The sequence below is a fragment of the Furfurilactobacillus entadae genome (genome assembly GCF_045862745.1).
GTDB lineage: Bacteria > Bacillota > Bacilli > Lactobacillales > Lactobacillaceae > Furfurilactobacillus > Furfurilactobacillus entadae.
Window position 1 is genome coordinate 1 of record NZ_BQXN01000016.1, and the last position, 52,660, is coordinate 52,660.

Here is a 52,660-nt window from a genome sequence, read left to right on the forward strand (position 1 = left end):
GCCCCTTATAAATTCCGCGCTCTTTGGCCAGTTTGATTCCTTGGGCCTGACGTTCTCTAATTCTCAGTCGTTCTGATTCGGCTTGGAACTTGAAAACAGACTGAATCACGTCAGTTAACATGTTGCGTAGCCCACGATCAGGAATCGACGAAAAATCTGGCAAATCCAGTGACTGAAAACTAGCACCGGCATCTTTAATTTTTTGAATTAGCATAGTAATATCGTCCGCATTACGACTTAGTCGATCTAATGACATGACAAAGACAATATCATCGTCACGAATATAATGAAGCATTTTTTGAAGTTCCGGACGTTCGATATCTTTCCCGGACTGTTTGTCGGAAAAGATTTTTTCCACGCCAGCGTTTTTCAGTGCTGCGATTTGACGATCCAAATTTTGTTCGGTGGTACTAACTCGTGCATAACCAATTTTACTCATTTTCTGCCTTTTTAAATATTGATAACGACAACCCTAAACGACATTTTTTATTATATCGCAAATTCCGTCAGATGTGAATTTTCACGGAGAAACTTAACCGTCGTTTAGGGATTACCCTAAAAGACACAAAAAATACAGTTGAAGTGTGTCATTGTATCAAAAATCCTTCACCCATTGTTCAAACAGTTTAGATGATTTATTTTAAATACATTATCGATGTGGAGTTCACTTTCAGTTAGAGTCAGATCTTCTATGCTTTATACTTTTTACTTTAACTAAGCCACCCTTGACAAAGGTGCATTTTGGAGCGAAGTGCCTTTCAGGTGAATAATTTGAGGGCAATTTTGAAAACGGCAATTACTGCTGATAAAAGTAAGTAGCTCATCTTTGATTAGATAGATAAAACGCATTGAACTTAATTGAAGTAAATTACGGGCAAAGGATCTATGGAATAAAAATAAAGCAGAAATTTCCTGATTATAATTAGGAAATTTCTGCTTTATTTTTATTAAAGGGGCTAGATTTATTGATTGCATAGTTTGTTTTGAGCGAAATTTAGTTGCTTTCGGCATAAAAGCATCATTTCTTGTTTAAGTGCTCCTGTTAAGAAGTTGTATGACATTTTATGAAGATTGATGGTTATATTTTTTCATAAATAAAATGTAAACATCTTCGAAATAATATTCTTGATCAGTCAAGTTTATTGATTTTATAGAATCTAGAAAAGACTTGATATTGTTCAAGTTCTGGGTAGTGGGATGAGATTCGTAATCAGCTAGTTTTGAAAAAAATTGAAGAATTAGTTTCTCTGATGCCTGATTTCTGGTAAGGTGTACAGTTTTTAACAATTCAACATAACTTGAAATGGGTCTATTTTCTTTCAAATTTAGCATGCACAAATTTTCAATCAAATGAAAGAGCTGTGAAATTTGATAAGGGAAGTTTTCGTAAGAACAAAGAGAATTCAATATATTTTTTAGCAAGATATTTATGATTTCTCTAGAAAGGATTACCAGGGAATTACTAAACAGTAATATGTCATACATAGAAAATCCATTCTGCAGTAAAAGATAATGTGCTATCTCTGTGGCTTGCTTCGAGGATCTACTTGGCAACTGAACTTTTTGTTCTAAAGCGGTTGCCAGTATATAAATATGTCGGTATCTAATGTAGTGAGTTTCTAAAAAATTATCGGCGGCCCTCGAGGCAATTTGTTTGAGTGAATGAATATCTTGATTATCAAACGCTGTTTCTATTTTTTCGAATAAAGTGATGAATAACGGAGATTCTCCTTGTCGTATTAATTCAAATTCGTAGGTGCTAATGTTTAAATTTATTAATAATTGATGAAAATGAGATTCACTGATATCTCGCTCGTTACGTATAACTCTGTAATATTCTGATCTTGAAATCACATTTTTTGTAATTTCATTAACCGTGTAACCACGTAAAGTTCTAATTTTTTCTAAGGTGTCTCCGATACTAAGCAGAAATTTTTACCCCGCGCTTTTGAATTTTTCTACGATTAATCATAATAATATTTTTTAAATAGCTCTCGTGATCGTTCAATCTTTTTACGATATTTACTAGTGTATGGCTCTTTGTACAGCAAGCTAATTATTTCGTTAGGTTGAAATCCTATATAAAGTAAATATATGCTTTTCCACTCATTTTTATGATCAGCCTTAAATACGGATAAGGCGTCCAAGAAATGATATAAATCTAACGATTCTGGAATGGATGAAAGTTCATTAGACGAATCGCTGGAAACCACCAAACCTTTTTGAAAGGTTTGTTGATCTTTATCAATTCTATTTCCAGAAACTTTTACCGACTGCCATATATTTAATTCGGCCAAGCGTAGACGGTGTGTATATATGTGAATGAATTGATAGGTGGGATATTGACTGAATGCGATACTTGCTTCCCAAAGTGCCAAGCAAAACTGGCTTTCAAAATCGCTTTGGTGGAGGAGTACTCCAGTAGCATAGGCGTTGTTTTGACATTTTTTGGATTTTGATTTTATCTTTGGATAAAATGTTTTCCATACTAAAGGGAATGCTTCCGTCTTAGTCGCAGAAGGATCGTTTAATAAACTTTTTTCTACCGTTGTATACATATGCTAACCCCCATAAATATAGATTGTGCTTTAAAAAATTTAGCACCACTGGTATTTTATAACGTTAATTAAACTGTGAGCATAAGTGTCACCTTTAGGCGAAACTTTCGATATTTGGTCACAAATGACATTTCTGCCTTACAAGTACTACGTAAAATCGCATTATAAAGCATTGCAAAATATATGAAATAGCACAAAGAGGGTATGGGTTTTGAACATTATTGAAAACGTATTGAAAATAGAAATGGTTAATTTGATTGTCATTTATATAGGTATGGCGATAATTCGTCTGATATGCGATTTGATCACAAATAAAATAAACATAAAAAAAAATCTAGCTCAATTCCTCAAGCTAGAAGTCTGTAATATTTGCCTCATTATTAGCTGCGTGTTAATCGACCACGCTTTGCTACTAAAATCGCAAAATTTTTTCGAAATGGATTTAGCTGCTATTGTTTCGACATTGCTAATTTTAGATGAATTCATGTCAATTATTTCCGACACAAACGAGACAGCTACAAGCCATTGGCTACTGTCTGTAGCAGAACAATTACATGAATTAATGATAGGTGCGGTAAAAAAGAAATAATTATTTCAGATAATTTCTAGTATGAAATAGCTTTTAATCCAGTAGCTCAATGGCAGAGCGTTCAACTTATAATTGAAAGGTTAACAGTTCGAATCTGTTCTGGATTATATGAATTTATGATTGTGGTCCTTGTTAGGATTAGGAGGGAAAAATGTTTAGAAATCTAAATCAATACTATGTTAGCTCAGTTTATCAGAAGATCATTCAATTGGTGCAAGTTAATGTTGTAGGAATAGTGGTTGATAGACAAGTAACAATCGAGCTGATTACATTTCTGCTAGATGATCAAAAAGAAAAAATACTACCGCGACTAATACATGTAGAAATACCATATGACAATCAAAATGGGTATATCTGCCTGGAAAGCATTGACCACGAAGTCCCCATGCAGATCAACGCAAAAGAATCGACATTTATGCCTGAAATAGCTGAAATGATTGACGAAAACATTGACATAATCAAATCCGAAATTTTGGATCTTCTGGATTCTGGCTAAAATAAGATACCATTTGTGCTATGTGATTCGGAGAATGAATAATTAATGGATTGTTAGGCTATAGGAAGAAGGAGATTTCATATGATGAATGGGATTGATATTGCTAGTTACCAAGCTGGCATTAATATACAGCAAGTTAAACCTGATTTTGTCATTATTAAAGCAACGGAAGGAACTAATTACGTAAATCCAGCCTGTAATGATCAATATGATTCAGCGGTAAAAGCGGGTGCAAAAATTGGCCTTTATCATTTTGCAACATTAAATACGTCGCCAGAAGAACAGGCTCATTTTTTTGTTGCGAACGTGAAAAACTATCTGTTGGAGGGGCATGCTTTAGCAGCACTTGATTGGGAGGCAGACGCGATAACGTTAGGGCCAGAATGGGCCAAACGTTATTTAGATACTGTGTACGAACTGATTTCGGCGACGCCGATCATTTATATGAGTAAATCAGTAACCAATGCGTTTGATTGGTCAGCTGTCGCCCAACATTATGCGCTTTGGGGAGCACAGTATGCAGACATGAATGATGTAACCGAATTTCAGAAAGATCCGTGGACTGATAATTTACCTTGGGGGGCATGGGTGACACCAACAATATTTCAATATTCAAGTAGTGGAAGACTTCCTGGATGGAATGGCTATTTGGATTTAAACAAGGCATATATAACTCAACAAGACTGGGATAAATTTACCACTAAAAACAGTTAATTAATCTGGTGTAGAAAGAGAGTGTTCTACGTAAGCGTAATGCCAAAAGGAGAATTCGATGAAACTTAATGGATGGGATTGGGTATCAACTTTTTCATTAGATAAAATTAATCAGAAACTATCTGGGACGTTTAATACAACGCATGTTTTTTCCATTCAAAACAGTATAAGTAGTATGTCGTTGACTTTTGATGGGGTCCAGATGAGTGGTGACGGTTCACAAAAGTACACGCAGTTACAGTTAACCGTTAAGGAAGGCGTATTAACAACTAAAAATACCAAAGTGGAGATACCACTCAATAATATTTCACCTATTGTAAAGGTCTCACTTAGCTTTTTTAATTTTAATGGGGCAATGAACTACGGTATCAATATTCAATCTAATGATGATGTTACTGTTGTCGATCCTGATAGTAGTAATACCATCACTAACAGTACTTATCTAGCGATTATAAAAGGGCTTCTTAAAGACTTATTCCTTCAGGAGAGGGAAACTCTTAAGACAATATTTTTATCAATAATGCTTCCTGGAAAGAATGGTATTTCAGCTTTCAGCCCCACGGACTACACATATGCAGCTATAACGCTAAGCAATGGTCAGCAGTTTATATCTGTGTTTGTAGCAACCCAAAATCAGGATATTAAAGGACTTTCCACCACTTTAGATACTAGCTTGTTAAGCGGCTCTGGCGAATATCTTTTTATAGATTGCAGAGAATCAGGATTTTATCCACTTGCACCGATCGGCATGGTTGGCTGTGCCACTGAGGAAAGTAATGAGAAACAGTTGGTTATGGATTTGTATATAGTCAATACTTCACATTTAGATTTTATCCGAACTATTAAATTTAATCGTGATGATTACCGACAGGATATATTTGAGCAAATGGCCAAACTTAGTGATGTACGCATGGGAACAACGTATTTACGCCATACTCAGCGAGGGGCAGAAGATGGCACTGTTTTTTTTAAATGGGCTTAATTTAATTGGCTGTTACTGAGATGATGTCTCATTTGTTTGAGAAAATTTTGGAGAAATATTTTTATGGAAGAAAATAGTACAAAAATGGATAAACTCTATACGATCGACTGGAATTATTTAGATGGTCGTCAAAAAATCATGAATTATCAACAAGAGTTTACACCAATGCATTTACAAGTTCTTTCGGGTGATGTGGCTAAATCTGCTACTTTGAGCGCAGATTTAAATACACTGGACATCTTACCCAGTACAGAAGGAAAACGCTTGGATATAGCATTAACAATGGAAAATTTGTATTTTCAAAGTCAATTTCAAAAAAGTAAGATAGAAAATAATCAATTGGTTGTGAACTTATCTGTACCAATCATTATCAATGCTGAAGGGATTGAATTAGATACAAATAAGCCAATTGTAGATTTAAAAACTGAAATTGATCCGAAGAACATGATTCTAAATAGTGAATTTCAATTGTTATTACATCAAGGCTTGTATGAAGAGCAACGACTAGCTCAAATTATCCAACAAATTAGTAATCGTGAACTAGCCATTAAAAAAGAGCCAAATAAATATGCCGGAACGATTAAGGAAAATGAAGATATATCCACTTTTGGTTGGGATATTGTATCTGGTGCTAGTTTTCAAAATGTTAACCGACAAATTAAACTGCAAAACACTTTTCCACAAGATATAGAAGCGATATATAAAGATGATTTGACAGGCACGGTAACCATTGATGGTCATTTTATGAATTGGGAACTGACTACTAGCGGTGATGGAAAAAACGTTACGTTCAAGTGCACATTCAAATCGGCGACCATTGTTAATTTTGAGACATCAAAGGGTACTGAAACTGCTCCATTGGACGAAAATAATTGGTTTGAAGTACAGGTACCATTGGCTACTTTCAATGATGAACACGGTCGTCAGGATGCTACAGGGAAAAATGATGGTCAATTTGAAACACTAAAAATTTCTAAACTGAATGAAAATGATGAATCAAACATCAAATTAATAGATACGGCGTATCCAGAAAAAATTGAAAACGTCATGACCTTTAAGGTCATGATGGATAGTCTCCTAAAGAAATATATTGAAGATCTATCTCATGATAAAAAAGCATTACAACATGTTTTTTCTTTCTTGCAACTTGGCGAAACAGCCAATGAAGGACGATGGCAATGGTTGAAAGCTAAATATGTCTCTTACGCGGTGGCAGCAACAGAATCAATTGATACAAGTGTCTTTGCCGTGATGTATCAAACCACTTCGGACACAATTCCAGATACACAACAGGTAGATGCTCGTTTACTGAAAAATGGTACGTATAATCAAACAATTTTAGCAATTTCAAAATTGGCTTACTTTAAGAATGTGATTTATGAAGCATTGCCTTATGCTGATATATTACCTCAAAGTGATGTAGATATTGATACAGACAATCTAGTGATAACTAACAAAAAGAAATTTGATTATGCCTTTTTGAAAGATAACAATACCAAGATATCGGTTGATGAAGGTCAATTTAAATTAGGCTTTTTTAATAATGATTTTCAGCTGAATGTGGCAGGCAAAGAGCCCTTTACCGAAGCAAATAAAAAAGGTATTTTGCATCACAGCATACTCGAAAAGACGACATTGGCATTTAAAGATGGAGGAATATATTTAAAAGATGAAGGATCAGAATTTTCAACTACTGTTGAAAGTGAAAACATTGATAGTGATTGGTTCTCATGGGAAAGTTTTGCCATTGGGATAGCCAGCTCACTGGCTATAGGCGGTATCTGTTATGGAGCTGTTAAATATGGGTCGAAAATAGCAAAGATTTTGAAATTTGACAAAATTGGCAGATGGTTTACTTCAAGAGTATTGCGCCGTGGAAATCGCTATACTACGCCCGCTGGAAATAGTACACGTTTAAATCTCGCGTCAACCGAAATAGAATTGGTACTGGAGAACGAGAGGCGGCGGCTAAGCAATTCTCAGTTTTCACTTTCAGATCGAATTGATGGATACGAAAGCGAAGCCCGCAACTCACGAAAAACGAGCGATGATCTTGCGAACGATCCTGAGCAAGAGCGTAGTCGGGCAGTAAATGATTTTGCAGATCGTTATGCTAGTGATACTGCGTTGATAAAAACTGGTATGTTAAGTCGTTGCGCACCATTTGAAAAGGATACTGTTAAACAGGCACTTGCATTTGTATATAACAAAGCCATAAACGATTTAGTTGGTGATACTACTATACAGGAAGAAAATGCACAACCAGTTGGAATTGACGATTTCTGGAAAGCAATTACTGATACGATTCAATGGCCAGATCAGTCAGAGATCAAAATAACTGATGCCTACTGTAACGGTATTATCACATTACAAGGTGAAATCAAAGGGTAGGTGAAAAACATGAAAGACAATAAAATGTATACCTGGGAAAATAGATCTTTACCTATTAAAAATGGGTTGAAAATTGTGTCGAGTAAAGATGGCGAAATAGAGGTTACCCTTGAAAAGGTGAAGCTATTGGATACCAGTACGCATGCTTTTTTACATCTCTATTTGACTATTAGACAAGGTTACTTTCAAACAGGACTTCATCGATATGATTTAAAGAAGAAAAGCTTCAAAATGACAATTCCAATACAAGTTAACCAGGCCAATGATGTTGAGTTAAAAGCTCACTCTAGCATCGATTGTTATGGGCTGAGTATTGTGAACCTTTCATTAAAAGACCAAGTTGACTTTAGCAATGCAATGAAAAAAGCCTTTCTTGATAATCCTCAGCCAGTGAAAGATATTTTGCAAAATTCGTTTCCAGACGAAGTTCGGATTTTCACTGATAATAGCACACCCAAAAACTTTTTGGAAAAAGAAATTCAAAAAACGAATGGGCAAAAACAGATTATCCGTGCAAATGAAGATCTTAGTCTGATGGGGTGGGATATGGTAACCAGTACGTCGTTTGCCACGATGAATGAACGAATTGTTCGCGATCAAAATTTTCCTAAACATATTGAGTACGAAGCGAGCGATATGTTTACGGCCACTAAACTAAACTTAAATTTTTCAAAATGGCAATTGACGACTGATGGGGGCGGAAAGAATGTCTCACTTAGAGCCGATATAGCTGATGGAAGTTTCGAAATACATGCGAATCAAGACGCAACTTACAAAGTTAATACTGAGCAGCCGGGATTTGTGAGTTTGCAAATCAATCTTGAAGCCTTTGAAGCTACTACACCAGAAGATCCCACGGGAAATAATGATGGAACTGGGTATAAATTAGAATTTGATCCAGAGGAAACGGAAGAACGAGATCCGATAACCATTCTACGTAACGAAATTAACTTCGTTGATGCGCCTGAAGCGATTATGCAGTACGTTGATTTTTCACTAAAAAATGGCTTGAATGAAAATAAAGATAAAGTTATTCAAATTTTTTCGTTCTATCAACTAAATGAAACAAGCAAAAATCCTGGTTTTGAATTCTTAAAACCCAAGGTTGCCTTATATGGCACTAGTGTGGTCTCGGATGATCTAAACAAATCTGCATTTGGCATCCAAGCGATGACGGAATCGACTGAACATCCAGGTAGTCAAAATATTGATTTGAGGTTAGTGAGCGCCAGTGAGCAACGCAATGCGGTAGCCTTAAGTAAACTACTTTATATGCATCATACCTTTGACAAGGTAAAACGGTATTCTGGATTTGCCATGCCAGAGGACTTTTCAATGAATGATGAGGAATATCAAATATATAACAATAAAAAGATTCAAATTATGACGTATTCTACAAGTGACGATCCTGAACAGCGAGAGTCAGATAATCCCTGGGAAGGATGTCCCGGATTTGTTGATAAGAATAACTGGAGCTTGCAACTGGTGAATAATCGACTTAACTTTAAAATTACTGATTTAACGTTTGAAGTCGACGGGCATATTTTGCATGTGAACTACGAGAGTTTATCTGATATTAAATTAAAGAGTGGTGTTGATCAGTTGGGAAAATCCTATAAAAATGTTATTGAAGTGAAGTCAGTTAAGGATCCAGTAATGACTATAGAAGTTACAAAGGAAGAGTGGCTGGAGAATGAACAATGGCTTTTAGATTTGCTGGCTGGTATTGGTCTTGGACTATTAGGTGGCATTCTTGGTGGAGCTCTTGGAAAGGTATTCAAAAAATATATTAAAGGAATCCTAAAGGAATCGACCTCCAGCAATCGATTAGTATTGCATTTCAAAGATTTGTTTGAAGTTGCAGGTAAAGAAATAGCTGATCATTCAGATGAATTAACTTCGGGATTGGCTAAACAACGAAGAAACATAACTCAATACCTTAAAAGTCTACCGCAAGAGGCGTCACAAAGTTTTGTTAATAATGTTATCAAATCTCCTTCTACACTACCGTTAGCCTTGTGGAAACAGCTTGCTACGAATTCAGCGTCAATAATTCTTGGAAGCATTGGCGGTGCTGTGGGAGAGACCGTCGGTCAGCACATGTCTGATTTTATTGATAATCAATTTAATGACAAATTTTCTTTGACCCCACCGCTAGACCCAATGCCAGAAGAAATTGTAAATACGTTAATTTGGCCTGAGCAATCAGAATTTTCATTACAGACTGCTAAATTACTTGGCAGTGTTTATTTGATGGGCGGAGATTTTAACAGTTAATGATGAGGGAATATGTGCATCATGATATTTCGGCAAACGTAGTATTCGATTTTTTATGGAATAAAGAAAGCAACAGCTTTGCTTAGAAAAGAGGTGTGCTGTTCAAGACGAGAACTTTTTCTGACTTTGAAAATGTCATGTGTTTTCGTCGAACAATGTTTATGACAGTTACAACATATAATTGGGACACAGTATCTGCAGTTCGCGTGACCAGTATGAACGAACAGTTACTTAAAAATGTAGACAAAATTCCTCAAGCTTTTTCCATTGTTAATGAGGAAGAAATGATTCATGCTGAAGGACGTTTTGCTCAGTGGCAAATAAATTGTGGCGGTGATGGGCATCTAATTGGGCTAAGCACTAAAGTTAAAGATTTAAAAATAAGCCATGCTCTTTTTGGCAGGGTAACTGGAGAAGCCAATTGGTCTTTATTTGTGTCGTTACAATATGTGGGAGGTAAGGTTAAAGCAAATATACAAGTGATGAACTTGGTTATTAAGGATGATAACACTGAGCCTAGTAATCCTGCTGTGATAAGCCGAGTTATTACAATGGGAAGTGATAACCAGTATGAGTTTCCTGAGGGGATTTCTGAAGATGAACAGGAGGAATATCAGGAATTCTTTGCTTCAATGTTAGAGATTCTCCTATCAGATTGGTTAACCACAAATATTAAACAATTTCAATATGTTTTCAATCAGGTTAATTTAAATTTATTAATCAATTCGGACGACACATGGGGCTGGTTGAAGCCCACATATATTGATTATGCGTACACAGAAAATACTAAAGATTTTAATCAGAGTATTTTTTCTGTACTATGTATGGTCAACAATCACGAGGTCGTCAATCAACCAGTTGCGGCGGACGAACAAGTTATCCCTAAAGATCAAGAATTTGGATTTTTAATTAACGAAGAAAGATACATTGAAGATTTACTTATTCCAGGGATATTAGATCGTTTTCCGGGCGCAAAAAGAAAAGAAATTACAGTTGATCGTTACTTGGAGGGAAATAAATATCGTTACGAAACAACGTTAAATCCTGAGAAACCATTAGCATTAGAGAAGGTTGACGTCGAAGGAAAGACGTATTATCCAAAGATGGAAAAAGTAAAGTTTAGCCTAGAAAACACGCAGCTAGTAGTGGAAATGGAAACTTCAACATGGTTACTAAGTGGTGATGCGACAGGACATACAACAATAGTGCAACCATACCACATGGAACTTAACAAATCCTCAGACAGGCAAACGATTAAATATACCAAGGACGAAGATGGTGCATCAGAAAGTAGTTATGTTACTGGTGCTCCTGAAGAGACCATTCCTTCTTGGTTAAAAATTTTTATAGAGGTAGTTGGCATAATTTTGTCCCTGATATTGCCGGCAATAGGAGCATTAATAGCCATGATTGTTGTGGGAATATTAGTTGGACTTATTGATTTTTTAAATGAGTGGAATGCAATAAATTCGTCAGAAGCACCAGATATAGAAGGTTTAGTGGATAACGTGTTAACTGAGATAAAATGGGCTAATCAAACGATCAAACTAAATGTTGCAGAATTTTTTGGTGCTATTCGTTTAGGAGGTAATTTAGCTTGATAAATAAAGGTAACACTGGTTCCTTGCCCAACAATAGTAAATCGGGAACATATCATGTTGACGACATTAAACGACAACTGGAGACGAACGGAGTGATTTCACAGGTTTGTTGTCAGTTACAACTTACTCAACTAACCTTATCGGTAGATAATAAGGTGAAAGGGAATTTGTACAACAGCGTAGTCGACCAATTAAGCGTTCTGATCATGATGAAAATTGACAAGAAAAAAAATTTACTAAAGGAGAGTAGTGTGATTAATAATAATTTAAATGAACACGTGATGACAAATAACCAGCGAGCGTTAACGAATTACTACTTAAAAACGCAACTTATTCCTTTGCTATTCGCGTTAGAGAAAGATTGAGGATAAATGATGGATTACTACATTTGGAATGCTGACCATGTTCATCGAGCATCACATCACCTTTATATTGAACGTGCATTTAGAATGAATGTGACCTCAAGTTGTTCGGTTAGTTATCATGTTAAAACAATACAATTAAGCAAGGAAACACAAAATAAGCAGTTAGTTTTTCAACTTGAATTAACGAATATATCAGGAAGTCTAAATAAAACATTGATTCGTTCAAATCCATTAGTAGCAAAAGTATTATGGAAATGTCGGTTCATAAACGAGCAACCTCAGATTGACTTTGATCAAATACCAATCGTTAACGTGAAAAATGATAACTGTGATCCATTAATGATCGAATTTTTGAACATTAGTTTATTACGGTGGATCAAACAGAATTCAGATGTGTTTCAAAAATGCATTTCCAATGTTAATCAAGTAATAATTAATGGTCAAAGGTCCCCGCTTAAAGAAGTAAGCCGGTTATCTGATGAACAGTATAGTTTGCAGGGATGGGATATGGTATATGCGACAACTTTTTCGCAAATCAATCGTGAAATCATTAACGAGGGACTGTATCCAACACAAATTAATACCATCATCGAAAATAACTTGTATAAGGCTAGTTTAATAGGTGGTTATAGCAATTGGAAAGTGATTTCAGGATCAGATGGTAGAAATATTCAGTTTAAATTAAGCTTTACTCGCAATACAAAATTCTGGCTGAGCGCAAATCAAGAAAAAGAATTTTTTTTAAATGAAGATGATTTTGTGATTATTCAGATGACGCTGGACAGTCTGTCAGATACGGATCAAGTTGAAGATAGTACTGGTAACAATGATGGTGAACATCAAAAGATTGCGTTAAATATAAAATCGCCTGATGATGTTATCATCATTAAAACGCAATTGCCTGCGGAAATTGAATCATCAATTACGTTACAAGCTGCATTCAAAACCTTGTTAAACGCTTGGATTAGAGAAAATTATAGTTGTTTTCGAGCAATTTTTACACGTTATCAATTAAAAGAAACGGCAAAGGAGCCTAATTTTAACTGGATTAAGCCTACTTTTGTTAAATATGCAGTTGCAACACATGTCGATACTAATGGTGATGATGATGTTTTTGGGGTGCTAAGCATGGTAGAAAATGATGAACAACCAAATACACAGATTGTTGACCCACGCATTTTTCAAGGTACCGATTTCAATGTGGCTGTTCTTCTCACGTACAAGAAGTACTTATGGCATTTTTTGTATAAATCTTTAGATGTAATCCATATTGCTCAGTTAGACGATTTCGCTATAGATGAAGACAATTTGACAATTAGAAATAAAAGTAAATTACAGTTATGTACGTACAAGAGCACCTCTGAAGAAGACCAGGATTGGCAAGGAGAACCAGGCTATATTGAACCAGGATGTTTCGAGCTAGCATTGCGGAATAACGTGCTACAGTTAAAGATTACTAATCTAAAGTTCTCACATGATGGCGTAAATGGCTATATCACATATGAAGAAATTTCTAAATTAGTCTTAAAGAGTGGTATAGATGATACAGGAAAAGCGTATAACAATGTGCTAGTACCGGAAACAATTTCAGATTCTTATACAATGCAAACTGAAATTGAAGCCTGGAAGCAACGTGAGGAAGCAGTAATTAAATTCATGACTGGCATAATTATATCATTGAACGCCGCTATAATGGGATATGCGTTTGGTTCAGCATTGGGATCACTGATTAAAAAAACCATCAGTAAAGCAGGTTCCTTCATGAAATTTAGTAGTACTTCTTTAAAAAAAATCGAGCATTTAATTGGAGTAGAAGAAGCTGCACTAGCAAAAAAGGAAATAAGTGAATCATTGGAAAGGCAGTTAGCCGCAATTCCGACTCCAGGTCTGACAGCTGGAAGTATTTCGCTATTGAAACAAACCCCTTTTTTAATCAAATCTGTGTTCAATCGATTTAGTCTAGGTGAAGTAATGGGTACTTCGTTAGCAATGTCAGGCCAGAATATTGCAACAAATATTTCTAATGCGAAGTTGGCTTTGGAGCAGAATGAATTTTCAGCGTTGCCTTCGGTTAATCCTTTGAGCGCAAATATTGTGCAAGCAATTCAATGGCCAACAAACAAAGAAATTGTAATTAAAGATATGGAATTTAAGAGTGCGTACGTAATTCGAGGAGAGCGCGCATAAGACGATATTTAGTAAGAGGAGGAATAACTGTGCTTACAAATGCTTTAATACGTCCCCTGTTGATGCAATATAAATGTGTAAACATCTTTACAGAGGATGGAAATTACGTACTTGATTCAGATGGTCAATTAGAATCAATTTGGTCCCCGGCAGATAGAAAGGATAATCCCGGAGCCAAATGGCTGGTAGGATGCGATGAAGATGATGGATTATATCGATTAATAAGTAATTCTAACGGTAGTTTTTTGCAAAAGATGGAGAATGAAAATTGGGTAGGTACAATGCCCAATTCAATAAAAGATATGGTTGCTGATTGGAGCAATAGTTTATATCAATGGGATTTTAAATTCATAACTACCGCTGAAGGTATGGCAGAGGTGAAGATAAAATTAGTATCTAAAACGGAGGAAGCATGGATAAATGGTGTGAAAAATGGAGGAAGTCTTAATATGGTTGAATTAATTAATGATGGAGAGAAAGCAGCATCGGTTAAAGTTATGGACGTAGGCATGTCTAGTGACTGACGCCTCAGTTTATAAACCAGAAAGTATTCGATAATTACTCCTGATTAACGTTAGGCAAGCCTGATTTTTACGTGAATGCAGCAAAATTTTAAAGAAATTATGTTCCAATGCACTACTCAATTTCGCCATTAAGAGTATATAGCTAAAGAATCGTACTGGATCAATGACTTAGGAAAGAGGTGAGTGGCTCAGGGAGAAATGGATATTTTTTGCACCGTTTTTCTTCTTTGAACAACTATTATGCATGATTTAGACTTATTTAATATTCCATTTAATGAACCATTATTTTCAATTGCAAATCCGACAATATCTGATATCAATAATGCCCATCATTTTAATACTCGAACTACCATAGTACATCCAGATCCTCAAAATGTGAATGATTTAACGACCAGTACTGTTTTACTTGATGTTTACGAAATTTGTGAGGGGATTTATGTATCGGTAAGCAAACAGAATGTGGGACCAGCGCCGCAGGCTGATCAAACACAAATTGATACTGATTATTGGGATAGTAACAGGCTCAATGGTACTTTTCAACAACAGTCGAGGGCTGAACAAGAGAGAGATTATTTAGTAGGAATACAAAAAATATTTAAGTACTACGAAAATAAATTGACGTCTTCGCCATCGTTACAGACACTCTTTCGACGACTTAAATTTGAACCTTTCATCGGGAGTGTTGATCCGGCGTCATCTCGTTTTGGGCGGATCAATAATCTGAATAATTCTCTTGAAGTATATATTCCAGGGGGAATTCAGCCAGTCGGTTATAAAAGAGCAAGTGTAATTATCATGCCACCAAACTCAATGGAGAGTCTTACTATGGCTTACGAAGCAACTGCTCGTGTAACAAAACCGGGATTAGGATCATACGGAATCGTACAGATAGATCCATTCATCTCTAGTGATGTTGTTAATTATCCTGGTCAGACACCTGCCAAATTTGCTGAAAATCCTGCTTTAGCATTATTGCATGAATTAATTCATGTTATGCATGATTTACGTGGCTTGAGCACGCCTATAGATGAAGGACTAGCACTAAATCCGCCTGTTCCTCCTGCATCACCTCAGTGGTCAAAAAGGGTGAATCGGGTCACTGCAGATGAGCCTAATTTGAAAAAAATGGAAGTACCATTTGAAGAACTTTTAACCTTTAATCGCGATACTGTATCCAGTAATTTAGCTAAAGGTAGGAAACAAGCGAATCAGTATGTTACTAAATTATTCACTGGAGAGCCAGCAAGGCGTGGAAGAGCAGAGTTTAAAGGTGCTTTAGAGCAAATTGAGACAGAACTATCAAAGTATTATCAGGTGCCACTAAGCCCAGCATTTGTTGATGTGATCAATACTACGTATGGAATTAGCTATAATTGGACGAAACGAAGGTTTAATGTTGGGCCAGGGGCTATAAGAAGTTACGTAAAAGACGCTTTTGATGTAACTGAAAAAATGTTGGCAACCGAACTTAATATCAGTACGAGACAATATTATGCAATAGCATCAGACTACGCAAATGCAGCGGTCTTTTTTGTGGATCTCCTAGACGATACTATATTTAATGTTAACGTTGGGTTAGTTAGTCAAGATACACGTCTCTATACGCCGTTACCTGTTGTGAATAGACAGGTTACAGGTCGAACTTATCGGCGGAGAGGATTTTTGAGACGTATTTTATGCAATGATATGACATATCATGGTGTGGTTGAAGACACCGAATTTTCAGAAATAGAGTCAACGACTCTTAATGAAGATTCAGAAGTTGATACTGATAGAGACAGAGTCGAAAGTCTTGTAGCAGAAGATGTTCCCAATGATCTAGAAATAAATCATGTGCCTACTGCTTCTTTGGGAAATGATATTTTTGAATTATCTTCTGATTTTGATAGGCCTGATTATATTCTTGATGATCATAATGTAATTGGAGGTGAGTTCACTCTGGATGAGCCCATTGGTGCAATGATCAATGGAATTATGTTGTCACCAGATGAGGAAGAACGACCAATTTTTAATCGTGATCTCATGGGAGCCCTCGATTCAGAAAGTGAAGTATATGCACCGAAGATTAAAGCAATGGATAAAGTGATTGCTGGGGTTAATGCTGGTTTGGGATATTTGGGCTGGGCGGCATGGTCCGCTATCGTTATTTCAGACATTGTAGACAGCATTCGTGTAAAAAAGATTAATTACACAAAATTTGCTCAAGATTTTATGATGCTTATTCCTTTCTATTGTGCCTATACTAATGCGTCCGAGGGTGAATATGAAAAGGCAACAGCAAATGCAGAAATAGACGCATTTTCTTTATTCGCTAGTGATGGGTCAGCAGGAGCAAATATCCAATTGTTCGTTGCGTCATTAGCCATTAATACCATGTATCCAATTTTGCAAAAAGAAGAAGCCTATACTACGACTATGAATAATTTCATAGATAAATATAAAAATGATATTAATGATTATTTGTTTAACGTGTATGGTCAGTGGGACATGAATGTTGCAGATAGATTGCTTAATGAAAGCTATATTGCAGCCAACGGACTATCTAATGTGCTTTTAACCATTAAACGTGTTATGACCTACGATCAAAAACATAATGGTTATAGCGAAGATGATCAACGTAAAATCGCTGCAGCAAATGAAAAGATATTTGCATCGTTTCCTAAAATAATAGCTACTTTTCAACATAATAGTATGGTAGCTAATATGTATAATGCGGGTCAGATGTTCACCCACATTATGTGGCCTAAAATTCAAGAAACCATCGAAACGTATAGTGAAGAATCTGAAAAATATTTTTCCGATTTTCTTGAGAAAGGTTACAAGGATGGAATTATTGGGACACCTGCTTATCAAAGATACAAAGCTAAAATTGCTGATACATTTAATGGTTCTGCATCACTTAATAAAGTTCTGGATTTATTTAATAAAAGAGTAGCAGAAGTAACTCAAAGCGCCGATCAGTATGGGGCACAACTAGATACCATAACAAGCCATTTTGGTAATCTTGTACATCTTGACGTCGCTGCGCTATCGTCTTTGAAAGATTTATATGGCAAATTTGATGCGATAGCTGATGGTAATCTGGCAGTGTCAGAAATTGGACGCGAAGATCGTGTAATCAGAATAAAAGGCGATCAAACTGGCGAAAAAGCGGCGTTGATTTTAGCCGCAAAACCGGACTTTTCAACAAGCTCCAATTTTTCAAAAAAGCGAGATTATACTGTTGGTTTCTGGGTTCGCATGCCACGTCAAGGCACGAACACAACAAATGATAAAAAGTTTTTGGAATGTGAATTGGGAGCGGAAAGTGGACAAGTTAAAGAACTAGGATTAAGTACGGGTACTAGTGGGTTCCGCTTGGATGTTTTAAATAACGTTTTTGAAAGCGGATCGATGCGTGCTAACAACATGGCATATAATCAGTGGACCCATATAATGGTGTCACATGAAAGTACCAAAGTTAAACTTTATTTAAACGGATCAAATGTGGGCACGAATACGAAAATAGAACGGCAAAACGGGATTATTAAACAACCCATTTTAACATTTTTCACCTTAAATCAAGATTACCTAATTGACAATGTTAGTTTTTATGACTATGCTCTTACGGATAATCAAGTCGGAAGTGTTTATTATAATGAAATATCTAAAGTTCCCAAGGACTATTGGGGCGAAAGATTAGAATATAATAAAACATATTATTTAAAGTGCGCTTTTTTGCGAGATTCTTCATTTAAAGATGAAGTACCATTGCAATTGACTAGAACTGGTATGTTTACGGAGAACAACAGACGTTTTCCTTATCTATATAAAGGGATAAAAATCGAGCTAGAATATAAATATACAGATGATAAACGTTATGTCGAACCTGATGATGAATTTTTCATAAAATTTAGTGGCAGATCAACGTATTTTGCAATTAGAGATAATACTTTCTGGTGGCAAGCTGCACTACCATTATTGGCTGTTACGGATCAAAATCATATGCGATACGCTGAAACTTTTAAATTAAGTTTTTTGAAACGTGCTCCTGGCGCACCAGAAATTAATTATATGCATGCGTACTATAATCGAATAGTTGGAATTGGTGCTGACGAATGGAAAGCATATAGAGGAACAAATAAGCGTCTTTGGTTTTTGGGGGAAGTGCGACCCTATATCGATAGATATCTACCTACATTTAGTTTCACTTACGATCATCTTGTTAATTCAACTAAACCAGATAGATTAGCAAAAGTTATGTGGGGTTTTGTTCCCGAAGATCCAGGCTGGACAGAAAAATAGATTACTAATAACGAACTTAGTAATGTTTGCTTAGGAACCAAAATTTATGCGTTAACTATTTTTAATTAATGGCATTAAGCAAATTAATTAAATTACGAAAAGAGGTGAGTAGCGCAAGACGAAGAAACTCGGTACTTTAGTACCGAGTTTCTTCGTCTTGCGCCTCTTATGAAAAAAGAAAATATTAGATATTTTCGAGTGAAGTATGGTACAGATGACGCCGTTACAACATCAGCATATGAAGTGTGTCCGAATATTTGGGCAATTCCTTCACGATACACTGCTGAGCCTATTGAAGATGCTAATGAAATTGAAAATCCAGAACAATTTGGGATATATGATAAAGACTATTTAACGCACGCAGATGAGCAGTCGAGTTTTTTAACAAAGTTAGAAACAGCTCTTCAAGAAATTGCAAAGCGACCATCAGGTGGACAGTTTTTGGCAGCCATTTCGGGAGCGGTTCCATTACCGCAAGATGATAAGGCTTCGAATACAACTTTGCAATGTCTTGAGAACGGAAAACATACACATGATGTAGTAGCAAATATTGTTATTTGGGGTCCTGGTAACAATTTAAATGGCAACAAAGTGTATTCACGCTCGGTAACTGATGCAGCTAATGGTCTAGGATCAATGGTTGAGTTGCTTTGGAATCCCGATATAACCATGCAAAACGTAGGAACAGGTGAAAAAGAATCAGTAGCTGACAATTTGATTTGTCTGCTAACCAAAGCATTATTCAGATTATATGGATTAGGTTTAAATCAAATCTATTACCCTTTTTACGAATTAGACGTAAAAGGCCAATATCATCATGTATTAATTGAGGATTTGTTAGCTCAAGGAGGATCAGGAGCTAACATGGTTCGATTGCAGCCGTATTATTTTTTTCAGGATAAATTTTCAACAGTTAGAGATGCCTACTCTACAGGGAAAAGTCGGATAGATGCTATAACTGTTAATACGGAGTATACGGAACTGCTTCATCTGAAATACACGTTCGCGCTAAAAGATATTTTAAATATATGGACAAAGAATTTATATACTGATGTTTTTCCTCAAAGTGATAAATACGGCGACTTAATGATGTATTGTACAGGGCCGGACGCATTAATTGATTTAAGAACTAATGATGTACCTCAAATGGTAACCAAAATGCCGCTCAAGACGATTGTTTATAAACCTAACACGAACAAAAAGTATGATCTTTATGATGTGTGTGATGGAATGAAAGCGGAAAATTATTTTGATGATTTTGTTTTTTCGAAAGAAGAGAGCATATTAGATGTTGAAACGATGCCGCATGATGTACTTGATCAAATTCCTTCTAGCGAAATCTTGGAAATTAAACTGCCATTAATTTCGAATACGAGTGAAGTAGAAATAGTGCCACTTGTTTTAATAACACCAAAACCAATTATTACAGAAATTTCAGAGGTCGATAACCCAACGTTAGAATTAGTAATACCAGCAGTGCAATGCACCGGTAATTTAGCTGGCAGTAAAGCTACAACGGAGCTAAAAGAGGCTTTAGATGCTAATGACAAGATGTTTACATTTAGTTTTTCTTTGGCTCAAATGTTATCAAATTTAAGTAATGTTGATGATACTGTGGCGGGACAGTTACTCACTGTAATTGAAAATGAGTTACAAAGTGAAATAGATGTAAATGACGCTGATGCTTTTGAATATAATTGTCCTGAATGGATTAACGGGGTCTTGCAGACAGTTTATAACAAAAATATTCAGGCGTTAGTTATTGATGGCGAATTATCTGTCTTGTTTAGTTTAAATGATGAGGTGCAACTCTCTAAGACAGTACCAACCGATGTTATGAAATTAAAGCCATATTTATTCTATCAATGGTACGCTAAACGTTATTCAAGAGCACTGCGAGTTGAGGGTTTACTATATCAAATCCTAACACAACATGTGTCGACGATTGAACGATTGGTTAAGCAAGCGTATAGCGGGAATAAACTAGATAAATTCTTATTTAAATTGCACAGTATTGCAAGTCAAGCGGAACGGAAATTATCTTCATGGTCTGAGATCCTTATGTATAATGATTATATGGATCAAGTTGTTAATTCCATCAAGTCTCATGATGAAATCCCAATAGAGGAAGTTGTATATGATGTAGCAGCCTTTTTGTTGAACATCGACCAGTTTGATTATCGCAACCCGAATCTTTTAAATAATGATCGAATGTTAAAATTGGTTATTGATAATGCGGAAACTCCAACTATACTGACGCCATATCTTGGTGATGATGAAATGACGCCGATTGGAAAGATAGTGTTTGACGAAATCAGTTGCGACAATGGTAAAAGTTTTCGTTTTGACAAAAATACTGGATTTTCTGGAAATATTACTAGTTCAAAATTTCATAGCGATGTTAATATGGAACTGATTTTTCATAGTAACCCAACAATGGAGCTAGAAATTGATTGTGGCAATATCGAAATTATTTTATCAGAAGACAGAGTGCATTTAACGGTCGCAAGCGAAATCGATGATGAATATGAAATACCAACTTTGATGGGATGGCAATCGTTGGCGTATCATATATCTGATGAAATTGTTGAGATTTGGGATACGCATTATCAACGTTTGCTCATTAGTACACCTATAAACGGGGCTGATTTATCAGATGCAACTACCGGTAATATAGAATTAAAAGTAGAAAGCTTACAGGATGATTTGCTGATACAGTCTTTCAAGATAACTGAAAATAATATCTCGGAGCTTTTAGGATTTAATAATGATATTGTTTATACTCAGAAAAATGAACCGATTTTAGCTAATAAAGAATATAAGTTAAAAAATTTGGTATTAGGTGAAATGGGTAAACTATCAATAACGGGAGGGGAAAACCCACGTTATCAGACCTGGAAAGGATCTTTGGCAGATCTGAAGATTAAATTTGAGCTAGACGGGACCGATAAAATTAATATTGATGAGACTTATCTAGTAAATGTTTCTGGAATTTCTGGAGGCTATTTGGGCCTGGATTCTTTAAAAAAACCAATTTATACAGATAAAAAAGGAGCGACTTTATTTTCCTTAAAACCGGTACGTACAAATGATGGATCAAAGCAAGGTTATATCTTGTGTACTGAAAACAATGAGGTTTTATCACTAGATGCTTCGATTGACAAGTCCGGTGAATATCCCCTAATAGCGACTTATGGCGTACAGGGATCTACACAGGACAGAAAGTGGTTAAATGTATCAACAAATGATCTATCAGTAATATTTTATCTTAAATAGTTAATGTAAATTTGCGTATAAGTGAGGAAGGAGAGTGACTTCATGACTGATAATACAGCGTTAGCACGGTTTATTACTTCGCTAGGAAGCTTAAATGGATATGGGAGTACAGTTGCCCAAACTAAAAAAGCATTAGACCTTAATTCAACCGAACCTTTACGACAGAATGAGGACGATATTGCGATTTTTCAAGATGCCGTTAAGGGTATAAAAGCAGCAGAGCAGGTTGGCTTTACTGTTGATGGCATTATTGCGATTAATACAGAGTTTGATAGTCCTTCTGATGAAGAACCGCAATGGCCAGGGCATTTACGCAATGCAATGTACAATGAAGATGATCGAATTTCGGTTGTGACTGATCCGCATGGTCATGATGCCTACTTTCCACCAGAAATAGTTACGCGTGCTGATTTACAACGTGTGGTTGATCAATATGAGGTTTCTGCCCATACTGAAAGAGACGCATGGCAGGTATTTGCCACCTTAGCTAAGTTACAGCCTTTTCAAGATGGAAATAAAAGAACTGCGTTGATCGCTGCTAATGAGGCATATGGGACTTTAGCTACTGGCAATTATTTAGCGTTGCCCTTCAATGATTTAGATCGAGCTGAATTTACAATTCAATTAATGCGATTTTATGGAAGTTCTAAAGATGATGAAGCCCAATACCTCGATAATATGATGAGGTTATTACCATCTGATCGCGAGAAAGAATTAAATCGCCCGATTGAAGAAAACCGTGATTTAAAGGGTCAGGGTAGTAAAAAGAATCTTAAAACTCGCATAAAGCCACAGTTTAGAAATCCATCACGTGAACGATAAAATTTTTAAAAATAAGTAGCAGGTTACGCCCTTCAGGGGCCAGTGACCTGCTCTTTTTTTGTGGTCTTTTCACCAGTCCGCTCCAAGTCCTTACGCTAGTCCTATCAATAAATAAAGGACGTGATTGTAGTGAGTAAAGCACAACGCCGTTTGGCGGCCAAAGAGCGACACAGTACCAGTGCTAAATACGTTTCACCTGGGTTAGCAGGCGCAATTTTGTGTGTCGGCTTACCGGTAAATCTGATGGCGGGATTATTTATCCTAACGGTAGTGTTTGCGGCCGTTCAAGCCGGCAAGAACTATTTGATTATGGTGAGCAGTCATACGCCCATAACCTGGGCGTGGTTAGACACGTTTATCGGAGCGTTTAAGTGGCATGCGTTTGTTAACACGGCCGTGTTAAGTCAACACCCCGTATCCGGCTGGGTGGTCGAAGGCGCCATTTTGATCGGCACGTTGATCTTGATCACGCGCGTATGGTACCGGTATCGGGAACGCAATTATGGCGAGTACGGTGACGCCAGCTTTACGGAGCTAAGTGAACTTAAACGCCAGTACCCGAAGGTACCAGACCGGATCAAATCGTTTAATGGCTACGGCGGTGTGCCCGTCGCCCACGTCTTGAAACGAACCAACGTGGCGGGGATTTTGCTGGCCCATAAAATGGATCCGGAAATGTTGCCGAAACCAGTGGTCGGACTAGCAAAACTGTTTCCAGAAGCAGTCGCTCGCCACCAATATGCCGGCTATTACTACATTGATCAAGATACGGTGAATACGTTGATCATCGGGATGACCCGGTCCGGGAAAGGGGAAACGCTGGTGAATGTTTTAGTGGCCTTATTGGCCAATGCCCGCCAACAGGCCGCTATGGTGATCAATGATCCGAAAGGTGAGTTGTATCAAATGGCCTATACTCACTTGCGGACGCTAGGCTATAACGTGCAGGTTTTGAATTTGTTGGACATGAATTTTTCGATGTCATACAATCCGCTCCAAGTGGTGATTGATTTTGCGCAACGGGGGTATTACGACAAGGTCCAACAGTATGCCAATTCACTCGCTACGTCGGTTTATTCGAAACCAGGATCGGAAGCTAACGACAAGGATAAATTTTGGACCAATTCTTCAATCAATTTATTGACGGCATTGATTTTAGCGCTCGTTGATTATGCCCGCCGTAATGATGCTTGGGAAATGGTCACCCTCCGGAATTGTGTCAAGATGATGACGAATCTTGGTGGCCAACAAGTGCCAGTAGATTTCAATGGAGCACCAGTTGATGACCCAGAAGCAGCCACCAGCATTAAGAGTAAATTGAGTCTGTATTTTGAATCCTTTTTGAAAATGCCGCATGATCGGTTCCGTGACATGGCCTTAGATGCCTTTCAACAGTCGAACTTTGCTGGGGATACGACGTCGGGGTCCATTTATTCCGGAACCCTGGAGGGACTGAAACTCTATCAACAAGAAGATGTGGGCCAACTCACGTCCAAAAACTCGATTGATTTAACGAGCGTCGGCTTTTCCCGGCGGTTACGGTTACATTTTCAAACGGATCATAACGGCGCTAACCCATATCGCTTTCATGGCGCTAATGTCAATATCTACACAGTTGATGGGGAGTTAATTGAACAGCGCAATGCCATCGTGGACGTGGCCGACTACATTGATTATCCGATTGCAAATGAGTTGCCGGAGGACTTTCAGGTGGTCGTCGACTTCAGCAATCCGCATAATCCGGCCGCCATTCAACCTAGTGTGATTCGCCTGCAGGCGCACAAGCAATATCAACATAATGGCCACCTTGAAGTGGATCCATATGATCATCAACCAGTGTTAAAGCAGATTACGGCTCAAGTGCAAACGGAGCACCTGGTGAGCCAGATCGATGCACCCGAATTTACGTATTCCGACCGGCCCACCGCGATCTTCATGGTCACGCCGCCGCATAATCCAGCCTATAATCCGTTGGTGGCCTTCTTTGTGGATCAACTGTTTAATCTAAATTACGAAATGGCCATGCTGAATGGCCGCAAAGTCTTTCGGCGCATTCATTTTGTTTTAGACGAATTTGGTAATTTACCGGCGATTAACGCGATGGATACCAAAGTTTCGATTGGTTTGGGGTCGCAGATGCTGTTTGATATTGTGGTGCAAAACTTAGAACAGCTCAGTAATGTTTACGGTAAGGAAAAAGCGGCCACCATTCAAGGTAACTGTGGCAATATTATGTATATTTTGACGCAGTCGGAACAGACGGCGAAAAATATTTCGACACTCTTGGGTAAACGGACCGTTAACGTTAATCGCCTGGGGTCAACTGTTGGTAAGCTAGACCGCATGAATAACAATGTCAACGCTGTGGGGCAAGATTTATTGAGTATCGACGAGCTCTTGAATTTTAAAGCCGGTGAAATGCTCGTGTTACGAGCTGCAAAGCGCGCTGATGAAGCTCAGCGATTGATTGAATCACGTCCCATTTATGATGTAGGCCGTTATTCGATGCCATCACGCTGGATGTTTATGGCCACTGAGTTCGATGATTCAACTACGTTGGCTGACATTCCAATCCGGTCACCGCACCAGGGGTTGAACCTAGATGAAGTAACCATTGATTTTGAACAAGCTTATGGGGCGGTCCTCACGGCCCGTACTGGCACCGGTGAACTAGCGACACCAGCGATCGATATTGACGAAGATGCTGTGACGGACCGATTGTTTACAACCGCCCAGCTAGGGGGTAACGGTCAACCGGGGACAATCTCAGTCGCCGACATGATCGCGATTGATCAGGAACTAAGTCGCACGATTGCTTTCCAACAGGGACAGGTTGATGCGGCGCAACAAGATCTGTTAACGACAACCCGGCAAGAAGTGGAGGCGGTTCTAAAATCCACTGATGCCAGTGCATTTTGGCAGTTGCCAAGTCACAACTCACGTTCATGGTTGATCAGTTTGTTGGGCGAGGCGGCGTTTAACGGTTGGCTAGAGCACATTAACCATGTGGTCACCATTAAGTAAACGTGTTATACTGTCTATGCAATTAAATGGATATCATTTGTGACACAAAAGCCCAAGCAGCTACCGACTGCTTGGACTTTTTGAATAAGGGCAAGGAAACACGTTCTTTCAAGGACGTGTTGAATCGCCTTACCATGCATAGCATGGTAAAATACAGTTGTTAGTGAAAACCAAGCTAACCAATAAAATATTACTTAGGCCCGGAACGGGCCGTGGTCAATAGCTGTAACCGCTGCACGCAGTGCTAGTCACTACTGTGTAAGTTAGCAGTGTTCCCAGAAGCTCGGCCATTAATGACCGAGTAGTTCACGAGTAAACGTGTTAAACTACGTGTAAGGATTGGATCAAGGGCAACCTTGCCAAAAAGCTAGTTTGTGAACTTGGTGATCTAGTGAATCCGTGGTAAAATAAAATTACGAAATGTAGCAGGACTTGGTCCTCGCAAAAAGCCTTCCCGATGTGGCGTCGGAAAGGCTTTTGTTTTGCGCTTATTAGTTAAGCGTGCGGGCTATGGTCTCGGTTTAGTGCCGATGATGATTGGTTAGCCCCCAATCAAGAACTCGTAGAATGACTCCAACGAGAACGCCTGTTAAGACAGACAAAACGAAATGTAACATTACTTGGACCTCCTCTCATTGATTTACAATGAGCCGAGACCAGGTAATAGCGTATCACAAATGCTACAAGAGCACATTAACTATGTGGTAGCCGTCAGCTAGGAGTAGATTACAAATTTGTGAGTTTGTGTTATGTTGGTGGTGCGATGAAGTAAGAAGCATATTAGACCCCCCTCTAACAGCTGCAGACTGTTAGGGGGTTTTTGAATAAGGGCAAGGAAATACGTTCTTTCAAGGACGTGATGAAATAGAAGGATAACCAAGATGAAGATCAACGACATTTTGCAAGAACAGTTAAAAGACCCCCAATTTGCAGATCTTTATAATGCAAATAAAGAGCGTTCAGCTAGTGCTTTAGCCCTTTATCAGGCGCGATTGCCCACGCGTTAGGGAAGAAGATCAAGGTTGAATTTGTGAACTAAAGATAGTTAACAGAGAGTCGCTGAAGCGGCTCTTTTTTTGTGCATTTTTTTAGATTGCCGCACAACTCCCTACACCCAAGAAAAAGTTAGGGAGTGATCAAGATTTTCAAATTAAAACTATTTAGTTTGGTGTCGGCGCTAGTGTCGATGCCAGATAGTCAATTAGTGACAGACGGTTCAACTAATGGACGCGTGCTTGATTTTTACCAAGCATGGCACCAATACCTAAATCCGTCTAACGTCACAACCAGTAAAATTCTGTACAAGATTTTGGCTGGGGTGGTGAATGGCCTGTACGCTGCGGATACGGCCATGGAAAGTATCTTTAATGCCGCATTTAAAATGATTGGTGTGGCCAATGATCTTGGTTCCACCAAGACCACGGCAGGCATGTTTTTTAGTGGTCTACAGACGCTGGGCATGTCCATTGGAATTTGTGGCCTGATTTTTCTCATTGTGAGCTCGTATTTTGGGAGAGAGGTTAAATACAAACAGCCTTTGATCAATGCCACCGTAGTTTTATTGGTCACGTTTGGCTTACCCTGGCTGACTAGTACGGCAACAACGGCGATTCCCAAAGTTATTAATGAAGAACAAACGACGTCAGTCAACCAGAAAGAAAATGACCAGAAGCCGTCCGGACTATCACTACAGCCAATTCAAGAAAATGTCGTTGACTTAGCTGTGATTGCTAAACATGACTTCAACTACGATTTAGATAGTCAAGGCTTTATCAAGGTCAAAAATGGGGATTACGCGAGCCTTAACGATATTGGTTCGGAAAATAAGTTGCTCCAACAGACGGACTTTTCCGCCACATTAGATGATGACAGTCCGCTAATCAAAAACTTGGATAAAGACGATAAAAAGCCTGGCTCAATTTTAAAATACGAATTGGCGGCCAATTCGGTTGATGATAATGGCACGAAGCAGTATGCCTTGCAAGCTAACAGTCAGCATTCCATTGTGAAAGGGTTAAATGATGTTTATCCCGAATACCGGGTTCATTGGTCCACGATGATTGCGGAACAAATTATGTTAATCGTGATGTTTGGTGTGTTGACCTTGCGGACGTTAATTTCAATTTACAATACCTTTATCTTGTTAGTGATTTCCCCGTTGGTGGGCTTGTCGAATTTAAGTTCGTTAAAGCGGTGGAAGGAATTGATGGGTGCGGTCACTGGCGCCATGATGTCCGTGGTGTTGGAGGTTGTGGTCTTACGTTTATCTCTAGTGTTGCTAAGTTACGCACCATCTGCCGACGCGGTGAGTGGTTTACCGGCCGCAGGGCGTGGGATCTTTATGCTCCTGCTGTACATTGCGGTGGTGGTTGGTGACTTAACTGGAATCAGTGCGATTGAACGTTATACCGGGGTTTCACAATCACACGCACAGAACTTGCAACAGATAGCTGGCGCTGGTGCCCTCGGTATGGCGGCTGGCGCTGGTGCCATGGGAGCTGGTAGAGCTGGCGTGAACGGCGCTTCTAAGGTGGCTGGTGGAATTGGTAACGTCGCTAGACGTGCACCAAGCGCCATTAATGGCGGGATTAATCGGGCAGCGACAATGGTTGGGGCCACGACTCAAGCGGTTGCTCACCCAGTTGAAACCGCCAAAGCTGCCGGCGCAAACGTCAGTGCGAAGGCTAAAGACACGGCGCATGGGATTCAGTCCAAGGTCAATGATTTTGGCCAAGATGTCAAAGATAGCTTTTATGGTGGTGCCGATAAGGTGAAACCAACCAGCGACGCGCAAAATAATCCAAGCTCGACAACAGGCGCTGGCTCAAATGGTGGTGCTACTGGTGAAGCTGGTAATCTAGCACCGGGTGCGGCGAACAACACACCAACGCCCGATGCACATGGAGTTCAACCAACGAGCAACCCAGCGGGCAACAATCAAACGGCCCATGGTCTGCAAAACCGGCCAGGCAATCAAGCCCAACGCCCTGGACAAAGTAATCAAGCAACGATACCGTCCACTGAACCAACTTCCAGAGTGCACCAAACTGGTGGCACGGCGCAACGGGCCGATACGACTAAGCAAGGTCTACAACGGCCTGAGACGGTCGACCGAGAGGCCCAAAAGCGGCCAACGCCGGTTGGGCAACGATCAGCACGGGCTGAACGCAATGGCCAGCATCAGGCACCACGATTAGGCAGTGCCACGCAGCATTTACAGAGTGCCCAAAACCATTTGGCGCAGGGAACCCAAATGCGTCAGGTTCAAGGCAAAGAACTCGATGATGATGAATAGACGGAGGCGTAGAACATGGATTATTTGATTCTGGCGGAAAAGCCCAGTGCTGCAAAACATTTCGCGGCGGCGCTAGGTGGTCGGTCGGGTAGCTTTGACGGCCATTCTTATGAAATAACGGCAGCTCATGGACATTTGATGGAGTTGGATCAACCGGAAAACTTGGTGACTCCTAACTTGGCCGCCAAGTATCACGAGTGGAACTTGGAGACAGTCCCGTGGACCATTGCTGATTTCACCTGGGGCCGCACCTATAAGCAGTCAACCAATCCACATACTGGAAAGAAGCAAAGTTCGAAGAGCACCATCGATCAAATTAGAAAGTTGGCCACCCAAGCTCAAGCCATTGTGATTGCGACGGATAACGATCCCTCTGGGGAAGGTGAACTGCTGGCGTGGGAAATTATTAATGCCATTGATTGGCATGGCCAGGTGTTGCGCGCCTTTTTCGACGATGAGTTTAAAACCGCTTTTACTAAAGCCATGGGACAGCTGATTGATGTTACCGACCAAGCACATGATGGGGACTACGTTAAGGCTGACGTGCGTAACAAGTGGGATTGGTTATCAATGCAGTTGACCCGGGTATCAACCTTAGCAGCACGAAATGCAGGTTACAACGTGCGCGTGGCCCCGCAAGGTCGCCTTAAATCAGTGATGGTCAGCTTAATTTACCAACGGTTACAGGCCATTAAACAGTACGTGCGTAAGCCATATTATGAAGCCCGTTTTCATGATCAATACGATAATGTATTTAAACGAAAGCTAACGGAAGCTACCCTCATGCAGGCGCAACATGAGCAAGCTAGCGCCGCCCAAGCTGATGTTGATCAATTGCACGCAACAACGGTACAAGTACTAAAGAAGACGGCTAAGCAACAGATTCCGCCACCACTGCTAGATTTAGCGAAGTTGGCCGGGAAGTTAGGCCAGCAATTTAGTGCTAAACAAGTTCAAGACACTTATCAAGCAATGTACGATGCTGATTATATGTCGTATCCGCGGACCGAAGACCATGTGGTAACACCGGATCAGTTTGCAGAGTTGGTGGAACATCGGGACGCCATTGCTCAGTTAGTGGGTGTCGATCCAAGCCAGTTAACGCACTTGGAGCCGCGAAAAACTCATGTGGGCAAAGGCAGCCACGGGGCTAATCGTCCAGGAAGTAAATTGCCCCAAAGCTTGGCTGAGCTTGATCAATTTGGCCCCGCTGCCCAAGCAATCTACACAGTGGCGGCACGTAGTGCTTTAGCCATGCTGGCCGAAAATTATCAGTACATGGCGATTGATTTAGGTCTACAGGATTTTCCCGACTATCAAGCGACGCTTAAAAAACCAGTTGCATTAGGTTTCAAGACGGTGCTGGGCGATGAGATCAAGCCTGTGAAAGTCGGTAAAACCGCCCAACCATTTGTGTACGAAGGGGCCAATAAAAAGCCAGCAGCACCAACGACAAGTTGGCTATTTGGCTACTTAGAAAAACATCAAGTGGGCACAGGAGCTACCCACTTGAGCACGATGTCTAACATTTCCACCGGGACTGGCGCGCTGGTTAAGGAGACCAAAGGGAAGTTATCTTTGACCCAGACCGGACAAGTGACGGCCGTTATCGCGAAGGGCACCATGATTGCGTCCACCACGGTGACTAAACAACTATTTGATGGCATGGCCGCCGTGGGTCAGTTTGAAAAAGACCCTGACGCGGTCTTAAACACAGTGACGCAGGTGACGGTGCATGATAAGCCCATTATGTTGGCCAATGCGAGTGCGTTGCGTGAGGAACTGGGGCAACCGACGGGGGACTTGGCTCGAAAACCAGTTGTGAAGACAGCTGGCACAACCGCCCAAGGCCAACAAGTTAAATTCAACCGGACATGGGCCGGTCATCGGTTTACTGACGCTGAAGTTGACAAGTTGCTGGCTGGCGACCAGATCAGTTTTACGTACACCACCAAGGCGGGTAAAGAAAAGACCGCCACCGGCGATCTTCAAAAACAAACGTATAAGCAGCACGAGTTTTGGGGGTTTAAATCCAATAAGTAACAAGCACCTATGTTGCGTACGCCATTGACGTACGTTATAATATAGTTGAGGTGATTACTATGGAAAATTACACACCAACAAATGCACGCAAGAATTTTTATAAAATTCTGAAAGACGTGAATAACCAAAAAAAACCGATTACAGTGATGCCCGCAAATGGTAATGAGAATGATGCTGCCGTTGTGATTTCCAAAAAGGATTGGGATTCAATTGCAGAGACGTTGTATCTAGAAGGTACCGGTACTATGGATAAAGTGCGTCGGCGTATGAACGATGATAGCGACTTTACCAATGTTGATGCTATTGATTGGGACGAACTATGAGTGAATATCAAGTGCGAATTAAAAATTCGGCTAAAAGTGATCTTAAGAAGTTGAAGCGATCCCATTTGAAGGAACAGTTCTTGGATATCGTGAATACATTGAAGTCCAATCCCTATGACTTAACGCAATCTTTTGAAAAGTTACAACCCACTAGTGCTGGATTATACTCGCGTCGCCTGAACACCCAACATCGCGTTGTGTACAGTATCGATGACGAAACGAAAACGGTCAGTATTTTCTCAGCCTGGAGCCATTATGAATAATTGTGTTTTGTTAGAGAAGCTTCGGCTTCTCTTTTTTTGTGCACTTTTTCGGTTCATCAGGAAACTATGTAAGGTGTAGCTGTACAAGCATGAAAGTGGAAGTGAGTGAATAACTACACCTGAGGAGGAACATTTGCGATGAATATGAGTGATTACGAACAACAAATTATCAATTCGGACAAAACCGCAGTTTTACAAGTTGCTGACGGTTGGTATTTAGCAGACCAAGGTTTATATTGGCCTGGCTGGACATACAACGAAGAAGATTTCATTAAAGACACGGTGACGATTACTGCTAGATTATCTAAAGCAAGACATTTCAATTTTGATGATGAGCAAGATGGTTTTTATATTTTTGCAAAATCAATTGCCAAAAATTTCCCGCACAGTAAATTTGTCAGCGTTTCAATCAAAATTGATGATGGTTCGATATTTAATCCTGATCCGGAATGAACAGCCACCTACGAACGGCCTGGTGAGTGATTGTGAAGATAACGAAGAAATGTAATGTCGCAAATTATGATGCGAGGGGGCGTGTAAGATGGACAGCCTAGAAGGCGAGGAAGACCCTAATGTAGTTAGAGTATTGCTTTGGGTATTGGAAACACGAGATCCAGGACTATATGAAAGGATTCAGTCTCAGCGGCCTCGATTACTAAAAAATTCTGTGCTTGCTCAAGCTGAGACTTTAGCTTACGAGTATCGTGCTGAGTTGGAAGATTCAGATATTGACGGGGACTGTTTGTATAAAACATTCGATCGATAGTGAGGGGATTACACAATGAAAATAATGAAAAACTATTTGCAACTCGCTGGTAAGTGCTTTCTAGCGATGACAGTTTGCACAGCGTTTTTTTACTGTCTATGGGGTTCTCTGTATTTGGATAATAAGTTGTTTGAAGATGGGTTTATCAGTTATAACTGGTTTACCTATGCCACATTTACTTTTGAATCGCTTTCATTACTCGGCTTATGGTTGCAGGCCAAAGCTTTTTTGGAGGACGTCATTGAAAGTTGGCCAGCCCGAAGGTAGCTGGATTGTGGTGGGATTAAAATTAAGAATCTGTTGATAATTAAGAATGAATACTAGTGCGAGCATAAGCACAACGAGATTTGACCAAGTGCCAACGCGCTGATAGCGTAAAATCGTATAAACGTAGGAAATTGCTGATAGGACAAGCAGCATAATCATCGTGATGTGTAAAATTGGGAACATTACGGGTAAAGAAAATCCGTTGGTTTTGCCTAATTCGAAAAGGTTTTGAAAAGTGACATTAGCGTAAATATTCATTTGTGCGGGGTCCGGTTGAACATGTATTAATTGATAGAGTAAGATACCAAAAAGTGCGTTTACGGGGATAATTCCTAAAGGTTTTATCCAAGAACTAGTTTTGTGTTTCACAATTGTGTATAGCAAAATGGTAATAACAACAGTGACAAGTGTAAGACGAATCTCAGTTATGTGGGATTGGAGTTCGTTTAAAATAAGACCGTAGGAACGAATAAGAGTAGTAAATATGGAAAAAAAGGCCCATGCTAAGAAGTTCCACCATTTATCTCCTTGGCCATTACTGCCAGTATAAGACGTGTTTTTAATCAAGTATGAGACATTCATATTGTTGTTAGTGATACTAGCGTGATTATGGTCACCATTTTGGTTAATTTTATTGAACATTAGAAGCATCTCTTTCTTGAGGAGCCTTGCTCCTCTTTTTTTGTGCGCTTTTTTTAATTATACGGCAACTCCTTAAGGTATAGCTATATCAGTCAAACAGGAGGGGTCGTTGTGGATTACAACATGAATGGTAATTATGGTGTTTCAAAAGGGGTACGGGCCCGGATTAAGTTGGGCTTCATTTACATTGTCGACCTTTTGGGAGTCGGTGTGATCTTTATGTTGGGGGTGCAAGGCGCTAAGTTGTTTCCTCCGGATCAAGCGTTGAATCAGCTCATTTACTGGATTCTGTTGGTTGTCCTGGCGTTGTATACCATGATCAAGCCACATGACAGTTATCACAAAAATACGTACATGTTGCTGGCAGTCGTGAATCGACGGGCCAAAAGATATCACAGCATGAACCGATACGAGGAGTTATAAGTATGCCCATTCAAACCAAAATGGAACCAGAAAGTAAAAGCAAGGTTGCTAATATCTGGCAATACCTCAATTACAAGGCGTTAGTTGGTCCAAAGCATTACCTGGCCCTACAACATGAGTACGGCTACGCAGAGCTATTAACGATCCGCGGTCAAGATTTAGACAGTTTGAGTAACCAGGAACGGATTAAGAAACTCAACGAATTCGCGGATTTTGAAGGCAGTAACCTGGAAGATCAACAAATCATTTTCACAAAATTCCCGACGGACACATTAAGTCAACAAGGGTATTGGGGCCGGTTGTACGCCCGCTTGTTAAATGAATTTGATGCAACAACGGATCCTAGACGGCGTCGCAGTCTGAAACGTCGACAAATGATGGTGATGGACGCGATTAATACCGAAAAGACGATTGCGGACCAACTATTTAATTTAGAATTTGTCCTGGTCATTTTCAGTAAACGCTTGTCCGAGCTTGATAGTCTCGTTAGTCGGGCCAAACAAACCGGTGGTGAGACGGTCATTTTAGATGACATGACTGTGGCTGAAAAAGAACGGTTGTGTCACACCATGCATAATTTGAACACGGAGCTATAGAGAGGAGCGGACCAACATGAAGCAACGCGAAAAGGATCGCCTAATTAACGAAGGTTACGATCTACATTTAATTGAAAAGACTCAACCACAAGGGAACGTCAGCTTTAAAGAAACTTATTCTGTCTTTGGCGATGGTGTGGCTGCCTGTTTGGATGTGATGGAGCTACCCTCACATGGCATGCCGGACTACTGGTTGCGCCCGTTAGTTACTAACGACGACACATTAACGGTGTTGTCTGTTGGTACAGAAAACACGGAAGAAATCATGGCGTCACTTGCCCGTTCCACACAGGAAAAGGCTTCGCAAATCAGTGGTAACAACAGTTTGCAAGGCAATATGGAAGCTAACAACGATACGCAAGATAACATGGCGCTCTTGCAAGATCTGATGCAAAACAATTTAGTGATGAAACGGCTGTATATTCGCATTTATGTGTACGCTGATGACCTCACCGAGTTGACGGCCAAAATCAAAAAGATCAAGAAAGACATTGGTAAATTTCGCGTCTGGACGCTGCCCGGGGAACAAGACGCGGAATGGCAAAGCATGTTCACGCCGACCATGTTACAAGAATCATTGCCCGGCGGGCGTAAAGGGATTCCGATTAGCCTGCGTGATTTAGGTGGCGGGCTGCCATTTGATCATGTGAAGCTTGACGATCCGTTTGGCAATTATTATGGGTACACCAGTACTTCCGGCGCCGTTAACTTTGATTTTTACCGACGGGATCAACACCGCACGGCCTCATTCATGATGGTGCTTGGTGCGCCTGGGATGGGTAAATCAACCTTTCAAAAGATGGTCGAAGATGATGGCTTTATGCGTGGCAATTTCATTCGCAACTTTGATGTGTCCAACGAGTACCGGTCAATGACCACCCACTATGGTGGCGTGCTAATGGATCTAGCTGGTGGACAGTACAAAAACAATCCGTTTGAGATCTTCCCGACCATGACAAATTTTGACGGCACGACCGTGGATAAGATCGGGAGCATGAACAATCATTTTGCCAAATTACAGAGTATTTTCGAATGTGAAAACCCTTCGGCTACACCAGATGATCAAATGGTATTACAACAACTGTTAAGTCAGTTTTACATTGATTTTGGCCAAAGCCGGCATGCGGTGATGTGGTCGATGAACCCAGAGCGTGATTACGATCTGATCAAGAATACCGGCTTGCGTCATGAAGAATATCCGGTGTTGTCCGACTTCGTCACAGCGTTAGATAGTTTTCGGCGCAGTCAAGAGTACCGCACCGTCAGCGCCGTCTGTGGAGCGGATCTACAACACGTTTAAATCAATGTTACAGACGCACGGTGACTTGTATGAAGGTGTGACTAATTTGCCGGATTTGAGCCACGAAAGTGTCGTCACCTATCAAACTGAGCGGTTAAAAAGTTATGGCGAAGGGACGTTCAATGCGGTGATGATGTCTACCCTGTCGATGTTGCAGGCGGATATCGTAAACAACGGGAAGAAGTACCGGGCGTTAGTTAAAGCCGGTCAAGTCCGTTATGAAGACGCACCCAACTTTGAGATTCACATGGACGAAGTCCAAACGCTTTTAACGCCGCAGCACCCCACGGTCGCTCGGTTCATTGCCGAAATTATGGAACAAATGCGGAAGAACTTTTGTGCCATGGTGATGGGCGCGCCGTCAGTCCAAGGGATTATTATCCCCTCTGAACCGGGGAAAAAAGATACGCCCTATCAAACCGACGTTAAGAAGATCTTCGAACTCACCAATTACCGGTGTTTCTTTAACACGGCGCCTGAAGACATGCCCCTCTTACGTTCCGCTTTACAAAAGTCGATTTCTGATGCGACGTTGAGCGAAGTCAGCGAGTTGGAACAAGGGGACGTGTTCATGAACATATCTGGTTACCGAAGTTTAGTCTTTCATGTTCAGCCATCAGACGAACAGGTAGCCCGCTTTGATGGCGGAAAATAGGAGGCCCATGATGAGTAAAAAAGCACGTGCGTGGCGACACCCGATTAAGGCTTTGAGAAATGATTATCAATGCAAGGTGGCGCGAGGCCAGGCTTTAAAGGGCCGAAGTTCGCAGGACATTTACCAGCTGTGGCCGTTGGTAGCTGTGGCTGGTTGTATCACCACCCTCTTACTCGTCTTACTAATGCTTCACGCTCCAGTTTGGGTCCTGGTGTTGGCGTTGGTCATCATGGGCACCTGGTTGTTGGTGTGGCGCCAACGTGATCGAGGTGATCGAGATTGAAGAAGTGGCTTAAAGCGCATCTGTTATTAAGCGGTGGGATCGCGCTCGCGATTGTTGGTGTGTTGGTGCTGGTGTTACTTAGTTGGAGCGTGTTTATTGCCATGATTTCGAGTTCTAGCAGTTCAAATGATTGTGATACAACGGCGGCTACTGGTGGTACCGCCGCCGGCGTGACCACCGACATGGCCGCTAACGCGAAAACTATCTATGATTATGGTATTCAGCACCATACGACCAGTGCCGGCATTTGTGGAGCTTTAGGCAGTTTTCAGAGTGAGTCTGGCATTCAGTTTCACATTTTAGAAGGCGGTATTTCAGATGCCTTAGGGTTGAACAATCCGAATGTAGGGATTGGTGTCGAACAATGGACATTTGGGCGACATACCAATCTACTGACCTTTGCCAACGCGCAAGGTAAAAACTGGGACGATCCAAATGTGCAATTAGATTTTATGTGGAGCGAAGTGCAAGGCAATGCCACCTATCGCAAAATTTTAACCGAAACCGATGTTGATCAGGCCGCCAATGATTGGTTGACCAAGGTTGAAGTTCCGGGGAATTTAAACCAGCCCATTCGGGCTCAGCAAGCCGAGTACTGGTATGCCAAACTGGCTGGGAGTGATCCTGTTACCAGTGGGACCATTGATGCCGGAAATACCGCCAATACCAGCACTAGTACAGACAATGACGGTTGTGATGCCGGTGGTGATCAAAATGATGCGGCCGCTAAAGGTGATGATTATCCGAAACAGTACAAAGACGCTGAAAAGGACTCAACGACTGATTCACTTAGTTATTACAACCGTGAGTGTACCTCGTTTGTGGCCTGGCGATTAAAGCACCAAGGCATCGCGGATAATCTGATTGAGAATAACGGTAATGGTGGTGAATGGGCCGCTAATGCGCGTAAAAAAGGTGTCCAAGTGGACCACTCCCCTAGCGTGGGTTGTGTGGCCGAATTTGAAGATGGTGGGTACGGACACGTGGCCATTGTGTCCGCCGTCAAAGGCTCAAAGGTTGATCTGGAAGAATATAACTGGGCTACGAAATCCACCCCGGATGGTGACGGTAGTTATCATACGCGTACCATCGATGCTAAAGACGCGTCCAATTACTTACATTTCAAGAAATGAGGCAAAAAAATGAATCAAACCAGTAGTAAACAAGCTTGGCAGTTGGGGATCCTCGTGGTGGTCGCCCTGGGCCTTGGTTTTGTGGGTGGCAACCTATTGACAAAACATGTTCAGCCCCCGCGGGTGGTGACTAAGACAGTGACGAAAAAACAAATCGTCCACGAACCGGCAAAAGCCCAGGCATCAGGAGACGTGACGGTGCCTGAGGCCACGTTAACCGACCGCGCTACTAAATTAGTTAATGCGGCGTATAGCTACAGTACAAGCAGTTATGCGGATCGCCCAAAAGCAGTTGGACAGTATGGTAATCAAGCGGTCGTAACGGCGTTTACTGGACCTGCAGATCAGCGTAAACAAAACGCCAAGGTTCAACAAGCAACCAGTATCAACTCCACGGTGCAGGACGTGCATGTCTATCAGGGGGCAAAAGACGCTAATGGCAACCTAACCGCAAAGGTCTTTACGACCTACACGGTCACCTCTTCGCAGTTTGATAATGGTGAACGTAAAGCTACATCAGTGTATGACTTAACGTTTAACGTCAAGCAGCAGAAATTTACACAAGCCAAATTTGACGGATCATTGGCGAAATAAGGCAAACAAAAAGCAGGTCGCAATCATTAAATGATTGTGACCTGCTTTTTGTTTATTTTGTGACAATATAACAGTAAGGATTTGCAGTTTGACTATGACTATCTGAGAAACCAGTATATTTAGTTTGACTACTTGCTGTAGTTCCGTGTATTTTTTTGTCAAAATTCATGATTAATTCTTGGCCACTGTTATGTGTTGTTATTTTTATTTTGTTAGTACCTGTTTTCTTCCAAGAACCTGGGTAAATTGTATCTGCTTCAGCTCCTTTTTGAAATGTGTTATCAGCAATTGATAAATTTTTTGCACTTTGAGAAACGGTTTGTACTTGAACTTTATGATTGGATGTAAAGCGATAAATATAGACGATACCGTCATTGACTGAGGATTCATCTAAATTCTCTTTACTGGATGAAACGAAAACAACTTGTCCAGTTTTGGTGAGCTGTTCTACTGGCGTTTTTGGTTGAGAATGTTCTCTGGCAGATTGTTTTCCGCAAGCGGTTAATGTGCAAATTAACGTCAGCGTCATTAGTGAAATTATGATTGCTTTAAAATGATTTTTCATGTTTACTGTCCTTTCTTTTCAACGATCTACAAATTGTAATCGCGGTGCCAGCGATCATACTGATTTTGATCAATGATACCAAGTTCAAGCAATTCATGAGCTGCACCATTAACATAAATGGATGTAATTAGGCCTTTAGAACCAGCGCGGTGCTTCCCAGAAGGAGTTGTGGTTAATTGCTTGATAATATCGTTCATACTTTTAGGGCTTAAGATAGTTGTGGCCACAGAAGCAGCCTCACTTTGATGCTTTGCTTGAAAAGCTTTGATACGTTCTTCAACATCTGTGGCTGGTGAAGCAGCATTTGAATCAACCGCGGGCACGCTTGTTTCGCTTTTAGTAGGTGAAGCAACCGACGCTGAAGTTGCATCGCTTGTTTTTTGTTCAGTAGCGGCTGTTGAACCATCAAACATGCTTACTTCTGATTGTGGGTTAGTAGTGCTGTTTCCGTCGGCAAGCCGGGTCTTCCATAAGGGTTGTACTGGAGCGTCTTGCTCTGCAGTTTTACTTTCGACGAGCCGTTCCTTAGTATTCTTTCTACTCATAGTTTAATACCTCTTAATTTAGTAACACTTTATAAACTATTACTATTATACAACATCATAGTTTATAAATCGTTGTGAAATTGTTTAGTTTTGGCTGGTAAAGCTACCATTGCTGATCAATTCATTGGCGAGTTGGAAATAATTATGAATAAACTTTTCCTTTGGATCGCCTGACAACGTTGCAGGTAAGCCTTTGTAACCGGCTGAACTGGCAAAACGAATTGAATTTGGAATTTGAGTATCTAAATAATTCAAATTGTTGTGCATGCAAAAACGCATTAGGTCTTTAGTAACATCAGCATGTAATACTGTGCGAGCTCGAACTTTAGTGGCCAAGACACCAGCAATGTGAAGCTTAGGATTGTATTTATCACGGATTGTAGCAACACGTTGTACGATATTGCTTAAACCATCAACTGAAAATGGATCTGGTTCAATGGGAATGAGCATTTGGTCGACAATGCTAAGTACTGATGATGAAACAGCCTTAAGTTCAGCTGGCGTGTCGAAAAGGATTACATCATATTGTTTGCGCAGGTTGTCGAACTTTCCAGCTAAGATATTGAAATAGTAACTGTCCAGGTTAATACCTTTTGTGGTTTCTTTATTGAAGTCCTCACGACTCATTTCAAGTAGCTTTGGACCTTCGGTCTGAAGCAGGTTCCACAGATTATCTTTCATACGTTGATCGTATTCGGCTAATTGATCAAATTCAAGGTAGTTCATGTCCTTGTTTGAGGCAATGATGTCGATGTTTTTGTATGCTTTCACAACTGTTTCTTCTGGGGTCATGTTGCCCATGAAGATGTCATACGAGGTGGCGTCGAAAGTTGAAGAGTCGAGATTAAAACTGGTAGCTGCGTTACCACGATCATCAGTTTCAACAACAAGAATTCTAAGATCAGGATACTGTTTTGATAAAGCACCCGCTAAATTGACGGTTGTGGTTGTTTTACCAACCCCACCTTTTGGAAACACAACTGCCAACATAACTGCTTCTTTATTGCTTGGAAATTTTAAAGTTGCCATATTAATTAGGCCCACCTTTTTGCAAGAGTATTGGAACCGTGACTATAAAACCATTATGTTACATAATATGTTAACAACGTATGCTTAAACATAATAGTTTATATGATGTTAAATCGTAGTTTCTATAACGTATGATATGACAGGGTTTTCTAAAAGGCAATAGAAAGTAAGTTGTAATTACGTTAAAACATAATATATTACAAAACAAAACAGTAACATCATAGTTTATATGGTGTTACTGTAAAAGGCGCCGCATTAAGGTTTCTAGCGTGTAAATAATTATTGAAAAGGCTTGCTAAATCTGAATGTTAAGAATATACTAATTTCGTTGAGAAATAACATTCTCAATCAGGAAAGTGAAAGTCAGGGACACTTATGCAACGATCAAATGAATTAGATATCGAAAAGCGCAATGAATATGTCAAGTTTCTTGTGGAAGTGTTGGTTAGAAAATATCACATATCAATGTCAGGTATTGCCCAGGACGCAGATATTTCGGTTTCAGGTTTGTCTGCCTTACTAAGTGATAGCCGAACACTCCGAGGAGCAACAATCGATCAGCTTGAAGATTTGCTGATTGATTTGTATCAGCCTTTACTGGACTTTGAAATCCAGATGCATCAAGCCTTTGTTGATGAGCTTTTCAAATAACATTATTGAATTGAAAACAAAAAAGAGCCTAACCTCATTCCATAAATAACCCATTCGTTTGGCCGCGAAAGTTATCTATGGATCCACAGTAGACCCTTGATTTGCTATTAACTTGTAAATCTATTATAGCAAATTCTCGGAAATTGTCACGCATTTGGTGAAAAGCCATGAAGTGTGTACACTACGAAACTGGTTAGGCTAAGCAAAAATGCTGAGTCTTTTTTTATACCAGAAAAGAGGTGAACCCACATGGACCAAGCCTGGCAGGCAATTGAACAGATCTTGCACCACTCATTACATACTTATCAGCCCCGCAACAGTAAATTAGTTGCCCTGGCTGATCATGAAGATCTTAATAAAAAGGGCGCAATCGCTGGTTTTCGCTCGAAAGCGGCCATGAGCCACAGTCATGGGGTGGTTTACACCTCGTTTGAAGCATTACATAAAGACTATACTAAGTTGACCCACTGGACCCCTAATCCATTTGTTTGGTTGGGCTACGGTGGCGCTGACCGAAACTATATTCGTGGGCACGCGGCGAATAATCTCCAACAACTAAACGCATTTGTGATTGATGTCGACTTTGCGTCACCTGCGATGATGAAGGCCCAACAGTCCACGATTCTAGAACGCTTAGTGATTGATGACAACATGATTCCAACCATGGTCTTATCGACCGACAAAGGGTTTCATGCGTACTATGTTTTAGAGCAACCATTCTTCTTTAAGCGCCATGCCAATGGGCAGATGCCAGGGCTGACAGTGGCGCAAAAGATCGCTGATAACTTAAAAGCATATGTTAGCCAAGGATTGCCTGCCGTTGATGTTGGTTGTAACAACTTTGGGATTTTTAGAATGCCACATGAAGATAACCTGCTGGCTTATTTACCCGAATCCACCTTTAGTTTTGATCAATTTGCTGATTGGTCAAAGCGTTTTTCTGCTACCCAAAAAGCCCAGGTTGATTTACATGTGGTGCAAACACCCAAGTTTGCGGCCCAAACCCAACAGGCCTGGTTCAAAGAACTTTTACAAGTGACGGACATTCATGCAGGGGAGGGGCTTGGTCGGCATAACACCATCTTAACGTTGGCCTTAGCGTGTTACTCATCGGCGTGGTCAGAGGCTGCCGCTTTTGATTTACTGGATGAATTTAATTCTAATCTAGCCGCGCCTTTACATAACCAAGAGGTTCAGCGCACGGTGCATGATGCGTTTAGTGGCCGGTACAACGGCGCGGCCAAGGCCTATATTCGTGAACTATGCGCGATTTGGTTAGGCACAACGCCCAAGTTTGGCGCTGGTACCCCAGCTCAGTGGACCAAGTTTGCCAAGCCGCGAGCAGCCCGGCAGTATTCCCACTTACATGAATGGGCCAGCGACGTCGTCGCTTACGTTAATCGGGTAGGGAATGGCCAAGACCGGATCGCTATTTCAACACGTGATCTACGGAAAGCACTGCACATTAGTGCGGCCTCGTTACAGAAAGTTTTAAGTCAGTTACAACTAGCAGGAAAATTGTTTGTCCAACCAGGACGTGGGAGTCGGCCTGCTTTAATGGCCACGCAAGCAATGTTGATCAAAACGCTCTTAACGAAACAACGTGCCCAGCAAGACGCCTGGTGGACGTTTATTCGACAGGTCCTAGTAGACCTGGATCAATTTAAAGTGGCGGAGACGACGGCTCAACCGGCACCAGAGATCCTTTTATTAGCGTTGGTTGATACAGGTTAAATTTGTGCTCTACTTTGCCATAAAGGTTTTATCTCTTAGATACTTAGTTTTTCTCTGGGCAGCCGTTTAGCCTTGGGATGTGCTTGCTCGGCGTTCTTGTTGTGGGTTTAATGAACTTTTGTTGGCGTTTTCACTTGTGTTTCCGGCGGAAGTTTGCTTTAATAAAAATGAACATGTGTTCGCATTATGGTACGGTTAGTTTGTGAATATTGCAGATTGTGTCTTTGTGATTATTGTGCTATGTTTACAGTGTTAAAAATTGAATCTTTTTGAGCCCTGTCATGGGGACACAAAAAAAGAGTGCCTCAGCGATAGTTTCTTGGTATTGGAAGTACCAAGGCCTTCGCTGAACGTACAATAACGTCTCAACACGTTATTGCACTAGCACCCTTCTACTGTGATGGTTATAGCATCACAGCATCTTATTTTAGCAGATTTGCCATTGTTTTCCTACGACAGATGCCTGTTATCTAATAATTCGGGTTGTGAATGATTGGGTGAGAGGTGTTGTGGGGGTAATCGGTTATTTGAGGAGCTGTATACTACAAACTAACAGTGAGGGAACTAGCGCATAAGCGTTAGTTCCCTTTTTTGTGTCCTGATGACAGGGCTTGAACCAAAGTGAGCCAGAAGGGGGCACTAGTGATGAGTGAAGTTGATAAAAGTGCGTTAGAGGAGTCGTTACCTGAATTTGATTATGGGGCATTACCCGATGATTTATCCGGGCGCATGCATGAACGGGCGTTGAAGATTGTCCAGATCAAGGCGTTAACCATTACAGCGTTGGGACAACAGCTGTATGAAGCGCAGCAGGATATGGCGTCAGTTGGCAATGGAACACCACTGTTTACCAATTGGCTAAAGGCGCAAGGCTTCAGTAAGCAGACTGGGTATAACTTAATTAATCGTTTTCACCTCGTCCAAAATTTGGACGAGGTGGAAGATAAAGAATTATTTGAACAGTTACCAAAATCGTTGACGTATGAGATGTCTAAACCGTCCGCGTCGGCAGCGTTGAATCAACAAGTCTTTGCTGGTGATGTGACAACGACCAAGGAATACAAGGCATTGGAGCAGAAATGGAAGACGGAACATGACCGGGTGTCGATTGCCGTGCAAGAGCGGGCCAGTGCAGAACGGGAACAAGAACGCGCCACGAAGGCGTTAACGGTGTATCGGCAAGATAGCCGGGAGTTGCGGGCGGACAAGAAGACGTTACAACAAGATGTGCGGCGTTTAGAACGGCAATTACAGACGGCCAGTGACCAGGAGCCGGAAGTGATCACGCAGGAGCCTGCTGATTATGCCGATTTAAAGGCTAGTAAAGCTACACTGACCGAAACGGTCAGTCGTTTACAAGCTGAGCTTACAGCGCTCAAAGCCCAACCAGTGGCGTCTAATCAACACGCTGACCAACAGGCCAAGGTGGCAGCGTTACAAAATCAAATTCAAAACCTGGAAATGGTCGTCAATACCCGTAAAGAGGTTAACGAAGCCATGCGAGCCGGGCAGCAGTTGTTAGAGAAGATCGGGGGGATCTTGTATCTGCCAGGGTTGGCGAAATTAGATCACGATGACGCCTTAGTGACGTATTCGTTTGAATTTTCAGCGGAGATGAAACGGGTGTTAGCGCAGTTAGATCAAGTGCTACCCCCAAAGAAAGTCATCAAAGGGGCGTTTAAGGAAGGGGGTAAAGCCCATGCGGCCAACTAAGCTTCACGCCCTCTGGGTGTACGAATATAACATTTTACAATTACGCTTACGCCATTTGGAACAACAAGTGGGGGGTAAAGCGGCGGAATGTGAACGCGTGTTGTGGTTAAACGCACCGGCTGATGACTTGGATCGGGTTCTCGACGAGTTAGCCGTTCTACAGGCTGATCATGCGTTGTTAGTTCAGCAAGTCCATACAATTTCGCATCGCTTGCGCCGCGCCAGTGAGGTGTAGCCATGGTGGGACAGCAGTTGCATCGCCGCCCTGGTCACCATGAAGGACTGCGGATCGAGGATTGTAACGCGATCACGGTTCAATTATTGTCTGCGCAACCACAAGAACAACGGTTACAACCGGCCATTTTGGCGGTTAAGTTACCACAAGCCTTGCGGACGGACGAAATCGCGCGGCGTGAGGTCGTGATGATCATGCGTTTAGATCAGGGGGTCATGGTGAAGCAAACAGCGGTGATCGTGGCCGTTTGGCGCCTACCACACCCCATTATGAGCGAATGGTCACTGATTGGGACTGAGCAGGCAATGTATTACGGACCGCTGAAGGGCGGTGCCTAAAGATGTTGTACACGCAACGGCCCAAGCGCGAGACAGAACGGCAACAACGTGAGCATCGTCGGTTGCAAAAAATGATTGCGGGTTCCTGGTCAGAATTGCCAGACCGCCCACAAAAGTGGCCGCGACTGCTTGACCGGCTTTTGCCATGGTTAGTGAGTGTGCTGGCTAGTGGATTGTTAATTCGGATTTTGTTTTTTTAGAAGGGGAACAGGTAGCACATGACTAATTTATTGAATTCACGGGATACGATTTACATGGTTAAACCAGATAGTTATGCAGCGGAATGTCTGGATAACCAGGGAAAACATCATCAAATCCAGCAGGAAGCAATCGCTATTTACACCGAACTGTTGAACCTTGATTCAACTGAGAATTTGGTTGGAGTCATGCCATATGACTTTTCAGCTGTGGTTGTTGACGGCGAAACCTATGCGTTTGAGGCTGCTTTAAAGAAAGCGCAAGACGGCTTTCGCGGATTTAGAAAAAATAGTCCGCTCTTTAAAAAGCTGGAGGAAGCGCGTAAAGGCCTTGTTAGTAAAGATCATTATTCTCCCTTTACGCTGTTTGACGTATTTGGACGAGTACCTACCGGTCAGTTTGGCCAAAGTCGACGCAATCTTACGGGATCGCATAGATTCACAGGCGACAACGTGGGTGAGAACTACTATTTCGTTAGTGTCAGTGATCTAGAGGCCATTCCTGAAGAAACACGACCTGACTTAGATCCCATTACGTTTGACGAATATTATCAAGCGGTTAGATAGGAGATGATTAGATGATGAATAGCGCAATTGAGGGCATGTTTGCCCAGTTTAATGACGCCCGCGCGTTACAAAATGAGGTTCAAGGATTTTTAAAAAAGGCACCGTTTAATGCGTTGGAAACCCAAATGCTGCTATACCTACAGACCAATGAAAAATTACACCCAGGTGAGTTTGGCCGTGCGGTTAAGTATTCGCCGGTCCTGGTGTCGAACAGTGCTAGGCGGTTGATTGAGCAAGGGTTGATTGAAACAAGAATGGATCGAGCTGATCGCCGCGGTCATTATTACCGGCTTACAGCGAAGGGCATGCGGCGCGCAAACGAAGTGTTCACGATTGTTAAAGCATATGCAGAACGGAAAGAGGCATAGTCATGGCAAAGTTTATTATTATTGATCAATGTTTAAATCAAGCAGTGTGTGACGCGACGGGGGGACCGTTGCTGTTTAACGATGCCCGCAGTGCTAAACGCTGGTTGACCGACCACACCGGTGGTTATTCAGACAATCGTTATTATTTTCACCGTGAAAAGCCCAGCATGCAGGTATTTGACCACGCGATGCGGATTGGTCGGGTGTTGGTATGAGACCACGGGTAAAGCAGAGCCTTTTGGGGGCTGGCTTATTATTTTTTGCCTTTTTACTGATTAGTGGTGGGTTTTGGACGTTTACACACCGACCATTGCAACAAACACCGCATGTTCAAAAGCGCGTACAGCAGGCGGTAAAAGTGCGCTCACACAAAACAGTGGTGATCTTTTTTCGACCGGGCTGTGCGTATTGTCGGGCGGCAACACCAGCGATCAATCAGGCTTTAATCAAGCATTCGGCGAACACCATTTTGGTCAATACGCGCTCGTCAGAAGGTCGCCAACTGTATCCCCAATATTCAGTCACTTCAGTGCCAGTTGGGGTGGTTATTGATCATGGCCATGCGTCATGGCCGCAGGCATTAACCCATGGGTCATCATCGGCGATTCGGGTTGATCAGCGAAAACTGACACACTTATGGAAGTGAGGAGAAGAAAGTGCAAATATTAAGCGAAATCGGTTGGGGTTGGTGGTTAATTGCAATAGTGCTACTGGGTACCTGGATATACGAAATATTTTGGACTATTTCAGAAATGAAAAAGGGGACAACAGACGAGCTTCGATTATTCTTTGGACCTTTTGCAATTCTTGCAGTATCCATGATTTTCTTTTTATTTTTTTCTTGCGTGGTATCTTCTGCAACTCGTCAGAATCAGCCATATAACACAGAAACAATTCGTCCTCAAAAGATTATCTCAGTTAAAAAATATAATGTTTCTTACCTTGCACACGATGAGCATGCTGTGAAATCTACTAACGACTTTCTATCTGATTATTCCCACTCAGTTACCAGAGGAATGGTATCCGTGGGGCAACCTAAAATTGTAATTAAGTACTACCATCAAAAGATTACTTCGGAGGCATTCAAAGTACCCGATCAATGGTTAGCTACACAAGTAATTGTTGATGCTACAGTGCCAAAATCACAAATTTCGTCGCTTTATTTAGACAACTAACTTACAGAGGAAGGAACGTTCAATGAATGAACCACGGGTGTTCTTACAAGCTCGCTTAGTCTTACAACACGGTTTAAGTGAGCGGGTGTATTGGTTTGAAGTGCCCACCATTTTACCGGTTGAAATTATTGAAAAAGGCGTGCTCGGTTTAGCAACGTTTCCTGATCGTGAAGCAGAAATGCTCACCATGATTTCGTTCACGAATGATCGAAAACATCAGTCTAATCAGCAGCCACAGGGCGCCGAAGCGGACCGTTTAGGTGTTGTCTTGACCGTGTTTGATCCTGATGAAGATCCTAAAATGACGCCGAGTAATTTGTGGCCCCAGCTAATTGATGTTAATCAGTGGCTGGTTGAAACCAGCGTAAAAAACAAGGAGTGAATCCATGAAAGTGAAATCAATGCAACAACGGGCGAAGCGACTTCAGCAGCGCTTCAGTCATTTCGGTTTTTGGTATCGTGAACATTTTAAATGGCTGAATTTGGGTGTGTATGGGGTCGTTTTGACTCTCATTTTAGGGTTATTAATTGGGACCCGTTTCTCCAATGCGGTGACCGGGGTGACACCGGTTAAGCTCAACCAGTACGCTAGCTTCCAAAATGGTTCAGGGCAAATGAAGGTGACGTCAGTACAATACAATGCGGCCAAACAATTCATGGTTTTACGCTTTGAAACGCAAGCCGGTAGTGGGACCAGTTCGGATAATGGACTGTCGACAAAGCACCTGGATTGGCAGTTTCAAGTCCTGAATGGGCCGCTGGCCAAAGCTGAAGTGATCCCGACCACCAGCGATAAAGTTGTGGTGGCGGTGCGGCATTTGCCGAAGCAGTTTAAAGCAATGCGTATTACCGTGACCAATGATAATGTCCCGGTAAATCTCGCCGCTGATACGAATTCAAACAGTTCTAAGAATCAAAAGAACGCGCAAAAACAACTCCAGTTTAATGTCTTGCCCAAGCAGGTTAAAACCGAGCATGGGCTGAAGTATGAGGGCCGTAAGGCTTACGCAATTGGGGTGGTTGGCGATGAAATTAAACAGCAGCAAGGGTACATTGCTCAGAACCAACAAAAAATTAAGGACGCAAATCAAGCCATCAATACGGCCAAAGATAACCTGAAACAAAATCAAGCGGATAACCAATACAATACCGCGGGTCAAAAGAAACGAAATGAACAAACGGTGGCCACGTATGAGTCACAAATCAAATCACAAACGGCCACGGTTAAGACCCAACAGGGCAAAATCAAGAGTCACCAAACTAAGATTAAACTGTTGCAACAAGAGCAACGCGACATTCAATCCGGGGCGTATAAGCTACAAGGCTCAGTCGAATTTAGTCGCTTTAAGTAGCGGTTTACAGGATTTGAGAAAGGAAATTTGTGGTGGCAAAACAACAAATTAAAGCGTATCGACGCGATGCATTAACCCAATATGTCACCCCTGTGTTGACCGACACCGCCTTAAAAACTAGTGGGGCTTGGTTGGCTTTTATCGGGATCTTGTACTGGTATTTGATGCTCCAGAGCTTACCCGGATTAATGTTAAAACAATCCAATTCGCAACACCCTCAAGTGATGTTGATGTGGCTGATCGGGTGGCTGGGGTTGTTGGCAACTTTGCGATTTATCAAACCGCAGCCGGCATGGTTGACCCCCGTCAAATGGTCAAAAGCATTCGGGTTAACGACCCTGACGGTCGTGGGGTTATTCGGAAGTCAAATGGCTTTGAGCTGGTTTAATCGCGCCGTTAGTGGTCAGGTCATGACGCCAAATAATGCCGTCTTTGAAGCCCTGTTAAACCAACCGCAATTGACCCTGCTGGTGATGATTGACGCGTTAGTGTTGGGACCGTTAACGGAAGAATTGGTGTTTCGTCAGTGGTGTATTGAACGGCTCCTGGCGCGGCGAAGTGTGGGGACCCGGATCGGAATTAGCAGTGCTTTATTTGCGACAATTCACCTCACCTCGACCCCCGTCGGTTGGCTCATTTATTTTGTTTGTGGCTGTTTATTGGCCACGTTATATGTAAAGACACGGCAGTTACGGTGGTCGTTTGGGGCCCACATGTTGATCAATTTAGCGGCCTTGTTGTAGGTCAAAGGGCGTGGTCATTGTTCTAGAACCAGGGGGCAAACGATCATGCCCTGTTGCGTTAATCAGGGTTAAAAAGGGTGTGCACAAACGTGCACAGAAGCGTGCACAAACGTGCACATTTTAGAAAATCTAGTCGACTCCGAAACCGCCGGTACTACCGGCTATACAGCGAAGCTGTATACTGGTTTCCCTTATGCTCTTTACCATGATCCACCCGGTTTTGGTGTGATTTTGGTCAAAATGACCCCGTGCGTTATGCTGTCACGGGTCACTAAACGGAGGTAGGACACATGCAAGAACTTGGTCAATTTTTAGAATCAATCATCAATAATTTTATCGTTAGTTTTAAAGCAAGCGCTGCACCTGTATTGTCAGCATTGTTGTTATGCTTTTTGGCACAATTGTGTCCATGGATCGAGATTTCCACCTTAAAAGTAAAAGTTGTGACTAAAAACATGCGTAAACGGCATCTATTAATAATGATGTTCGCAATTTGTTGCCTGACTAGTTTGTATATTGTTGTGCTGCTTTTGTGGGCGTTACTGTCCTCAGCGACGTCTTTCTTGATTGCTGGAAAACTCAATGATGATCCGTGGCTACTCTTACAGTTTTTGGTACTTGTCGGGCTGCCTATTGAAATCATTGGTTTAAAAATCATGAAGCATTTGCGTTCTTTCATGATTCGTTTATGGCGGCCACAACGGGTCGTTAAATTCCCGTGCTTTGACGCCACAAACCATTTTGTCTTTCACGCGTCCGTCGACGTTATGAACAGGGCGAAGCACAAAAAAATCGTGTTGCCTCGCAAACTCCTCAACACAACTGAGGGTGCGAAAATTAGCGTGAAAGATTTGCCAGGACTGAACCCTGATGTGCAAGCGTACCTTGAAGACTTGGCCCAAACAATTGGGTACCAAGCCATCGCCCGGTTCGTCGAGACGAAGCTACACAATTCTCAGGAACGAAAGGACAGATGATCGCCATGAATGAATCAATTACTATCCGAGGGATTAAGTCAACAGATAAAGAAAGACTACAAGTGATGGCGAAAGCCAACGGGTACGAAACGCTCAGTGAATTTTTACGGGATCAACTCCAACAAGTGATCCAGACCCAACAGGCTAATGCCTTACAGTCGTATTTGGGCCCAGCGCTGAGTGAAATTAATCTGAGCTTCAATGCTTTTATGCGGGCATTAAATCAGAACACCGAGGGCGTGGCCAAACTCACCCAGCTGGTCGAACAGCTACAAGCCAATGACACGGAACTAACGGAAATCTTACTCAACGATGAAATGGAGGCGGAATCGTGAAAGAGGGACGAATGACAATCAGAATTAACGTTAAAGATCGGGATAAATATCTGGCCGTCAAAGAACTTTTGGGGGCTAACTCCGACAGTGAGACAGTGTCCAAGATGGCTCGGTTATGTTGGCAATTATTTGTCGCCAGTAGTTCCTTGTCGGTCCATGATCGATTAAAAGAACTCTTGCGGGTGCGGGACAATGACTTGACGAAAATTAACCGGCGGTTGACGGCCCAGGGAGATCTGTTGTCGGAAACGTTATACGGTCTGTTGGTAATGTACAAAGCCCTCCATTTGGATAATGACCAACAGCTCCAACAACTGACGAGTATGTACACAGATGGGACGCCAGAAAATGGGATTGTTAAACAATTGCGGGCGCAGGTGATGCGAGATAAAGATCGTAATCAAACCATTAAACGAGAGGGACGAACTGATGAATAACGACGCCGGCACGACCCGTTACGAGCAAGCTTTTAAACTCATTCAAGAGCTCGAGGAATTTAACACGGTGGAAGCTTCCTGGGCTGACTTAATCGGCGACGATGTGAACGGTCGGTTTGTGAAACCGGTGGTTGAGTTGCGTGATCGTGACGGGCGCCCATTCAGTCCCCAAAAGCAACAATGGCTCCGCGAAGCGCGGCAAAAACTTTTGATGATCCGAGAATTATTAGGGGTCGATCAGGGTGCTCAAACCACTAGCCCAATGCGACTTAATCGGCAGTATGCCCGCGCCCTGCGGGCCTTTGATTTATCGTTAGACGCGATTGAAAAAATCATGAATGTGGATCGTTCATATCTACGGTGGAAGTTGAAAATTGGCGACTGCCCACGGTCGGAAGATTATGATGTCCTGTTGCACTGGCAGCGAGTGCCGTTGGTCAGTGACCGGCAATTTATGAAGGGATAGCGGCATGAGTAAAGCAATTTTTAGTGATCCGGGGACGGACACGGCAGCGGTGGTAACGCACTGGCAATACACAGCGCCTAATCAGCAATTTGTGGACTACATGCGCGATCACTTTGGCGATGATGGGGTGACCAAAGTGGCCCCAGAAGACCTGGACCGCATTAAAGAACAGATCCTGAATCAAAGTGGCCAAACTACTGATCACGGGTACGACGAAAACGATGTCAATGGCTATGTAGATTACATGAAACGGGACTACGCGACGGCCGCTGCAACCCCAGAGTTGTTGCCGACCTTTAACGGACAGAAGCTGAATTTTACCCCGACTGATGAGCAGCAGTTACGGGACCAGTTGGATCAAGCGCAAGCCAATGGGTCTATGTTGTGGCAAGGGGTAGTCTCCTTTCGGCATGATTGGTTAAAACAACAAGGCGCTATTGATGAGCAGGGGGTGGTCGATCAGAGCCAAATTAAGCGGGCAATTCAGGCCGCCATGCCGGATCTTATTCGTGATGAGGGCTTATGCGCCGACGCCTTTTGGTGGGCCGACGTCCATTTGA

General features: G+C 41.5%; 54 protein-coding genes and 1 tRNA gene. 47 read left to right on the top strand and 8 right to left on the bottom strand.

Features of this window, described 5'->3' with window-relative positions:
- From ACKTR5_RS07530 to ACKTR5_RS07545, 4 genes are all read right to left on the bottom strand, one after another.
- A partial coding sequence (locus ACKTR5_RS07530; RefSeq protein WP_407880464.1) for a recombinase family protein occupies positions 1 to 439 on the bottom strand: 439 nt, incomplete at its 3' end.
- A gap of 275 nt (positions 440 to 714) precedes the next feature.
- On the bottom strand, positions 715 to 1,011 hold the full coding sequence (locus tag ACKTR5_RS07535) for a hypothetical protein (protein WP_407880466.1): 297 nt from the start codon (positions 1,009 to 1,011) through the stop codon (positions 715 to 717).
- Positions 1,012 to 1,062: 51 nt separating this feature from the next.
- Entirely contained in the window at positions 1,063 to 1,854 is a 792-nt protein-coding gene (locus ACKTR5_RS07540; RefSeq protein WP_407880468.1) for an Rgg family transcriptional regulator, read from the bottom strand.
- 110 nt (positions 1,855 to 1,964) lie between these two features.
- Entirely contained in the window at positions 1,965 to 2,558 is a 594-nt protein-coding gene (locus ACKTR5_RS07545; RefSeq protein WP_407880470.1) for a hypothetical protein, read from the bottom strand.
- A 211-nt stretch (positions 2,559 to 2,769) separates the two neighbouring features.
- On the opposite strand from ACKTR5_RS07545, the gene ACKTR5_RS07550 reads away from it, so the two are divergent.
- The 21 genes from ACKTR5_RS07550 to ACKTR5_RS07650 all read left to right on the top strand — a co-directional run bounded on the left by ACKTR5_RS07550 (position 2,770) and on the right by ACKTR5_RS07650 (position 32,780).
- Complete coding sequence (locus tag ACKTR5_RS07550) at positions 2,770 to 3,147, top strand: hypothetical protein (protein ID WP_407880471.1); 378 nt, start codon at positions 2,770 to 2,772, stop codon at positions 3,145 to 3,147.
- A gap of 35 nt (positions 3,148 to 3,182) precedes the next feature.
- Positions 3,183 to 3,254, top strand: a tRNA-Ile gene (locus ACKTR5_RS07555).
- 44 nt (positions 3,255 to 3,298) lie between these two features.
- Positions 3,299 to 3,643 (top strand): hypothetical protein, encoded by a 345-nt coding sequence (locus tag ACKTR5_RS07560; protein WP_407880472.1) that lies wholly within the window; start codon positions 3,299 to 3,301, stop codon positions 3,641 to 3,643.
- Between the two features lie 81 nt (positions 3,644 to 3,724).
- Entirely contained in the window at positions 3,725 to 4,357 is a 633-nt protein-coding gene (locus ACKTR5_RS07565) for a GH25 family lysozyme (protein ID WP_407880474.1), read from the top strand.
- A 58-nt stretch (positions 4,358 to 4,415) separates the two neighbouring features.
- Positions 4,416 to 5,339: a hypothetical protein gene (locus ACKTR5_RS07570; protein WP_407880476.1), complete on the top strand. Its 924-nt coding sequence runs from the start codon at positions 4,416 to 4,418 to the stop codon at positions 5,337 to 5,339.
- A 63-nt stretch (positions 5,340 to 5,402) separates the two neighbouring features.
- A complete protein-coding gene (locus ACKTR5_RS07575; protein WP_407880478.1) occupies positions 5,403 to 7,730 on the top strand; it encodes a TULIP family P47-like protein in 2,328 nt (775 codons plus the stop codon).
- Positions 7,731 to 7,739: 9 nt separating this feature from the next.
- Entirely contained in the window at positions 7,740 to 10,007 is a 2,268-nt protein-coding gene (locus tag ACKTR5_RS07580) for a TULIP family P47-like protein (protein WP_407880479.1), read from the top strand.
- 161 nt (positions 10,008 to 10,168) lie between these two features.
- Complete coding sequence (locus ACKTR5_RS07585) at positions 10,169 to 11,608, top strand: TULIP family P47-like protein (protein ID WP_407880481.1); 1,440 nt, start codon at positions 10,169 to 10,171, stop codon at positions 11,606 to 11,608.
- Between the two features lie 374 nt (positions 11,609 to 11,982).
- Positions 11,983 to 14,160 (top strand): TULIP family P47-like protein, encoded by a 2,178-nt coding sequence (locus ACKTR5_RS07590; RefSeq protein WP_407880482.1) that lies wholly within the window; start codon positions 11,983 to 11,985, stop codon positions 14,158 to 14,160.
- Between the two features lie 29 nt (positions 14,161 to 14,189).
- Positions 14,190 to 14,684 (top strand): hypothetical protein, encoded by a 495-nt coding sequence (locus tag ACKTR5_RS07595; protein ID WP_407880484.1) that lies wholly within the window; start codon positions 14,190 to 14,192, stop codon positions 14,682 to 14,684.
- A gap of 240 nt (positions 14,685 to 14,924) precedes the next feature.
- Positions 14,925 to 18,968: a LamG-like jellyroll fold domain-containing protein gene (locus ACKTR5_RS07600; RefSeq protein WP_407880486.1), complete on the top strand. Its 4,044-nt coding sequence runs from the start codon at positions 14,925 to 14,927 to the stop codon at positions 18,966 to 18,968.
- Positions 18,969 to 19,136: 168 nt separating this feature from the next.
- Complete coding sequence (locus tag ACKTR5_RS07605) at positions 19,137 to 22,244, top strand: hypothetical protein (protein ID WP_407880488.1); 3,108 nt, start codon at positions 19,137 to 19,139, stop codon at positions 22,242 to 22,244.
- A 42-nt stretch (positions 22,245 to 22,286) separates the two neighbouring features.
- Entirely contained in the window at positions 22,287 to 23,066 is a 780-nt protein-coding gene (locus ACKTR5_RS07610; protein ID WP_407880490.1) for a Fic family protein, read from the top strand.
- A gap of 129 nt (positions 23,067 to 23,195) precedes the next feature.
- Positions 23,196 to 26,090, top strand: coding sequence for a VirD4-like conjugal transfer protein, CD1115 family (locus ACKTR5_RS07615; protein WP_407880492.1), 2,895 nt, complete (start codon positions 23,196 to 23,198; stop codon positions 26,088 to 26,090).
- An 881-nt stretch (positions 26,091 to 26,971) separates the two neighbouring features.
- Positions 26,972 to 27,097 carry a hypothetical protein gene (locus ACKTR5_RS07620; protein ID WP_407880494.1) on the top strand — a complete coding sequence of 42 codons (126 nt, stop codon included), beginning with the start codon at positions 26,972 to 26,974 and terminating at the stop codon, positions 27,095 to 27,097.
- A gap of 179 nt (positions 27,098 to 27,276) precedes the next feature.
- Entirely contained in the window at positions 27,277 to 29,385 is a 2,109-nt protein-coding gene (locus ACKTR5_RS07625) for a pLS20_p028 family conjugation system transmembrane protein (protein ID WP_407880496.1), read from the top strand.
- 15 nt (positions 29,386 to 29,400) lie between these two features.
- A complete protein-coding gene (locus ACKTR5_RS07630) occupies positions 29,401 to 31,428 on the top strand; it encodes a DNA topoisomerase (RefSeq protein ID WP_407880498.1) in 2,028 nt (675 codons plus the stop codon).
- A gap of 59 nt (positions 31,429 to 31,487) precedes the next feature.
- A complete protein-coding gene (locus tag ACKTR5_RS07635; RefSeq protein WP_407880500.1) occupies positions 31,488 to 31,751 on the top strand; it encodes a type II toxin-antitoxin system Phd/YefM family antitoxin in 264 nt (87 codons plus the stop codon).
- Complete coding sequence (locus ACKTR5_RS07640; RefSeq protein WP_407880502.1) at positions 31,748 to 32,014, top strand: Txe/YoeB family addiction module toxin; 267 nt, start codon at positions 31,748 to 31,750, stop codon at positions 32,012 to 32,014. The genes ACKTR5_RS07635 and ACKTR5_RS07640 overlap by 4 nt, the downstream gene beginning before the upstream one ends.
- Positions 32,015 to 32,152: 138 nt before the next feature.
- Positions 32,153 to 32,467 (top strand): hypothetical protein, encoded by a 315-nt coding sequence (locus tag ACKTR5_RS07645; RefSeq protein WP_407880504.1) that lies wholly within the window; start codon positions 32,153 to 32,155, stop codon positions 32,465 to 32,467.
- A gap of 88 nt (positions 32,468 to 32,555) precedes the next feature.
- Complete coding sequence (locus tag ACKTR5_RS07650; protein WP_407880506.1) at positions 32,556 to 32,780, top strand: hypothetical protein; 225 nt, start codon at positions 32,556 to 32,558, stop codon at positions 32,778 to 32,780.
- Between the two features lie 204 nt (positions 32,781 to 32,984).
- Here ACKTR5_RS07650 and ACKTR5_RS07655 read toward each other — a convergent pair whose 3' ends face one another.
- Positions 32,985 to 33,689 carry a hypothetical protein gene (locus ACKTR5_RS07655; RefSeq protein WP_407880508.1) on the bottom strand — a complete coding sequence of 235 codons (705 nt, stop codon included), beginning with the start codon at positions 33,687 to 33,689 and terminating at the stop codon, positions 32,985 to 32,987.
- A 111-nt stretch (positions 33,690 to 33,800) separates the two neighbouring features.
- Here ACKTR5_RS07655 and ACKTR5_RS07660 point away from each other — a divergent pair, with 111 nt between their 5' ends.
- From ACKTR5_RS07660 to ACKTR5_RS07690, 7 genes are read left to right on the top strand one after another with little or no spacing between them, the layout of a single operon-like run.
- Complete coding sequence (locus tag ACKTR5_RS07660; RefSeq protein ID WP_407880509.1) at positions 33,801 to 34,112, top strand: hypothetical protein; 312 nt, start codon at positions 33,801 to 33,803, stop codon at positions 34,110 to 34,112.
- A gap of 2 nt (positions 34,113 to 34,114) precedes the next feature.
- Complete coding sequence (locus ACKTR5_RS07665) at positions 34,115 to 34,708, top strand: hypothetical protein (protein ID WP_407880511.1); 594 nt, start codon at positions 34,115 to 34,117, stop codon at positions 34,706 to 34,708.
- A gap of 16 nt (positions 34,709 to 34,724) precedes the next feature.
- Positions 34,725 to 36,008: a hypothetical protein gene (locus ACKTR5_RS07670; protein WP_407880512.1), complete on the top strand. Its 1,284-nt coding sequence runs from the start codon at positions 34,725 to 34,727 to the stop codon at positions 36,006 to 36,008.
- Positions 36,009 to 36,012: 4 nt separating this feature from the next.
- The gene (locus ACKTR5_RS07675) at positions 36,013 to 36,663 is read left to right on the top strand and encodes a hypothetical protein (protein ID WP_407880513.1); all 651 of its coding nucleotides are present in this window, start codon (positions 36,013 to 36,015) and stop codon (positions 36,661 to 36,663) included.
- Positions 36,664 to 36,673: 10 nt separating this feature from the next.
- Complete coding sequence (locus ACKTR5_RS07680) at positions 36,674 to 36,946, top strand: hypothetical protein (RefSeq protein WP_407880515.1); 273 nt, start codon at positions 36,674 to 36,676, stop codon at positions 36,944 to 36,946.
- Complete coding sequence (locus tag ACKTR5_RS07685; RefSeq protein ID WP_407880517.1) at positions 36,943 to 38,079, top strand: phage tail tip lysozyme; 1,137 nt, start codon at positions 36,943 to 36,945, stop codon at positions 38,077 to 38,079. Before ACKTR5_RS07680 ends, ACKTR5_RS07685 begins: the two co-directional genes overlap by 4 nt.
- A 9-nt stretch (positions 38,080 to 38,088) precedes the next feature.
- Positions 38,089 to 38,673, top strand: coding sequence for a hypothetical protein (locus tag ACKTR5_RS07690; RefSeq protein ID WP_407880518.1), 585 nt, complete (start codon positions 38,089 to 38,091; stop codon positions 38,671 to 38,673).
- Between the two features lie 52 nt (positions 38,674 to 38,725).
- On the opposite strand, the gene ACKTR5_RS07695 is transcribed toward ACKTR5_RS07690, so the two are convergent.
- The 3 genes from ACKTR5_RS07695 to ACKTR5_RS07705 all read right to left on the bottom strand — a co-directional run bounded on the left by ACKTR5_RS07695 (position 38,726) and on the right by ACKTR5_RS07705 (position 40,812).
- Positions 38,726 to 39,238, bottom strand: coding sequence for a hypothetical protein (locus ACKTR5_RS07695; protein ID WP_407880520.1), 513 nt, complete (start codon positions 39,236 to 39,238; stop codon positions 38,726 to 38,728).
- Positions 39,239 to 39,264: 26 nt separating this feature from the next.
- Positions 39,265 to 39,783 carry a hypothetical protein gene (locus ACKTR5_RS07700; protein ID WP_407880522.1) on the bottom strand — a complete coding sequence of 173 codons (519 nt, stop codon included), beginning with the start codon at positions 39,781 to 39,783 and terminating at the stop codon, positions 39,265 to 39,267.
- Positions 39,784 to 39,867: 84 nt separating this feature from the next.
- A complete protein-coding gene (locus tag ACKTR5_RS07705; RefSeq protein ID WP_407880524.1) occupies positions 39,868 to 40,812 on the bottom strand; it encodes a ParA family protein in 945 nt (314 codons plus the stop codon).
- A gap of 375 nt (positions 40,813 to 41,187) precedes the next feature.
- Here ACKTR5_RS07705 and ACKTR5_RS07710 point away from each other — a divergent pair, with 375 nt between their 5' ends.
- From ACKTR5_RS07710 to mobL, 19 genes are all read left to right on the top strand, one after another.
- Positions 41,188 to 41,463, top strand: a complete 276-nt coding sequence (locus tag ACKTR5_RS07710; protein ID WP_407880525.1) for a hypothetical protein — start codon at positions 41,188 to 41,190, stop codon at positions 41,461 to 41,463.
- 249 nt (positions 41,464 to 41,712) lie between these two features.
- Positions 41,713 to 43,197: a primase C-terminal domain-containing protein gene (locus ACKTR5_RS07715; RefSeq protein ID WP_407880527.1), complete on the top strand. Its 1,485-nt coding sequence runs from the start codon at positions 41,713 to 41,715 to the stop codon at positions 43,195 to 43,197.
- Positions 43,198 to 43,842: 645 nt separating this feature from the next.
- Entirely contained in the window at positions 43,843 to 44,910 is a 1,068-nt protein-coding gene (locus tag ACKTR5_RS07720) for a hypothetical protein (RefSeq protein WP_407880529.1), read from the top strand.
- Positions 44,897 to 45,145, top strand: a complete 249-nt coding sequence (locus tag ACKTR5_RS07725) for a hypothetical protein (RefSeq protein ID WP_407880531.1) — start codon at positions 44,897 to 44,899, stop codon at positions 45,143 to 45,145. Before ACKTR5_RS07720 ends, ACKTR5_RS07725 begins: the two co-directional genes overlap by 14 nt.
- 2 nt (positions 45,146 to 45,147) lie before the next feature.
- The gene (locus ACKTR5_RS07730; protein ID WP_407880532.1) at positions 45,148 to 45,483 is read left to right on the top strand and encodes a hypothetical protein; all 336 of its coding nucleotides are present in this window, start codon (positions 45,148 to 45,150) and stop codon (positions 45,481 to 45,483) included.
- 2 nt (positions 45,484 to 45,485) lie between these two features.
- Complete coding sequence (locus ACKTR5_RS07735) at positions 45,486 to 45,683, top strand: hypothetical protein (RefSeq protein ID WP_407880533.1); 198 nt, start codon at positions 45,486 to 45,488, stop codon at positions 45,681 to 45,683.
- 18 nt (positions 45,684 to 45,701) lie between these two features.
- A complete protein-coding gene (locus ACKTR5_RS07740) occupies positions 45,702 to 46,247 on the top strand; it encodes a hypothetical protein (RefSeq protein ID WP_407880534.1) in 546 nt (181 codons plus the stop codon).
- An 11-nt stretch (positions 46,248 to 46,258) separates the two neighbouring features.
- Entirely contained in the window at positions 46,259 to 46,615 is a 357-nt protein-coding gene (locus ACKTR5_RS07745; protein ID WP_407880536.1) for a MarR family winged helix-turn-helix transcriptional regulator, read from the top strand.
- Positions 46,616 to 46,617: 2 nt separating this feature from the next.
- A complete protein-coding gene (locus ACKTR5_RS07750; protein ID WP_407880538.1) occupies positions 46,618 to 46,830 on the top strand; it encodes a hypothetical protein in 213 nt (70 codons plus the stop codon).
- Complete coding sequence (locus ACKTR5_RS07755; protein ID WP_407880540.1) at positions 46,827 to 47,261, top strand: thioredoxin domain-containing protein; 435 nt, start codon at positions 46,827 to 46,829, stop codon at positions 47,259 to 47,261. Before ACKTR5_RS07750 ends, ACKTR5_RS07755 begins: the two co-directional genes overlap by 4 nt.
- Positions 47,262 to 47,271: 10 nt before the next feature.
- On the top strand, positions 47,272 to 47,790 hold the full coding sequence (locus ACKTR5_RS07760) for a hypothetical protein (RefSeq protein WP_407880541.1): 519 nt from the start codon (positions 47,272 to 47,274) through the stop codon (positions 47,788 to 47,790).
- A gap of 22 nt (positions 47,791 to 47,812) precedes the next feature.
- Positions 47,813 to 48,172 (top strand): hypothetical protein, encoded by a 360-nt coding sequence (locus tag ACKTR5_RS07765; RefSeq protein ID WP_407880543.1) that lies wholly within the window; start codon positions 47,813 to 47,815, stop codon positions 48,170 to 48,172.
- A 4-nt stretch (positions 48,173 to 48,176) separates the two neighbouring features.
- Positions 48,177 to 49,142: a hypothetical protein gene (locus ACKTR5_RS07770; RefSeq protein WP_407880545.1), complete on the top strand. Its 966-nt coding sequence runs from the start codon at positions 48,177 to 48,179 to the stop codon at positions 49,140 to 49,142.
- Between the two features lie 32 nt (positions 49,143 to 49,174).
- A complete protein-coding gene (locus tag ACKTR5_RS07775; RefSeq protein ID WP_407880546.1) occupies positions 49,175 to 49,885 on the top strand; it encodes a CPBP family intramembrane glutamic endopeptidase in 711 nt (236 codons plus the stop codon).
- 290 nt (positions 49,886 to 50,175) lie between these two features.
- Positions 50,176 to 50,862, top strand: coding sequence for a hypothetical protein (locus ACKTR5_RS07780; protein ID WP_407880548.1), 687 nt, complete (start codon positions 50,176 to 50,178; stop codon positions 50,860 to 50,862).
- Between the two features lie 5 nt (positions 50,863 to 50,867).
- Entirely contained in the window at positions 50,868 to 51,197 is a 330-nt protein-coding gene (locus ACKTR5_RS07785) for a hypothetical protein (protein ID WP_407880550.1), read from the top strand.
- Positions 51,198 to 51,208: 11 nt separating this feature from the next.
- Entirely contained in the window at positions 51,209 to 51,634 is a 426-nt protein-coding gene (locus tag ACKTR5_RS07790; protein WP_407880551.1) for a hypothetical protein, read from the top strand.
- A complete protein-coding gene (locus ACKTR5_RS07795) occupies positions 51,627 to 52,100 on the top strand; it encodes a hypothetical protein (protein ID WP_407880552.1) in 474 nt (157 codons plus the stop codon). The genes ACKTR5_RS07790 and ACKTR5_RS07795 overlap by 8 nt, the downstream gene beginning before the upstream one ends.
- Positions 52,101 to 52,104: 4 nt before the next feature.
- Positions 52,105 to 52,660 (top strand): relaxase MobL (gene mobL / locus ACKTR5_RS07800; RefSeq protein WP_407880553.1); only part of this gene is annotated, 556 nt, incomplete at its 3' end.

Excerpts from the sequence above, each read along its gene's own strand:
- ACKTR5_RS07675 (WP_407880513.1), top strand. The coding sequence starts at position 36,013 with ATGTTACAGACGCACGGTGACTTGTATGAAGGTGTGACTAATTTGCCG.
- ACKTR5_RS07745 (WP_407880536.1), top strand. The coding sequence starts at position 46,259 with ATGATGAATAGCGCAATTGAGGGCATGTTTGCCCAGTTTAATGACGCC.
- ACKTR5_RS07670 (WP_407880512.1), top strand. The coding sequence starts at position 34,725 with ATGAAGCAACGCGAAAAGGATCGCCTAATTAACGAAGGTTACGATCTA.
- ACKTR5_RS07600 (WP_407880486.1), top strand. The coding sequence starts at position 14,925 with ATGCATGATTTAGACTTATTTAATATTCCATTTAATGAACCATTATTT.
- ACKTR5_RS07640 (WP_407880502.1), top strand. The coding sequence starts at position 31,748 with ATGAGTGAATATCAAGTGCGAATTAAAAATTCGGCTAAAAGTGATCTT.
- ACKTR5_RS07655 (WP_407880508.1), bottom strand. The coding sequence starts at position 33,689 with ATGTTCAATAAAATTAACCAAAATGGTGACCATAATCACGCTAGTATC.
- ACKTR5_RS07750 (WP_407880538.1), top strand. The coding sequence starts at position 46,618 with ATGGCAAAGTTTATTATTATTGATCAATGTTTAAATCAAGCAGTGTGT.
- ACKTR5_RS07770 (WP_407880545.1), top strand. The coding sequence starts at position 48,177 with ATGAAAGTGAAATCAATGCAACAACGGGCGAAGCGACTTCAGCAGCGC.
- ACKTR5_RS07695 (WP_407880520.1), bottom strand. The coding sequence starts at position 39,238 with ATGAAAAATCATTTTAAAGCAATCATAATTTCACTAATGACGCTGACG.
- ACKTR5_RS07535 (WP_407880466.1), bottom strand. The coding sequence starts at position 1,011 with ATGCCGAAAGCAACTAAATTTCGCTCAAAACAAACTATGCAATCAATA.
- ACKTR5_RS07765 (WP_407880543.1), top strand. The coding sequence starts at position 47,813 with ATGAATGAACCACGGGTGTTCTTACAAGCTCGCTTAGTCTTACAACAC.
- ACKTR5_RS07780 (WP_407880548.1), top strand. The coding sequence starts at position 50,176 with ATGCAAGAACTTGGTCAATTTTTAGAATCAATCATCAATAATTTTATC.
- ACKTR5_RS07545 (WP_407880470.1), bottom strand. The coding sequence starts at position 2,558 with ATGTATACAACGGTAGAAAAAAGTTTATTAAACGATCCTTCTGCGACT.
- ACKTR5_RS07570 (WP_407880476.1), top strand. The coding sequence starts at position 4,416 with ATGAAACTTAATGGATGGGATTGGGTATCAACTTTTTCATTAGATAAA.
- ACKTR5_RS07725 (WP_407880531.1), top strand. The coding sequence starts at position 44,897 with ATGCGGCCAACTAAGCTTCACGCCCTCTGGGTGTACGAATATAACATT.
- ACKTR5_RS07735 (WP_407880533.1), top strand. The coding sequence starts at position 45,486 with ATGTTGTACACGCAACGGCCCAAGCGCGAGACAGAACGGCAACAACGT.
- ACKTR5_RS07650 (WP_407880506.1), top strand. The coding sequence starts at position 32,556 with ATGGACAGCCTAGAAGGCGAGGAAGACCCTAATGTAGTTAGAGTATTG.
- ACKTR5_RS07705 (WP_407880524.1), bottom strand. The coding sequence starts at position 40,812 with ATGGCAACTTTAAAATTTCCAAGCAATAAAGAAGCAGTTATGTTGGCA.
- ACKTR5_RS07635 (WP_407880500.1), top strand. The coding sequence starts at position 31,488 with ATGGAAAATTACACACCAACAAATGCACGCAAGAATTTTTATAAAATT.
- ACKTR5_RS07630 (WP_407880498.1), top strand. The coding sequence starts at position 29,401 with ATGGATTATTTGATTCTGGCGGAAAAGCCCAGTGCTGCAAAACATTTC.
- ACKTR5_RS07665 (WP_407880511.1), top strand. The coding sequence starts at position 34,115 with ATGCCCATTCAAACCAAAATGGAACCAGAAAGTAAAAGCAAGGTTGCT.
- ACKTR5_RS07580 (WP_407880479.1), top strand. The coding sequence starts at position 7,740 with ATGAAAGACAATAAAATGTATACCTGGGAAAATAGATCTTTACCTATT.
- ACKTR5_RS07610 (WP_407880490.1), top strand. The coding sequence starts at position 22,287 with ATGACTGATAATACAGCGTTAGCACGGTTTATTACTTCGCTAGGAAGC.
- ACKTR5_RS07720 (WP_407880529.1), top strand. The coding sequence starts at position 43,843 with ATGAGTGAAGTTGATAAAAGTGCGTTAGAGGAGTCGTTACCTGAATTT.
- ACKTR5_RS07715 (WP_407880527.1), top strand. The coding sequence starts at position 41,713 with ATGGACCAAGCCTGGCAGGCAATTGAACAGATCTTGCACCACTCATTA.
- ACKTR5_RS07560 (WP_407880472.1), top strand. The coding sequence starts at position 3,299 with ATGTTTAGAAATCTAAATCAATACTATGTTAGCTCAGTTTATCAGAAG.
- ACKTR5_RS07795 (WP_407880552.1), top strand. The coding sequence starts at position 51,627 with ATGAATAACGACGCCGGCACGACCCGTTACGAGCAAGCTTTTAAACTC.
- ACKTR5_RS07785 (WP_407880550.1), top strand. The coding sequence starts at position 50,868 with ATGAATGAATCAATTACTATCCGAGGGATTAAGTCAACAGATAAAGAA.
- ACKTR5_RS07755 (WP_407880540.1), top strand. The coding sequence starts at position 46,827 with ATGAGACCACGGGTAAAGCAGAGCCTTTTGGGGGCTGGCTTATTATTT.
- ACKTR5_RS07565 (WP_407880474.1), top strand. The coding sequence starts at position 3,725 with ATGATGAATGGGATTGATATTGCTAGTTACCAAGCTGGCATTAATATA.
- ACKTR5_RS07625 (WP_407880496.1), top strand. The coding sequence starts at position 27,277 with ATGCCAGATAGTCAATTAGTGACAGACGGTTCAACTAATGGACGCGTG.
- ACKTR5_RS07710 (WP_407880525.1), top strand. The coding sequence starts at position 41,188 with ATGCAACGATCAAATGAATTAGATATCGAAAAGCGCAATGAATATGTC.
- ACKTR5_RS07680 (WP_407880515.1), top strand. The coding sequence starts at position 36,674 with ATGAGTAAAAAAGCACGTGCGTGGCGACACCCGATTAAGGCTTTGAGA.
- ACKTR5_RS07730 (WP_407880532.1), top strand. The coding sequence starts at position 45,148 with ATGGTGGGACAGCAGTTGCATCGCCGCCCTGGTCACCATGAAGGACTG.
- ACKTR5_RS07790 (WP_407880551.1), top strand. The coding sequence starts at position 51,209 with ATGACAATCAGAATTAACGTTAAAGATCGGGATAAATATCTGGCCGTC.
- ACKTR5_RS07575 (WP_407880478.1), top strand. The coding sequence starts at position 5,403 with ATGGAAGAAAATAGTACAAAAATGGATAAACTCTATACGATCGACTGG.
- ACKTR5_RS07605 (WP_407880488.1), top strand. The coding sequence starts at position 19,137 with ATGAAAAAAGAAAATATTAGATATTTTCGAGTGAAGTATGGTACAGAT.
- ACKTR5_RS07585 (WP_407880481.1), top strand. The coding sequence starts at position 10,169 with ATGACAGTTACAACATATAATTGGGACACAGTATCTGCAGTTCGCGTG.
- ACKTR5_RS07590 (WP_407880482.1), top strand. The coding sequence starts at position 11,983 with ATGGATTACTACATTTGGAATGCTGACCATGTTCATCGAGCATCACAT.
- ACKTR5_RS07690 (WP_407880518.1), top strand. The coding sequence starts at position 38,089 with ATGAATCAAACCAGTAGTAAACAAGCTTGGCAGTTGGGGATCCTCGTG.
- ACKTR5_RS07620 (WP_407880494.1), top strand. The coding sequence starts at position 26,972 with ATGAAGATCAACGACATTTTGCAAGAACAGTTAAAAGACCCCCAATTT.
- ACKTR5_RS07645 (WP_407880504.1), top strand. The coding sequence starts at position 32,153 with ATGAATATGAGTGATTACGAACAACAAATTATCAATTCGGACAAAACC.
- ACKTR5_RS07740 (WP_407880534.1), top strand. The coding sequence starts at position 45,702 with ATGACTAATTTATTGAATTCACGGGATACGATTTACATGGTTAAACCA.
- ACKTR5_RS07700 (WP_407880522.1), bottom strand. The coding sequence starts at position 39,783 with ATGAGTAGAAAGAATACTAAGGAACGGCTCGTCGAAAGTAAAACTGCA.